The 41,725-nt window shown below is 57.7% G+C and carries 45 protein-coding genes and 9 pseudogenes; 22 read left to right on the top strand and 32 right to left on the bottom strand.

Features of this window, described 5'->3' with window-relative positions:
• From FHT93_RS35125 to FHT93_RS35110, 5 genes are all read left to right on the top strand, one after another.
• Positions 1–273, top strand: a 273-nt coding sequence (locus FHT93_RS35125) for a TCP-1/cpn60 chaperonin family protein (protein WP_281413622.1), incomplete at its 5' end; no start/stop codon positions are given.
• A gap of 59 nt (positions 274–332) precedes the next feature.
• Positions 333–578, top strand: coding sequence for a hypothetical protein (locus tag FHT93_RS35855; RefSeq protein WP_246781803.1), 246 nt, complete (start codon positions 333–335; stop codon positions 576–578).
• Between the two features lie 49 nt (positions 579–627).
• Complete coding sequence (locus tag FHT93_RS35120; protein WP_183851402.1) at positions 628–1,047, top strand: hypothetical protein; 420 nt, start codon at positions 628–630, stop codon at positions 1,045–1,047.
• A gap of 85 nt (positions 1,048–1,132) precedes the next feature.
• Positions 1,133–2,227 (top strand): glycosyltransferase family 4 protein, encoded by a 1,095-nt coding sequence (locus FHT93_RS35115; RefSeq protein ID WP_018114741.1) that lies wholly within the window; start codon positions 1,133–1,135, stop codon positions 2,225–2,227.
• A 15-nt stretch (positions 2,228–2,242) separates the two neighbouring features.
• Positions 2,243–4,447 carry an amylo-alpha-1,6-glucosidase gene (locus tag FHT93_RS35110; protein WP_183851401.1) on the top strand — a complete coding sequence of 735 codons (2,205 nt, stop codon included), beginning with the start codon at positions 2,243–2,245 and terminating at the stop codon, positions 4,445–4,447.
• A 29-nt stretch (positions 4,448–4,476) separates the two neighbouring features.
• On the opposite strand, the gene FHT93_RS35105 is transcribed toward FHT93_RS35110, so the two are convergent.
• Positions 4,477–4,698 (bottom strand): hypothetical protein, encoded by a 222-nt coding sequence (locus FHT93_RS35105; protein WP_029616405.1) that lies wholly within the window; start codon positions 4,696–4,698, stop codon positions 4,477–4,479.
• Positions 4,699–4,911: 213 nt separating this feature from the next.
• On the opposite strand from FHT93_RS35105, the gene FHT93_RS35100 reads away from it, so the two are divergent.
• From FHT93_RS35100 to FHT93_RS35090, 3 genes and pseudogenes are all read left to right on the top strand, one after another.
• Entirely contained in the window at positions 4,912–5,388 is a 477-nt protein-coding gene (locus FHT93_RS35100; RefSeq protein WP_018114744.1) for an Hsp20 family protein, read from the top strand.
• A 98-nt stretch (positions 5,389–5,486) separates the two neighbouring features.
• On the top strand, positions 5,487–5,996 hold the full coding sequence (locus FHT93_RS35095; RefSeq protein ID WP_018114745.1) for an Hsp20/alpha crystallin family protein: 510 nt from the start codon (positions 5,487–5,489) through the stop codon (positions 5,994–5,996).
• Between the two features lie 67 nt (positions 5,997–6,063).
• Positions 6,064–7,101, top strand: a pseudogene (locus FHT93_RS35090) (trypsin-like peptidase domain-containing protein); the annotation flags it as partial.
• A 230-nt stretch (positions 7,102–7,331) separates the two neighbouring features.
• On the opposite strand, the pseudogene FHT93_RS35085 reads toward FHT93_RS35090, so the two are convergent.
• From FHT93_RS35085 to FHT93_RS35055, 7 genes and pseudogenes are all read right to left on the bottom strand, one after another.
• Positions 7,332–7,749 (bottom strand): annotated as a pseudogene (locus FHT93_RS35085) (PIN domain-containing protein).
• Complete coding sequence (locus tag FHT93_RS35080; protein WP_183851400.1) at positions 7,746–8,000, bottom strand: plasmid stabilization protein; 255 nt, start codon at positions 7,998–8,000, stop codon at positions 7,746–7,748. Before FHT93_RS35080 ends, FHT93_RS35085 begins: the two are co-directional and overlap by 4 nt.
• Before the next feature lie 345 nt (positions 8,001–8,345).
• Positions 8,346–8,606, bottom strand: a complete 261-nt coding sequence (locus tag FHT93_RS35075; protein WP_246715821.1) for an SDR family NAD(P)-dependent oxidoreductase — start codon at positions 8,604–8,606, stop codon at positions 8,346–8,348.
• A 113-nt stretch (positions 8,607–8,719) separates the two neighbouring features.
• Complete coding sequence (locus FHT93_RS35070; protein WP_210299518.1) at positions 8,720–9,400, bottom strand: HD domain-containing protein; 681 nt, start codon at positions 9,398–9,400, stop codon at positions 8,720–8,722.
• A gap of 11 nt (positions 9,401–9,411) precedes the next feature.
• Positions 9,412–10,074: an HD domain-containing protein gene (locus FHT93_RS35065; RefSeq protein WP_018114751.1), complete on the bottom strand. Its 663-nt coding sequence runs from the start codon at positions 10,072–10,074 to the stop codon at positions 9,412–9,414.
• A 13-nt stretch (positions 10,075–10,087) separates the two neighbouring features.
• Positions 10,088–10,543, bottom strand: a complete 456-nt coding sequence (locus tag FHT93_RS35060; RefSeq protein WP_018114752.1) for a carboxymuconolactone decarboxylase family protein — start codon at positions 10,541–10,543, stop codon at positions 10,088–10,090.
• Between the two features lie 17 nt (positions 10,544–10,560).
• Positions 10,561–10,980: a cupin domain-containing protein gene (locus tag FHT93_RS35055; RefSeq protein WP_018114753.1), complete on the bottom strand. Its 420-nt coding sequence runs from the start codon at positions 10,978–10,980 to the stop codon at positions 10,561–10,563.
• Between the two features lie 93 nt (positions 10,981–11,073).
• Between FHT93_RS35055 and FHT93_RS35050 the strand changes: the two genes are divergently transcribed.
• The 4 genes and pseudogenes from FHT93_RS35050 to FHT93_RS35035 all read left to right on the top strand — a co-directional run bounded on the left by FHT93_RS35050 (position 11,074) and on the right by FHT93_RS35035 (position 13,566).
• A complete protein-coding gene (locus FHT93_RS35050; RefSeq protein ID WP_183851398.1) occupies positions 11,074–12,486 on the top strand; it encodes a PLP-dependent aminotransferase family protein in 1,413 nt (470 codons plus the stop codon).
• A gap of 65 nt (positions 12,487–12,551) precedes the next feature.
• A pseudogene (locus FHT93_RS35045) lies at positions 12,552–12,656 on the top strand (hypothetical protein); the annotation flags it as partial.
• Positions 12,657–13,006: 350 nt separating this feature from the next.
• Positions 13,007–13,273 carry a type II toxin-antitoxin system ParD family antitoxin gene (locus FHT93_RS35040; RefSeq protein ID WP_018114756.1) on the top strand — a complete coding sequence of 89 codons (267 nt, stop codon included), beginning with the start codon at positions 13,007–13,009 and terminating at the stop codon, positions 13,271–13,273.
• Positions 13,270–13,566: a type II toxin-antitoxin system RelE/ParE family toxin gene (locus FHT93_RS35035; RefSeq protein ID WP_018114757.1), complete on the top strand. Its 297-nt coding sequence runs from the start codon at positions 13,270–13,272 to the stop codon at positions 13,564–13,566. Before FHT93_RS35040 ends, FHT93_RS35035 begins: the two co-directional genes overlap by 4 nt.
• A gap of 335 nt (positions 13,567–13,901) precedes the next feature.
• On the opposite strand, the gene FHT93_RS35030 is transcribed toward FHT93_RS35035, so the two are convergent.
• Both FHT93_RS35030 and FHT93_RS35025 read right to left on the bottom strand, forming a co-directional pair.
• Positions 13,902–14,249 carry a DUF2934 domain-containing protein gene (locus FHT93_RS35030; protein WP_018114758.1) on the bottom strand — a complete coding sequence of 116 codons (348 nt, stop codon included), beginning with the start codon at positions 14,247–14,249 and terminating at the stop codon, positions 13,902–13,904.
• Between the two features lie 264 nt (positions 14,250–14,513).
• Entirely contained in the window at positions 14,514–15,329 is an 816-nt protein-coding gene (locus tag FHT93_RS35025; protein ID WP_281413487.1) for a LysR family transcriptional regulator, read from the bottom strand.
• 278 nt (positions 15,330–15,607) lie between these two features.
• Here FHT93_RS35025 and FHT93_RS35020 point away from each other — a divergent pair, with 278 nt between their 5' ends.
• Positions 15,608–16,666 (top strand): alpha/beta hydrolase, encoded by a 1,059-nt coding sequence (locus FHT93_RS35020; RefSeq protein WP_183851396.1) that lies wholly within the window; start codon positions 15,608–15,610, stop codon positions 16,664–16,666.
• Between the two features lie 68 nt (positions 16,667–16,734).
• Here the strand turns inward: FHT93_RS35020 and FHT93_RS35015 are convergent, their stop codons facing one another.
• Positions 16,735–17,583 carry an oxidoreductase gene (locus tag FHT93_RS35015; RefSeq protein ID WP_018114761.1) on the bottom strand — a complete coding sequence of 283 codons (849 nt, stop codon included), beginning with the start codon at positions 17,581–17,583 and terminating at the stop codon, positions 16,735–16,737.
• A 177-nt stretch (positions 17,584–17,760) separates the two neighbouring features.
• Here FHT93_RS35015 and FHT93_RS35010 point away from each other — a divergent pair, with 177 nt between their 5' ends.
• Positions 17,761–18,636, top strand: a complete 876-nt coding sequence (locus tag FHT93_RS35010) for an AraC family transcriptional regulator (protein ID WP_018114762.1) — start codon at positions 17,761–17,763, stop codon at positions 18,634–18,636.
• A gap of 4 nt (positions 18,637–18,640) precedes the next feature.
• Here FHT93_RS35010 and FHT93_RS35005 read toward each other — a convergent pair whose 3' ends face one another.
• The 7 genes from FHT93_RS35005 to FHT93_RS34975 all read right to left on the bottom strand — a co-directional run bounded on the left by FHT93_RS35005 (position 18,641) and on the right by FHT93_RS34975 (position 24,323).
• Positions 18,641–19,792: an epoxide hydrolase family protein gene (locus tag FHT93_RS35005; protein ID WP_183851395.1), complete on the bottom strand. Its 1,152-nt coding sequence runs from the start codon at positions 19,790–19,792 to the stop codon at positions 18,641–18,643.
• Between the two features lie 589 nt (positions 19,793–20,381).
• A complete protein-coding gene (locus FHT93_RS35000; RefSeq protein ID WP_029616595.1) occupies positions 20,382–21,458 on the bottom strand; it encodes a histidine kinase dimerization/phosphoacceptor domain -containing protein in 1,077 nt (358 codons plus the stop codon).
• Between the two features lie 383 nt (positions 21,459–21,841).
• Positions 21,842–22,834: a PAS domain S-box protein gene (locus FHT93_RS34995; protein WP_018116074.1), complete on the bottom strand. Its 993-nt coding sequence runs from the start codon at positions 22,832–22,834 to the stop codon at positions 21,842–21,844.
• 140 nt (positions 22,835–22,974) lie between these two features.
• Positions 22,975–23,250, bottom strand: coding sequence for a hypothetical protein (locus FHT93_RS34990; RefSeq protein ID WP_018116075.1), 276 nt, complete (start codon positions 23,248–23,250; stop codon positions 22,975–22,977).
• Positions 23,251–23,347: 97 nt separating this feature from the next.
• A complete protein-coding gene (locus FHT93_RS34985; protein ID WP_112542228.1) occupies positions 23,348–23,728 on the bottom strand; it encodes a DUF6481 family protein in 381 nt (126 codons plus the stop codon).
• A gap of 33 nt (positions 23,729–23,761) precedes the next feature.
• Entirely contained in the window at positions 23,762–23,986 is a 225-nt protein-coding gene (locus FHT93_RS34980; protein WP_018116070.1) for a hypothetical protein, read from the bottom strand.
• Positions 23,987–24,113: 127 nt separating this feature from the next.
• Positions 24,114–24,323 (bottom strand): cold-shock protein, encoded by a 210-nt coding sequence (locus FHT93_RS34975; RefSeq protein ID WP_016736157.1) that lies wholly within the window; start codon positions 24,321–24,323, stop codon positions 24,114–24,116.
• A 446-nt stretch (positions 24,324–24,769) separates the two neighbouring features.
• Here FHT93_RS34975 and FHT93_RS34970 point away from each other — a divergent pair.
• Positions 24,770–24,976 (top strand): annotated as a pseudogene (locus tag FHT93_RS34970) (transposase); the annotation flags it as partial.
• A 618-nt stretch (positions 24,977–25,594) separates the two neighbouring features.
• On the opposite strand, the gene FHT93_RS34965 reads toward FHT93_RS34970, so the two are convergent.
• Positions 25,595–25,807 carry a hypothetical protein gene (locus tag FHT93_RS34965; protein WP_018116066.1) on the bottom strand — a complete coding sequence of 71 codons (213 nt, stop codon included), beginning with the start codon at positions 25,805–25,807 and terminating at the stop codon, positions 25,595–25,597.
• A 372-nt stretch (positions 25,808–26,179) separates the two neighbouring features.
• On the opposite strand from FHT93_RS34965, the gene FHT93_RS34960 reads away from it, so the two are divergent.
• Together FHT93_RS34960 and FHT93_RS34955 are read left to right on the top strand one after the other, a co-directional pair.
• Entirely contained in the window at positions 26,180–26,554 is a 375-nt protein-coding gene (locus tag FHT93_RS34960; protein WP_018116064.1) for a hypothetical protein, read from the top strand.
• A gap of 285 nt (positions 26,555–26,839) precedes the next feature.
• The gene (locus tag FHT93_RS34955; protein ID WP_183851394.1) at positions 26,840–27,118 is read left to right on the top strand and encodes a hypothetical protein; all 279 of its coding nucleotides are present in this window, start codon (positions 26,840–26,842) and stop codon (positions 27,116–27,118) included.
• A gap of 146 nt (positions 27,119–27,264) precedes the next feature.
• On the opposite strand, the pseudogene FHT93_RS34950 reads toward FHT93_RS34955, so the two are convergent.
• Positions 27,265–27,530, bottom strand: a pseudogene (locus FHT93_RS34950) (DDE-type integrase/transposase/recombinase); the annotation flags it as partial.
• A gap of 422 nt (positions 27,531–27,952) precedes the next feature.
• Between FHT93_RS34950 and FHT93_RS34940 the strand changes: the two are divergent.
• Positions 27,953–28,321: a hypothetical protein gene (locus FHT93_RS34940; RefSeq protein WP_162709985.1), complete on the top strand. Its 369-nt coding sequence runs from the start codon at positions 27,953–27,955 to the stop codon at positions 28,319–28,321.
• Between the two features lie 60 nt (positions 28,322–28,381).
• Here FHT93_RS34940 and FHT93_RS35850 read toward each other — a convergent pair.
• The 3 genes and pseudogenes from FHT93_RS35850 to FHT93_RS34930 all read right to left on the bottom strand — a co-directional run.
• Positions 28,382–28,516: pseudogene (locus tag FHT93_RS35850) on the bottom strand (transposase domain-containing protein); the annotation flags it as partial.
• Positions 28,517–28,918: 402 nt separating this feature from the next.
• Positions 28,919–29,314 carry a hypothetical protein gene (locus tag FHT93_RS34935; protein ID WP_018116061.1) on the bottom strand — a complete coding sequence of 132 codons (396 nt, stop codon included), beginning with the start codon at positions 29,312–29,314 and terminating at the stop codon, positions 28,919–28,921.
• Positions 29,307–29,552 (bottom strand): type II toxin-antitoxin system prevent-host-death family antitoxin, encoded by a 246-nt coding sequence (locus FHT93_RS34930; protein WP_018116060.1) that lies wholly within the window; start codon positions 29,550–29,552, stop codon positions 29,307–29,309. Before FHT93_RS34930 ends, FHT93_RS34935 begins: the two co-directional genes overlap by 8 nt.
• 372 nt (positions 29,553–29,924) lie before the next feature.
• Here FHT93_RS34930 and FHT93_RS34925 point away from each other — a divergent pair, with 372 nt between their 5' ends.
• From FHT93_RS34925 to FHT93_RS34915, 3 genes are all read left to right on the top strand, one after another.
• The gene (locus FHT93_RS34925) at positions 29,925–30,338 is read left to right on the top strand and encodes a transcriptional regulator (protein ID WP_183851393.1); all 414 of its coding nucleotides are present in this window, start codon (positions 29,925–29,927) and stop codon (positions 30,336–30,338) included.
• Positions 30,339–30,482: 144 nt separating this feature from the next.
• Positions 30,483–31,058 carry a hypothetical protein gene (locus tag FHT93_RS34920; protein WP_113144542.1) on the top strand — a complete coding sequence of 192 codons (576 nt, stop codon included), beginning with the start codon at positions 30,483–30,485 and terminating at the stop codon, positions 31,056–31,058.
• 406 nt (positions 31,059–31,464) lie between these two features.
• The gene (locus FHT93_RS34915; RefSeq protein WP_018116057.1) at positions 31,465–31,815 is read left to right on the top strand and encodes a DUF982 domain-containing protein; all 351 of its coding nucleotides are present in this window, start codon (positions 31,465–31,467) and stop codon (positions 31,813–31,815) included.
• Between the two features lie 1,407 nt (positions 31,816–33,222).
• Here FHT93_RS34915 and FHT93_RS34910 read toward each other — a convergent pair.
• Both FHT93_RS34910 and FHT93_RS34905 read right to left on the bottom strand, forming a co-directional pair.
• Positions 33,223–33,480: pseudogene (locus tag FHT93_RS34910) on the bottom strand (LysR substrate-binding domain-containing protein); the annotation flags it as partial.
• Positions 33,467–33,589 (bottom strand): annotated as a pseudogene (locus FHT93_RS34905) (cold-shock protein); the annotation flags it as partial. The pseudogenes FHT93_RS34905 and FHT93_RS34910, both read right to left, overlap by 14 nt.
• 206 nt (positions 33,590–33,795) lie before the next feature.
• Between FHT93_RS34905 and FHT93_RS34900 the strand changes: the two are divergent.
• Complete coding sequence (locus FHT93_RS34900; RefSeq protein WP_162709980.1) at positions 33,796–34,026, top strand: hypothetical protein; 231 nt, start codon at positions 33,796–33,798, stop codon at positions 34,024–34,026.
• A gap of 301 nt (positions 34,027–34,327) precedes the next feature.
• On the opposite strand, the gene FHT93_RS34895 is transcribed toward FHT93_RS34900, so the two are convergent.
• The 7 genes and pseudogenes from FHT93_RS34895 to FHT93_RS34865 all read right to left on the bottom strand — a co-directional run.
• The gene (locus tag FHT93_RS34895) at positions 34,328–35,284 is read right to left on the bottom strand and encodes an HD-GYP domain-containing protein (protein ID WP_018116052.1); all 957 of its coding nucleotides are present in this window, start codon (positions 35,282–35,284) and stop codon (positions 34,328–34,330) included.
• Between the two features lie 53 nt (positions 35,285–35,337).
• A complete protein-coding gene (locus FHT93_RS34890) occupies positions 35,338–37,164 on the bottom strand; it encodes an EAL domain-containing protein (RefSeq protein ID WP_049800953.1) in 1,827 nt (608 codons plus the stop codon).
• A 420-nt stretch (positions 37,165–37,584) separates the two neighbouring features.
• Positions 37,585–37,758 carry a response regulator gene (locus FHT93_RS35845; RefSeq protein ID WP_246781802.1) on the bottom strand — a complete coding sequence of 58 codons (174 nt, stop codon included), beginning with the start codon at positions 37,756–37,758 and terminating at the stop codon, positions 37,585–37,587.
• 166 nt (positions 37,759–37,924) lie between these two features.
• The gene (locus tag FHT93_RS34880) at positions 37,925–38,977 is read right to left on the bottom strand and encodes a sensor histidine kinase (protein ID WP_018116049.1); all 1,053 of its coding nucleotides are present in this window, start codon (positions 38,975–38,977) and stop codon (positions 37,925–37,927) included.
• The gene (locus FHT93_RS34875; protein ID WP_018116048.1) at positions 38,974–40,416 is read right to left on the bottom strand and encodes an ATPase domain-containing protein; all 1,443 of its coding nucleotides are present in this window, start codon (positions 40,414–40,416) and stop codon (positions 38,974–38,976) included. Before FHT93_RS34875 ends, FHT93_RS34880 begins: the two co-directional genes overlap by 4 nt.
• Positions 40,417–40,702: 286 nt before the next feature.
• Positions 40,703–41,275, bottom strand: coding sequence for a hypothetical protein (locus FHT93_RS34870; protein ID WP_183851392.1), 573 nt, complete (start codon positions 41,273–41,275; stop codon positions 40,703–40,705).
• 52 nt (positions 41,276–41,327) lie between these two features.
• Positions 41,328–41,635 (bottom strand): annotated as a pseudogene (locus FHT93_RS34865) (hypothetical protein); the annotation flags it as partial.
• Between the last annotated feature and the right edge of the window lie 90 nt (positions 41,636–41,725).

Here is a 41,725-nt window from a genome sequence, read left to right as displayed (position 1 = left end):
CAGATCGCGGAAAACGCCGGCGCCGAAGGTTCGGTCATCGTTGGCAAGCTGCGGGAGAAGGCCGAGTTCTCCTTCGGCTGGAATGCCCAGACCGGGGAATACGGCGATCTCTACGCTCAAGGCGTTATCGACCCGGCCAAGGTCGTGCGTACCGCACTCCAGGATGCAGCATCGGTCGCCGGCCTTCTTGTGACCACGGAAGCAATGATTGCTGAAAAGCCTAAGAAGGACGCCGCTCCGGCAATACCCGCTGGCGCCGGAATGGACTTCTAAGCGTCACTGTGGCTCGTCCCACAGTATGGGACGAGCCATTATTGAGGAAGGTGAAACACATGGTTCAAGCAAGGCTTAAGCACTCACCCGAGCCACTCCACTCGAAAGACCTCGCGGTCTGCCGGAAAGTCTTCGACAAAATCCAATCGAGCGCCGGGTTCGTCAAGAAGTCGGAAGAAGCTGACCGCGTAGCAACCGTCCTCGTGGAACTGTACCGGCAGGGCGTCCACGAGCCCGATCATCTCAAAACGATGGTTCAGGCCGCGCGAGGGATATTCGAAAACGATGTGCTCCGGGCCCCTTGAACAACTCCTAAAATGAGTTCCATAGAACCGATATCAGTGGAGCCAGACGATGAGAAAGGAAAACATAAAGTCCTCTGTCGCAATGGAAGCCGCAACGGCGATCAGCGTTGCGCATCTGCTTCATCCGGCCACGCAGTTCAATCATCCAAGCGATGTGCTTCACAACGAGCATATCAGCAGAGGCGAGAAGCGAGCCATTCTCGCGTCATGGGCCTCCGACATCTTTTCGGTCGAATCAATCCCAGCCCTTCGACTTTATCCCGGCACGAATAAAGCCGTGTCCTACGACGACATCATCGACGCTTTGAAGATCCTGGATAAGGACGGTGAAGCAAGCGGCGAACGCGTGTGCGCTCGCTCCGCCGTGCGCAGACGCCACCGCCGCAATCCGCGAACGCGCCGATTTGGCGGGCTCGGCCTGTGCAGTTATTGGAAAGGAGAACGTCGCCGACAACCATTCGAGATATAGCCACTTCGCACCTGCCGCGTGCCTCTGGAGGACGCGAACCTGATTTTTGCCGTCGACTCTTTTCTCAAATGAGGAGGTTTTGCCGATGAAGATCGCTCAGATCGCACCGCTCGCCGAAAGCGTTCCGCCCAAGCTTTATGGTGGAACCGAGCGCATTGTTTCCTATCTCACCGACACACTCGTCGCCCAAGGTCATGACGTCACACTTTTTGCCAGCGGAGATTCGATTACCGCAGCGAAACTCGTGTCGTGCTCGGACGTCGCGCTGCGCCTCAACCCGGCAGTCAAGGATCACCTGCCGCATCAGGTTGTGATGCTGGAGGAATTTCGCCGGCGGGCGCACGAATTCGATGTACTGCACTTCCACATCGATCTCCTGCATTTCCCGCTGATCCGGGAGTTTGCCGATCGCACAGTGACAACGCTGCACGGCCGTCTTGACCTGCCGGACCTCAAGCCCTTCTACTCGGCTTTTCCCGATATCCCGCTGGTGTCGATCTCCAATGATCAGCGCCGCCCAATGCCGCCGGTCAACTGGTCAGGGACGGTATATCATGGCCTGCCTCTCGACCTGCTGCCATTCACGGAAAGGCCCAAAGGCAACTACCTCGCGTTCCTCGGGCGAATATCGCCGGAGAAACGGCCCGACCGGGCGATCGAAATCGCTGCGAAAGTTGGTGTGCCCTTGAAGATGGCCGCAAAGATCGACAACGCGGACAAGGCCTATTGGGAAACGGTGATCGAGCCGATGGTCAGGAGCCATTCGAACGTCGAATTCATCGGCGAGATCAACGAGCGTCAGAAGGCCGCCTTCCTCGGCAATGCCGGCGCCCTGCTATTCCCGATCGACTGGCCCGAGCCGTTCGGGCTCGTCATGATCGAAGCGATGGCCTGTGGCACGCCCGTCATCGCATTTAGCTGCGGCTCTACGCCGGAAGTCATCGACAATGGCGCGTCGGGCATTCTCGTCGACAGCGTGACGGAGGCCGCTGAGAACGTCGAATGGGCGCTCAAGATGGATCGAAAGAAGGTTCGTGCGACCTTCGAGAAGCGTTTTAGCGCCGAGCGGATGGCACAGGACTATCTTGACATCTATCGCAATCTTCCCGGCGTCCGTACCAAAGCGGCCCCGCTGCGCCGTGCTAACGGTCAGGACCTCGATCTTCAGATCGTGGCATAATCGGAGGCCATCAGCATGTCGATCTCTTCTGCACACGACGGTTCCGCGCCTGCAGGTGGCCAGGCACCGATCGCGCAATTTTTCATTCCGGCGACCGCCTCGCTTCACGAGCGGCGGCCTCGCACCCTGAAGCACGGCGACACATTCGCCGTCTTCGATCACAATGGTGACGCGCTCCCCGGGCCCGGCAGCCCGGAAGGCATCTTCCATCGGGACACGCGTTACCTCTCGCATCTGCACCTGACGATCAGCGGCAAGCGCCCGATGCTTCTCTCGTCGACGCTGCGCGACGACAATGCCACGCTAACCTGCGATTTGACCAATCCCGACTTTTCTGATGAAAAGGGGAAGCTCACACTTGAGCATGATCTCATTCATATGCGCAGGACACGCTTTCTGTGGAATGCCGGTTGTTATGAGCGCTTGGCGGTAAGGAACTACGACGAGCGACGACAACAAGTGCGCATCGAAATTTCGTTCGGAGCGGACTTTGCCGATCTGTTCGAGGTTCGCGGAACCGTCAGGGCGAAGAAAGGCCGCCAGCTTCCGGCCGTGGTGGAACAGGACCGCGTTCTTCTGTCCTACATCGGCCTCGACGATCAGAAGCGCCTCACGCGGTTGTCCTTCGAGCCGCGCCCAGACGAACTTGGGAGCGGCCATGTCATTTATGATCTTGATCTGGCGCCACATGAAACGCGGTCGCTATTCATCCAGATCTGCTGCGACCAAGCCAAAGATAAAGCTCTAGGCTACCAGTCGTTTTTCCTTGGCCTGCGGGATGCCCGCCGTGCATTGCGCTCATCTTCCTCGCGCGCGGCATCGATCGTCACGTCCAACGATATTTTTAACGAGGTCGCCCGGCGAAGCGTCTCCGACCTTTACATGTTAATGACCGACAAGCCGGAGGGCCCCTATCCCTACGCCGGGATTCCTTGGTTCAGCACGGTTTTCGGACGCGATGCGCTGATCACGGCGCTGGAAACGCTGTGGCTTGATCCGCGCATTGCCTGTGGCGTACTTGGCCATCTTGCGGCGAACCAGGCGACAGAAGTCGATCCGGCAGCAGACGCCGAACCGGGAAAAATCTTGCATGAAGTGCGCTATGGCGAAATGGCCGAACTGGGCGAAGTGCCCTTCCGCCGATATTACGGCAGTATCGACTCCACACCATTGTTCATATTACTGGCAGGCGAGTACCTGAAACGAACCGGCGATTTTGCCACAATCAATCGCCTTCTGCCGAATATCGAGGCCGCTCTTACCTGGATCGATGAACACGGCGATCGCGACGGTGATGGTTTCGTCGAATACGGGCGATTGACGGAGGAAGGGCTGATCAATCAGGCCTGGAAAGACAGTCACGACTCGGTTTTCCACGCCGATGGTACGCTTGCCAAAGGCCCGATCGCCATTGCCGAGGTTCAGGCCTATGTTTATGGCGCCTGGCAGGCAGCTGCCGCGATTTTCCTCCTGCTCGGCAGGCCCGAACGCGCGGCAAAATTTTTGGCAAGGGCGGAAGGTCTTCGTCGTGCCTTCGATACGAGTTTCTTCGACGAGGAACTCGGCACCTTTGTACTAGCGCTCGATGGGAACAAGCAACCTTGCAGGGTCCGGTCCTCGAATGCGGGCCATGCCCTCTTCACCGGCGTCGCGTATCCGGAGCGGGCCACACAGGTTGCCAAAACTCTGATGAGCGCCTCGTCCTTTTGCGGCTGGGGTATTCGCACCATCGCCTCCACCGAGGCGCGCTACAATCCGATGAGCTATCACAATGGCTCTGTCTGGCCGCATGACAATGCAATGATTGCCAGCGGTCTCGCCCGCTACGGCTACCGCACTGAGGCAGCTCGGATCTTCGAGGGTCTTTTTGCGGCCTCGACATATCTGGACTTGCGCCGTCTTCCGGAACTCTTTTGTGGCTTGCCACGCCAGCGGGCTCAGGGGCCGACCTTCTATCCTGTTGCCTGCTCTCCGCAGGCATGGGCGGCCGCAGCCCCCCTCCTTCTGCTGCAATCCTGTCTCGGCCTCGACTTCGAGCCGAATGCCCGGATCATCAGCTTCGACGAGCCGCAACTGCCTCCGTTCCTGGACGAGGTGATGCTGCGACACCTGCGGGTCGGAAACGGCCGGGCCGACGTCGCAATTCGCCGCTCCGGACGCAGTGTAGTGGTTGACACTGTCGGTCGCCAGGGCGAGGTTCGCGTGCTGACCACCGCATAGGCGAGGCTGCTTCCATGCGGGCGCCACGCCTACTCCAACTCCTCTTGGTCTGAGACGAGAAGGTCGATCAACAAGGCGGTCCTGCCTGTCGGCAGAGGCCGCCGTTCACTCATCAACGCTTCGTCGCTGTTGACCCACGCGAAGGCTTCCGCCAGTTCAGCTTGGTTGGCACCAGTCGCCACCACATCAGCTATCAAAGTTTCGTCGACAGGTCCGAGGATGGCGATGACGTCTTCGGAGGTCATTGTCATACCCATTGCTCCTTTTGTTTCATCACAGAAATCTGGTGGTCCAAACAGAAAAATCAAATTTTTCTACCGGGCAAATCCAAAGTTCTTGAAACCACAAGCTACTGAATTATATCAATATTGTCCGATCGCCCAATGGGGGTCGGCAAGTCCAGGAGGCGCCATGTGCTCTTGGCGTCTTCTTGTATCCATGTTGCTTACAAGGAGGATATGGCTATGAGAGCAAACCTCGATTTCTCTCCCCTGTTCCGGTCGAGCATTGGATTCGACCGAATGCTAAATGCGCTCCAAGCTGCAAGCCGCGTCGAAACGATCGACAACTGGCCGCCGTATGACATCGTCAAGTCTGGTGAGGACGCGTACCACATTGCCATGGCAGTGGCCGGCTTTTCGCAGGACGAACTGACGATCACGCAGGATCAGAGCATGCTCTTCGTATCCGGCCAGAAGGCAAATGCTGACGATGCACAGTATCTGCATCGCGGCATCGCCGCCCGCTCGTTCCAACGCCGGTTCGAACTTGCCGACCACGTCAAGGTCGTGGGTGCTGGCCTCGTCAACGGTCTGCTGACCATCGATCTGAAGCGCGAAATCCCCGAGGAAATGAAACCGCGCCAGATCGCAATCAGCACCGGCGAAGCGCTGCCCATGAGTGAGACGAAGCAGATCGAAGCCCACAAGCAGGCGGCTTAAGCCATCCATCGGCGCAACTGCGCGCCCAAGGCCCCGAACGACGCCTGGGGCCTGCAGCGAAGCTATGTCAAATGAACCACAAGATAAGGAGAAGAAACATGAGTGTTCGTGATCTGATTCCTTGGGGCCGAAGCAATGGCAATCAGGTTCCAAGTCTTCCGCGCGATGACGACCGTGATCCCTTCCTGTCGCTGCATCGCGAGGTAAACCGCCTGTTCGACGACGTCTTCCGCGGCTTCGGCTCCGGTCTACCGTCGTTCACCAGCACTTCCAGCCTCGGTTCCGGCTGGCCGAGCGTTGAGATCTCCGACACCGACAAGGAGATCAGGATCACGGCCGAAGTCCCCGGCCTGGAGGAGAAGGACATCGAGGTCCTCCTTAATGATGGCGTGCTGACGCTAAAGGGCGAGAAGCGCTCGGAGACCGAAGACAAGGATCGCCAATTCACTGAGCGCTACTATGGCCGCTTCGAGCGCCGTATTCCGCTCGCCGTCGAAGTCAGGGAAGACGAGGTCGATGCGCGCTTCCGAAACGGCGTGCTGACCGTGACCTTGCCCAAGGATGAGAAGGCGCAGTCGCAGGTCAAACGCATCGAGATCAAACATTAAGGAAAGAAGCCGGAGGACGTCCTCCGGCTTCTTTCTGCGTCAGCATGTTCGAAACGAAGGAGGGACCATGTCTGCGTTCATAAGGCTCATCAGGCCATTGATTATCGTCTTCACCGTCTCCCTGCTCATTGGCGGCGCTCCTGCCCAGGCACAGTTCGTGTCCGGGATCGGCGGCAGCGTGCCGACGCTTGCTCCGATGCTGGAAAAAGTCACGCCGGCAGTTGTCAACATCTCGGTTGTCTCGCAGGCGCCCGAAGAGGATAACCCGCTCTACAGCGACCCCTATTTCCGCCGCTACTTCAACCTTCCGGATAAGCCTCAGGCGGAACCTCGTCTAAGCGCCGGATCGGGGGTCATCGTCGATGCGACACGAGGTTACGTGTTGACGAACCATCATGTCGTCGCCAATGCCCGTAAGATCCTCGTGACGCTCAAGGACGGAAGGCGGCTGGATGCGAGGCTTGTCGGCTCCGACAAGGGTACCGACATCGCAGTGCTCCAGATACCGGCACGCAATCTGACAACGTTGCCTTTTGGCGACTCGGATGCATTGCGCGTTGGCGATTATGTTGTGGCAATCGGCAATCCGTTTGGGCTTGGTCAGACCGTCACGTCGGGCATCGTCAGCGCGCTTGGCCGAAGCGGTCTTAGCCGCGATGGTTATGAAGATTTTATCCAGACGGACGCTTCGATCAATCCCGGCAACTCGGGCGGCGCGTTGGTAACCTTTGACGGCAGGCTTGTGGGGATCAACTCCGCGATCCTCAGCCCGGCTGGCGGCAACATCGGTATCGGCTTCGCCGTACCGGCCAAGATCGCAAGATTGGTGATGACCCAGCTGATCCAACATGGCGAGGTCATTCGCGGCAAGCTTGGCGTTGCGATTCAGGATCTTGATTCCGATATCGCGGCTTCGCTCGGACTGGATGACGCGGGCGGCGCGCTGATCGCGGCGGTTGAGCAAGGATCTCCGGCCGCTGGTGCGGGTTTGAAACCGGGTGACGTGGTGGCAGCTGTCGATGGTCGACCGGTTCATGGCGCTGCTGATCTGCGCAATCGCATCGGCCTGACGCCCGTTGGCTCGCAGATCGAGCTGACCGTCAGGAGCAGTGGCTCGGAGCGTACGGTTAAGGCACGCGTGAGCGGATCATAAAAGTTGCCGCTTTTCATGTTTCCGGCCGTGGTTCGTCCACGGCCGGGAATGCTCATCAATATGCAATTCAATGGTAACAGCTTTCGTTGGCTGTTGCGAACGCTAAGAAGCACTCGATGAGCTCTAGCGGAAACCATCGCCTTGAACCGATACGAACCTACGACGTCTAGATCCACCTGTCGCTATCGCACCCAGGGGTCAATCACTTTCAATCCAGCGGCCCCGAACGGGCTTGTGTCGCGATTTGCGATCGCTAGGCCGTTGGCTGCTGCTGGGCAGCAATATAGCCGTCAGCCGCGCCAATCGCTTTGCCAGATACTCGGACACGAGCCATCAGTCCGAGTAGAAATGCGAAGTCAGCAGATTGAATGGCAGGATACGCTCGGAAAAGTGCAGCCGCACTTCACCCTCAAGGCGATCACGAAGGATAGTTTGACGTTTTCCTGACGGCATAGCCGCGATCCCGAAGCGAAGTTCACCGATCGTTATTGCCGAAAGAAACAGCGTCTCAATGGTTTGGGCATCCAACCACGCGACCACTGCCTCGTTGGGAGCCGGCTTCCATGGCTCCGATATTACATGGGTGTCTAGCAAGATCATTCGACGGTCATCGGCTCAGCAGGCATCTTGTCGCGACTCTTCTGCAAGGCGTCAACGTCACCCTTGGAAAGCTCAGCGTCACGACCGATAGCCGCCAGCAACGAGCCAAGCTTTACGCGTTCTGCGGGACGAACGGCCGCTTCGAGGACGTCACGGATCTCGGCCTCAGTACTGCGGCCGTGATGAGCCGCTCGCACCCGCAAGGCACGATGTGTTTCCTCAGAAAGATTTCGGATGGTAACCGCAGGCATTGATATCATTCCTTTAGAAACGATGGCTTTGATATCAAAGTACGCATGAAGCAAACTTTCAAGTCGCTTTGAAAAGACGCCTGCAGCACAAGGGGGTCAAATCTCCCGCTTTCGCGGGATGCGAACCGGCCGCCCCGATTTTAGGCAGTTGATGGGATTTGACCGGAATCCCATCTCTTAGGCGAAACTGTTATGTTTCGGAGAATTTGTAAAACGGTCGACCCCTGAAACGAAATGAAGCCTTTGGGGCGGCAGCTGGTACAGACCGGCGATATCACGACCCTTGTCCCTGCACCAGATGGTAATCACGTATCCCTACTCGCAGAGCTCAAGGAAAGGATCGCCTCAGCCTGACAGAGCGCCCGCTCGGGCCGTTATGGCCCCAGGGCAAATGGGCAACAAGCTGTTGCACGATTTCTTCGTTTGGGAATGCCTCAGCAAAGCTCCGGCGGCACCGCGATCGTCATCGAGATCGATAGCGGCCAGTTCGCCGGGAAAGGCCGGATCCTTCTCGCGTGCGACGCCGACCACCGGATGGCCGGACTCGGCAAGGCGATGTGACAGCGCTCTGCCAATGCCCCTGCTCGCGCCGGTGACGAGAACCATTCGTGTCTTCATGGTCGTCTTTTTCGTCTTATCGAGCGCGCAGGGCTCGACAATCCAACATTCGCAGTGGCGCGCTGAGGTGAACGTCGGCAGACCCGAAAATTCTCATTTGCTCAATGAGCGTGGTCGCACGCGTTTCCGCAGCGGCGAGGCTCGACTTTCCATCGGGAGCTGAGTATCGCCTTGCAGATGTTCAACCGCTCGAACGTTGGATCCTTAAACGCGAGCACGTCGTCGTTGAATGTACCGAACGTGCTCTGAGGACGATGTTTCATTCCCCGATAGAAGGCTTCAATAATGCCGTCTGCGAAAGCCTCCTCGCGAGGATACGCTGCGACGACAGCCTCGCGTTCAGCGGGAGAAAACTCCTCGAAGCCACGTCCCACTACGTCCATTCCGGCCCCCGCCTGAACCAGTGCGATCTCCGGGCGCATGAATTCCGGAATGCCGGGAGTGGTGTGAAGCGCGACAGCGTTCCAGACGATCTCGATCTGCCCCGGCGCGATCCCACGACTTCGGAGAAAGTCGGCTGCGGCATTGGCGCCATCGACCTCAAAGCGGAGTTGGCTGTCGCCATACTGCTCTGTCAGTCCGACGTCGTGGAACATGCAAGCAGAGTAAAGCAGTTCAGGGTCGAAGATCTTTCGCTTTCTGTTTCCGGTCATCGCTCCCCAGAAGTAGACCCGAACGGAGTGATGAAAGAGCAGGTCGCTTTGAGTGTCACGGATGAACTGCGTGACTTCGTGGGCGAGCTTGCTGTCAGGGATTCGTACTCCCTGGAGTATTTCCGACATGACGAAACCTCTTAGCTGGAGCTGCAATCGTCGCATGCCCACGGAGAATTCCGCATCAGGCAGCAGAAATCGCGGCGATTAAAATGAGGGTTCTTGTCCGCCATCACGTCGGCAAGACCTGTTCCCTGTGTGACCTCCGGACGATGCTCCAGGCCATCGTAAAGTGCCTGGAGCAGGTGTTCGATGAAGTTGGCTCCGCGGGGATATGTTGCTTCGACGGCAGCTCGCTGGTTTTCGCCGAACCGGTCGTAGCCGGCGCCGACAAGGTCCATCATGACGCCTTCGACGGTCAGAGCGGCAATAGAATCTAGATGCGCCGAAATCCCCGGCGTGGTGTGCAGCGCGATCGCGAGCCAGACCTTCTGAATGTCGTCTTCCGACACACCGTGACTGCGAAGGAAATCACGGGCGGCGTTCGCGCCGTCGATTTCGAAGCGCAGTCTGCTTTCATTAAAGCGAGACGTCAGGCCGACATCGTGGAACATGGCTGCCGCGAACAGCAGTTCCGCATCGAAGTTGACGCCTCTCTGCCGCCCCGCCATCGCGCCCCAGAAATAGACACGCGTGGAGTGCTCGAAAAGCAACTTGCTCTCCGTCTCCCGGACGAACTCGCTCGCTTCGCGAGCCAGCCTGCTGTCCGGAATCCTGATGCCAGAAATTTCAACGACAGCCATGTCTCATCCTCCGTCAAACCTCAAGGACCGCTTGAGGTGTGTTGCGGAAGCTTATAGCCATGCGATTGTAGCTGTTCATCAGGCTGATGGCGATCGTCAGATCGACAAGCTGCTTCTCATCGAAGACCTGGCGCGCTGCGTCATATGCGTCGTCCGGAACACCTGTCTCCGCTACGAGGGTGACGGTTTCGGCCCAAGCCAGCGCAGCACGTTCGGTATCACTGAAGAGGCTTCCGCCTTCCTCCCAAGCCTGGACCAAGGCCAACTTCTCGATCTTGACGCCTCGCTTGATGAGTTCGCGGGTGTGCATGTCGAGGCAGTAGGCGCAATTGTTGATCTGCGATATGCGCATATACACGAGATCTACAAGCTCGCCCGGCAGACCGCTCTGCAGGACGTAGCCGTAGACGCCGCCGAGCGCCTTGGCGCCGTTCGGAGCGACCTGATTGTAGTCGAGCCTTCTTGTCATGATTCAAATTCCTTCTGTTACTTGACGGGGGTGGTGAGCTTCGTTTCGTCGGTATCGACGACGAACACGGCCAGCAGCTTTGCGGGTGCCGTCTTGCTGGCGTTGCGGCTGACCAGGTGCATTGCGCCCGGCGCCTCGAACCAGCTTTCACCCGCCTTGTACCGGCGGACCTCGCCGTCGTTGACCTTGGATTCCACCTCGCCTGCGAGGACGTAGGCGAAGATGAAGGCGGAGGCTGCATGCGTGTGGGGAAGGGACGAGGCGCCGGGCGCGTAGTCGACTTCCACGACGCGCATCGACTTGCCGGGGATATTGGCGATGGCCTGAGAAAACGTCGGAGTGACGCTTTCCCGACCGGCGTCGTGGGCCGACACCGGCCCAGCAAGCGGGATGGCAATCGCCAGTGCGGCCGCGGCGGATTTTATCAATCTGCTCATGGTTCATGCTCCTTCAGAGATGCATTCAAAATGCTCCCACCATGATGCAGAAAAAAGAACCAAGAATGCGAAGAAGTAGTGTACCATGAGTGAATGAGCACACTGCTGAAACTGACCGTGGACCGATCGGGGAAACATTCCCTGTCAGAGCAGATCCGCAGGGGAATCGCGAAAGCTATAGAAGACGGTGTACTGGAGCCGGGGGCACGACTTCCGTCGTGGCAGGATCTTGCAGCCCAGCTCGGCGTCGCGCGGGGTACAGTGCGGACTGCTTACGAAAAGCTTGCCGCAGCTCAGTTGATCCAAGCTGCGAAGGCCGCCGGAACGTACGTTGCCGATCGTCCACGGGCGACATCCAGAACCGAAGGGTCGCCTACGGCAGGTTCGTTCGTAGAGACATATCTTGAGATGACCCAGGGGCCAGCACTGTTTCAGATGGGTGTCCCCGCATCTCACACTATGCCCTCCAAGTTACTCGCACGACTGCGTGCAAGTGCCGTCCGCGCTGAGCTGAGTTCGCCGCCTCTGTACCCCGATCCTCGCGGAGAGCTGGAATTGAGACGGGAGATCGCCATGTATCTGGCCGTGGCCAGAGGGATCAACTGCTCGGCTTCTCAGGTCATCATCACCGGCGGCTTTGCAGGCGGACTTGGACTGACCCTCAATGTTCTCGGGCTGCAGGGCCACAGCGCGTGGTTCGAGGATCCGGGATTTCCCTGGACGCGGCGGGCCCTTGAGCTTGCTCAAGTGCACCCGGTTCCGGTCCCGGTCGACGGCGAAGGGCTCGACGTCGATCGCGGAATACGCAACTATCCTGACGCGAGGCTCGCGGTGCTGACGCCCGGCCAGCAAGCACCGCTCGGGGCAACTTTGTCTTTGCAGAGACGTCTCCTGCTCCTCGAGTGGGCGGAGCGCAGCGGAGCCTGGATCGTCGAGGATGACTACCTCAGCGAGCTCCAGTTGAGCGGGCGGGCCGCGCCGGCGCTCGCCTCGATCGATAACGGCGGCCGTGTCGTCCACATTGGTTCGTTCAGCAAAACGATCAGTCCGGCCCTCCGGCTCGGTTTCGTTATCGCTCCAGCCGAACTCGCAGGACGGTTCGCCGACGTGGCGGCCTGCCTGTCACCGCCTCCCGGTCCATCGGTTCAGTTGGCGATTTCCGAGTTCATACGAGAAGGGCACTACATGCGACACCTGAGGAGGATCAAACGTGCCTACGCGGCGATACGGCAGCCGGTTCTCAACCATTTCAGCGACGCTCTAGGCCCGCGTTCGGTCTCGGCTCCGGGTCTGTCGGTCCTTCTTAAGCTGCCTAGGGGCGCACCCGACGTTGCGATCGCCAGGGATGCACTAACCTTCGGCACGTTTCCCGCACCGCTTTCACCATGGTATGCGTCCGCTGAAACGGCAAAGGCAGGACTGTTGCTCGGTGTCGCGACCGCACCTGTCAAGAACGTTGTGCGCACGTGCGAGCGCCTGATCGAGACAATCATGCGATGTTCATAGGCGCAACCAAATCGCCTTATTCGGTGCTTCTCCAATAGTGATCCGATCGAACGAGGAACTGACTGATCAAGCTGGAGATCGACAAGGTTCGCCGTGAACTCTACGGCAGCCGGTCCGAGCGTAAGGTGCGGCTCCCTGAGCAGATAGAGCTGCAACTCGAGGAGCTAGAAATCTAACCGAGGGTGTCTACAAAACGGGGCTATTCATACCCCGCCAACATAGGGACCCAATGGGTTACTTGTGGTAGCCTAATGCGTTTAGCCGCACTGAGCCCAATCACTGCCACCTTAACGCAACCAATCTTCGTTGATGCATCGCGAAACAACCGAAAAAATTGCCCGCGTTCAGGCTCGTTATAAGGTTTTGGCAGAAACTTATAACTCAGCTGCTCGATGGGGCGTTCAGGCACATTGGCAAGGCACAGCTCGCGAGCGCCGAACAGGTAGGAATAAGCTCAAAGTTCTTGATAATAGTTCATAAGTGATCTACATAGTCTTGGAAAATATGACGGAGAAACCGCATGATCAGCGCCGATCTGGGAAAGCAGCTTGAAAGTTATGTTCAGAAACTCGTGGAGACGGGTCGCTATGGCTCGAAAAGCGAAGTTTTGCGTGAAGGGGTGCGGTTGATCCAGGACCGCGAGGCTCGTCTCGCAGCGCTGGATGCCTCCATCATGCGCGGCATTGCTGATGCAGACGCTGGCCGGACTAAGTCGGCAAGCGATGTTTTTGACCGTCTTGATGCGAAATACCGCGCAATGGCTGACAATGCCGAAAAACCGGCATGATCCTTGAGTTTTCTAATGAGGCGGAAAGCGATCTCGAACAGATCGCAGATTACATTGCTGAGCGCAATCCGCAGCGCGCACTTTCATTCATCCGGGCGCTGCGGCGCAGGTGCGAAGATCTTGTCGATACCCCAAACGGCTTCGCCCTCGTCCCGAGCTATGAAAAATATGGTATCCGGCGACGCGTACATCGCAACTACCTGATCTTCTACCGCGTTAAGAACGCAAAGGTCGTCATCATCCATATTCTTCATGGTGCCACCGACTATGGTGCCGCCCTCATTGGCGAATGAAAGTCGAGCTAGGGCGACACCGGGGCCACCGAAGGAGAGTCCGAGGGCTACGGCGGCGCGCATGTCGGCGTCGAAGCGCAGTTCTGCAGTGGATGCGACATGAACTGGCGACCTGTTGCTTAGCGTCCTCATCCTTAAATCATAGGTGCTGGCCAGAGCAGTCAAACGCTCCGGAACGACTGATAGTGCTCGGGATCAGAGCGGGCAACGGTCTGGCCGATGGCTTGGCCGCACGAATGAGTTCCGAAACGAATGCTGGGACACTGCGCATGGAGACAAGGAAGCGGATTCAGCCCGCAATCCGCAATGCCGACAATCTCGTTCGGCGCAATCGATTAAGGTTGTTCCCTAACACCCGGCGTCGCATCGCGCTCATCTGAGTCCTCCAGATCACTTTTCACGATAAACGCGTCGGTATGCTCTCTCGCGGCTTCCCGAAGCGCTGCCAAGTTCGGAACATCATCGCCGCCGAGCTCGTCCATCCCATGGAGGATCTCGTGCTCCGCCTGCAGCCAATGCTCCTCGCGCCGACCTTCTGGACGCCCCTCCGCCTCCCAAATCTGATTTGCACGATCGCGTATGCGGTTCGTTGTTTCCTGCGTCCGATCTTCACGTCCCGCGCCGTCTCCGGAGGAATTGTCCAGTTGTGTATCCTTCGCGGCATTCTTGGGCTGCTTTGCCATATTCGCTCTCCTTTTGAGGTCGCTCGAAAAACGTCACAGTGTACCCGATGTTCCGGCGTCGTCGTCGTGACCTCGGCTTCGACGGTCACCAACGACACCGCCAGCACGGCCCAGCCGCTTATTGGTGATTATCAAGCGGCGTTAGCAACACCAGGGTATCTGCAAAAAAACATCTCTGCAGCCCTAGTCACCGGCTGCCGAGAATAGCTGGTAGTTCCAATCGCCCTACCGCCGTGTTCACGAGGGGGTGCATACCATCGCTCCTCAGATTTGTGCATTCGGCTTGCTTAGAAACGCCACGAAGGCTCTCAAAGCTGCCGACTGGTGCCGTCGGCTGGGAGAATACAAAAACAAGGCTTCTCGTCTTGACGACCATTCGGGCAGAACGCGAACCAGGTCGCCGGATGCGAGATGCCGTTCAACCGACGCAATCGGCGCCAGCACAATTCCAATCCCCTTTGCAGCCAAATCGATCTGTGACGCTAGGTCATGTACGATTGTCGCGTCCACCGGCGTGACGTCGAAGCTTTCGCTGCCGCGATCCAATCGCCACGGTAGCAATAGACCCGACACCTGGCTACGGCAGAGGACGCACCTATGCGTCATGAGGTCGGTCGTATCCTGCGGTGTTCCCCGTGACGACAGATATTGCTCAGATGCCACCAGCACCGCTTCGCTTTCCGGCGCAACGCGGACGGCAACCATTTCCTTGGAGATAGAGCCACCATAGCGCAGTCCGGCGTCGTAACCCTCCTTTACGATGTCCACCATCTTCGCTTCGACGGCGATCTCAAGCTGGACCTGCGGATAGGCGTCTTTGAAGGCCACTAAAGCGTCACCGATCATCATGTCGAATGGCGCGCGCGACATCGTCAGTTTCAACGGACCCGAAGGACGGCCACCTCGCCCAGCCGCATCGTCAGCCGCTCGTCGAAGGGCGGACAATGCCGGCGCGGCAACAGCCAAATAATCGCTGCCGACGTCAGTCAGGCTGACGCTCCTCGTAGAGCGGCGCAAAAGGGGCGCGCCTAGCTTGGCCTCCAACGATTTGACCGCCTGACTTACCGCCGACGGTGTCATCCCGAGCCGACGCGCCGCCTCCGAGAAGCTGCCCGCTTCAGCCACGGCAACGAATATGGGAACACCCTCGAGAACGTCCCTGTATCGCAAGGTTCACCTTTAAGTTTGACTTCAAGCTGCATGCGATGATCTGGCGCTAATTCTCTGAAATCAACACCCTACTATATGCACGACGGGTCATCGCGGCCCTCTAAGGCGAAGCAAGGGTCAGATAGCGAGGTGCCATCAATGATGACAACAACAATCCATCGCAGGTCGCTGCTGACCGGGATCGGGCGATGAGCATTCTCGGCTTTCGATCGCCAGCATCGGCGGCGACGCTTCTATCCTCTCATATTTTCACCTCGGCGCGACAGCATACGCATTATCTCGAAAGCGGACCATCTGATGGGCCGTTGATGATATTCGTCCACGGGTGGCCCGGCATCGGTTTGCTATGGCGGGCGCAGATGGAAGCGTTTGCTGCCAATGGGTGGCACTGTATCGCCCCTGACTTGCGTGGGTTTGGTGGATCGTTCGCGCCGTCTGATAGCGCCGGCTACTCGATCGAGGAGATTGTCAGAGATCTGTGCGAACTTCACGACCATCTCGGTGGCACGCCCGCGATCTGGGTTGGTCATGATTGGGGAAGCATTGCGGTTGGAGCGTTGGCGGCGCATGAGGGGCAACGATGCCGGGCCGCTGCCTTGGTGTCGTGGGCATACTTTCCAGCTTCCAATGATCTTGGGACGCTCACCAATCTGGTGGATCGACGCATCTATCCCCAGGATCGTTATCCGGATGGTCAGTGGGACTACTACCGCTATTACACGACGCATTTCGAAGCGGCTGTCGTCGATCTTGACGCCGACATCCCGGCTTCGCTTGCCTCGATCTTTCAACCGGGGGACCCGAAGACCGTTGGAAAGGTTTCGGCGACCGCGACCGTGACAGCGAAGGGAGGACGTTTTGGAGCACGGCATAGAGCACCTCCCACGCCGCCCGACACCTCCTTGTGGCCGGCGGATGATTTCGAGACTTTGGTTGACGCCTACAAACGACGCGGCTTTCGTTCATCCTGTGAATTGTATCGCAACGGAGCCGCCAATGCGGCCTACGCTCGCCTTGCCCCGTCCGGCGGTCGGTTGTCGCAGCCCGTCCTCTTCCTGAACGGTGAGTATGATCAAATCTGCACGATCATTGACAATCGGCAGGGCGATCCGATGCGGGAAGCCTGCGCCAATCTTACGGTCACTAACATGTCGGCCGGACATTGGCTGCCGTTGGAGCTAAAGCAGGGCGCCACATCCGCAATCCGGAGCTGGATCGATGGTGAGAAATTGCTTGGCCCAAATTAGCGCTGCGTGAGCCACGCAGCAATGCGTGGCTGCAGCCGGAAGCCGCCCCTGTTTCTGGAACTGGTCCCTCAGCGCTTGGCCTCGTGAAAGTCGGCGCTTAGGGTTGTCTCGCGCCACCGGTCAAAGTTGTTCTTGAGCGATTCAAGACGTTTGTAGGCAAGGTCTAAAGCAGGTTTTCCCAATAACAAGCGCAGGGGCGGCTCGTCGGCTTCGACAGCCTTGAGGATGGCGAGCGCCGCCCTTGCCGGATCGCCCGGCTGCTTGCCTGAGCCCGCTTTTGTGCTCTCCCGACGTTTGCCTGCGGTTTCGGCGTAATCGGCGATCGCGACGGGCGACTCCTTCATGGAGCTCCCTGCCCAGTTTGTTCGGAATGCTCCCGGTTCGACGATGATCACTTTGATGCCAAGAGGTGCGACCTCCTGAGCGAGCGACTCACAGACCGCCTCCACAGCAAACTTAGTAGCGTGGTAGTATCCGGTCGCGGCAAACGCCATCAGGCCACCGAGGGAAGACATGTTGACGACTGTACCGCTTCTCCTGGCCCGCATCCCGGGGAGGACTTGCTTCGTGACATCGATGAGGCCGAAAAGGTTCGTGTCGAACTGCCTGCGGATATCGTCGTCCTCTCCTTCTTCGATCGCTGCAAGGTAGCCGTATCCGGCGTTGTTAACGAGGACGTCGATCCTGCCAAACCTTTGCAGCGCCTCCTTGACCGCGGCGGCGATCGCCGGCTTCGAGGTGACGTCCAACTTTAGCGCAATCGCGTTGTCGGGATGTTGTTCAACGATATCGGCAAAGCGCGAGGGATCTCTCGCGGTAAGGACCGCCCGATATCCTTGCTGCAAGACGAGCTTGGCGATTTCCAGGCCGAAGCCTCCAGATGCGCCAGTAATGAACCAAACAGGTGTCAGAGACATTGCGAAACTCCTTAATTTCAGTAGGCCGTGCCGCGGCCACTTCTGCGACCGGTTGTCATGGAAATGGAGAGCGCATGCGAAAAACGATAGACCAAAGCTACCAATGTTTCCTACGATCCTACCAAAACCGGCGTCTCGAACTAGGTTCGGCCCCATTTATCCATCGGGGGACAGTCAATGACGACACTACAAGCGCTAATTTCGATTATCGATCGGCATGCTAAATCTCCCCGGCAATTCACATCTATCGACGGCCTGTCGATCTTCAACGTCAAGGAACCGACCTCGCCGGTGGATAGCGTGTATGCGCCGCGCATATGCATGGTTCTCCAAGGCCAAAAGAGGATCTCGTCCGGGGGGAGGACCTTTGATGTTCATTCAGGTCAATACTTCATGTCCACGATCGACTTGCCGGTTTCGGCCAGCATCACCGCTGCGTCCGAAGCCAATCCGCACTTCGCATGGTCCCTTGAACTTAGCCGGCAAGACCTTGTGGAGGTTCTGCAAAGGTTCAGCCCGGCTGAGCGGCCTTCGGAGAGTTTCGGACTGACTGTTGGCGATCAATCATGCGAAATGGCCGAGACGGCGTTTCGGCTTTTGGGCCTTCTCGATCGGCCGGATGAACTGGTCGTGCTTCTTCACGCGACGAAGTTCGAACTATACTACCGTTTCCTGCAGAGCGAGCACGGAGCACTGCTACGCGATTTCGCGACCAACGGAACGATGATTGCGAATATCGGCAAGGTCACATCCTGGATAAAAGACAACTTCGCTAAGCCGATGACCATATTAGAACTCGCCAATAGAGTTGGCATGAGCCCTACCTCGCTTCATCGCCATTTCAAGGCGTTAACGACAATGTCCCCGTTTGAATACAGGTCAGCCATCCGACTTCAGGAGGCACGCAGGCGACTTCTGATTGGCGGGGTCAGTGCCCGTCGGGTCGCCTTCGATGTCGGTTATGACAGCCAGACACAATTCACCCGGGAGTACAAGCGCCTGTTTGGGCGGCCGCCTGCAGCGGATACCGCTCATCTCAGAGGTGTTAGGTAGTCGCTCAGCGTAGACTGCCAAAATGGGCACGGATGTCCGCCACCAATTCTTCCGGTCTTTCCATGGCAGCCAAATGCCCTCCTGCCACATGCTCGTTCCAAGCAACCACATTGTAAACTCGCTCCACCCAGGAGCGCGGTGGCTGCGGCAGCTCCTTCGCGAAATGGGAAATCGCGACCGGCGGGGTAATCCGCTGCCCTTTCCGGAAAGATAGCGGCTGTGCCTTGCTTTCCTTGTAGAGCCTGAGGGATGCGTCGAGCGATCCGCTGAACCAATACAGGCAAATCTCCGTCAGGAGGGTATCCATTGTGAAGACGCTCAGGACATCGCCGTTGCAGTCGCTCCATGAGCTGAATTTTTCGACAAGCCACGCCGCAAGCCCGACCGGAGAGTCCGAGATCCCGTATGCGAGTGTCTGGGGCTTTGTCGCTTGTATATGCGCATATGCACCCTCTTTATCCGCCCAGTTCGCCGCGGCCTTCCTGAAATCCTTTTCCGCTGGCGACAGCTGAGCAAGCCCCTCGTCCAACGGCGCGGAGAAGCTTCCGGGAATGTAGTTCAGGTGGAGCCCGATAACGTTTCCCGGGAAGCGAAACCCGAGCCAGCTCGAAACAGCCGCTCCGATGTCTCCGCCCTGGGCGCCAAATCGCTCGTATCCCAATCCGATCATCAGTTTCTGCCAAAGTCCGGCTATCTCAAATGGACTTATTCCTGGTCTCTCGGGTGCCGACGAAAACGCATAGCCCGGGAGCGACGGCACCACGAGGTCAAAGGCGTCGCGCTCGTTGCCTCCATGAGCCACGGGGTCTGTCAACAGAGGAATCACACGTTCCATCTCGAGGAAGGACCCCGGCCATCCGTGGGTCAAGATAAGAGGCATCGGCGATGGCCCCTTCCCCTTCACAAGGATGAAGTGGATCTTGAGTCCGGCAATTTCGGCAACGAACTGCGATAAGCGGTTCAGGCGCGCTTCCTGGGCTTTCCAATCGAACTTCTCCAGCCAGTAGCCGACAAGGTCTCGCATGAAAGAGAGGCTACTGCCATCGGCCCAAGTCTGCGGATCGATTGCGCCTGGCCATCGAGTGTTTCGAAGTCGTTGTTCGAGATCACGCAATTCGCCGTCCGGAATTTCGATCAGGAAGGGATTGATGATCATTGCCGCGCCTCGCCGTCACCAGCGCTTGACTTAGAGCCTTGGCGGTCGAATGCAAGTCTGAGCGAAGATGGGTCGGCCAGCCCGTCTTCGCTCAGCCGCACCGTCATTACGTGAGCTTCTGCAGCGGCGTCCGTCGGCGTCTGCGTGACGGCTTGCGCGTGGGTGAGGCGGCTGCTCCCTTCCTCGGTGTGGAGCGCCGTCGGGCCATTTCGACACCCTTAAGACCGTAATGAGCACGCACGATCTACCTCGTCGTCCTCCCACACAGGCTTGGGGGCGCTGAAAAGAGGTGGTCAGTGGACGACTTTCTGAAGGTCGCGGCGATCACTCCCAAAGTGCTGCTGTCCGCAACGCCCTTGCCGAACCCAGCGGCCTCGAAGGTAAATGCCCAACCAGCAGCGGAACCGGACAAAGCGTCGTCCGTACACCCGTGGACCCGAGGATACAGCCCGCCAAGGCCTTGGTAGCTCAGAAGGTAGCGAACGAGAACGTTTGATATCGGGCGATCCGCGAAAGCCGTAGCGCTCGTCCTTGGCTTACAAGTCCTACGGCGCCATTATTCAATCTTCCCGGTGCGATAAATGCCGATTTAAGGCCGATTTGTTTCCCGCTTTTCAAAAACGATGGTGACCTTCATGCCCATGCCAGGCGTTGAAACGACCTGAACATCCGCCTTGGCGTTCTGCTTGATCGATTGCACGATCATGGCGCTCAATTTTCCCCGCCGCGGCCAGTCGGAAGGATTGCTAAGACCGACGCCATTGTCTGCAACCGAGATCCTACAGCCCGCATCATCCACGACGCAGCGCAGGACGATCTCGCCGCCCTCACGATCCTTGAATGCATGTTTGAGTGCGTTCGTCATCAGCTCGTTGACGACCAAACCAACCGGCATCGCAATATTGACGGAAACGGGCCAGGTGTCGACTTTCATATCAAGCCGAATACCCTGAACCGAATGCGCGGCCATAACTGCCGAAGCAATCTGGCTCACATACGTCCCGAGATCGACAGTCTCATCCGCGTTGGTATCGGAAAGGGAACGGTAGAGGATTGTCAGCGCGTCTACCCGGCCTGCAAGTCGGTTGAAGCGCTCGCCTTCGTCCGGATGTTGCGCGTTCCGGGCTTCCATACGGATCAGCGCGGTGATCATCTGAAGATTGTTTTTGACCCTGTGCTGCAACTCCTTGAGCAGCACGTCCTTTTCCGCCAGCGCGGTGGCCAGGTCAGTCCCGGTCTGGCCACTATTCGTGGCCGCGATTGCGACAAGACGAAAGAGAGGGGTGCCAGCGTCATTGACGATTGTATTCGACCAGGCGTCAATATGCGACTCTGGCTCAGTCCTGGCGGATGTCGAAAACGTCCCCAGATACTCCTCGCCGGCCACAATCGCAGTCGCAAGGTCCAGGTCTCCACTTACAGAGCGCGCCAGCGGAAGCGATGACCATGGCTTGCCCTGCAGCTCCTCTGCTGAAACCCCCATCAAACGCTCGAATTCAATGTTGGCGTATACAAGCACCTCGGTCGACGCGAGTTCCGCCACGGCCACTCCGAACGGCACGTGATCGAGGAATTGGCGGAAACGGTGATCATCCAACGCCTCATCAAGATGAGGAAGGTCCGCCACTGTTTCAGGGCTCATCGGTGATTCTTCAGTTTCAGTCATTTCCAACCCGCACCATTTATCCTGCGCTGCTTATCATGCCGGATGGCGCGGCGCTAAGGGATTCCGATTTTTGGAACGCCATGCCAATCAAGCGGTTCTTTGACCGGCTTTTAGCGCTTCGCGAGCCTCAATTGTTCCAGCTCCGGCCGGCCCGCTTCTCGAGCGTGGACAAGAGAGATGCGCTCGCGTTGCTGATCGTGATAGCTCTACCGCCATCTTTGCAGGCCGGTTCCAGTGAGAGGGGACGCCTGAGAGTCCGCAGCCGCGAAGCGTCTGTCGGCGAGCTGCTTTCTGGCGTGTCCCAAATCTTTGGGTGGGCTTGGGTCGTTCGGCAAGCAGCGCGGATGTTGCAGACATCTGCTCGGCTCGCTCCCTGGGCATAGTCAGAGCAAGGCCGCAGATCCCAGCCCGATCTGGATGCGTGCAAGCGGCGCTGTCAGCTTCCAGACGATCAGTCCGTCCGTGAAACTCCATTGCGCTTGGCCGGACAAGGCGGATGGCACCAGCTTACCAAGAACGAGGGCGCCGAACCCGTCCTCATGCGCCAGTAGATCGGCGTAAGCCACCGCCGGCTCAGACCAGACGAGCTCGAATATGTCGCCGCCCTCTCCGCTCGTCAGCCCCCAAGTGACGGATATTCCGCCAACATCCGTAACCCCGAAGCGCATCGCATTCATGATCAGTTCGTGGAAGGCCATGCCAAGATTGAGGACAGCGTTGGCGTCAAGTACGATTTCCGGGCCCAGAATTTGGACCGGCTGTAGAGCCTCGAAGGGTTGGAGTTGATGCGCCACGAGATCGGCGAGCCTCACCCCCGCCCAATCGACCTGTGACAGCAGATCATGTGAATGAGACAGGGCCATAATACGTTCGCGGACCCGCTTCTCAAATTCTTCGATTGAGCGGGAGCGTGTCGACGTCTGCCGGATAACGGCAAGGACGACGGCGTACTGATTTTTAACGCGATGATTGATTTCTCGCATCAACAGGCGAAGCCGGCGATCGCTTTCGCGTGTCTCCGAGATGTCCCGGGCGATGCTCGATGCACCCACGAGTTTCCCGGCCCGACTTTTGATTGGAGAAATGGTGATCGAGATCGGGACTATCCGTCCGTCTCGGTGGCGGCGCGTCGTCTGAAACGGCTCGATCGGCTCCCCCAGTTTCAGCAGGCGCAGGATGTCCGCCTCCTCATCCCGTTTGTCGTCGGGTATGATCAAATAGATCGATTTTCCGACCACCTCGGTTTCCGGATAGCCGAACATGCGTTCGGCCGCCCTGTTCCAGCTAACGATCGTGCCTGAAAGATCCTTACTGATGATCGCGTCGAAGGAAGACTCGACGATGGCTGCGAGCCGTTCTGCACTATGCTCTTCCATGCCCGACCGCTTGGCTTATTGCTGCCTACTGGGAGTGATTTAGGCGGTCGCCTTGCAGATCAACCTCGAAGACCACAAGAAAGTTCAGGTACGCTACCGCTTACCCAGAAATTCGGGACTCGGACGACCGTGAACCCTGGTCAGGCACGGTCATAGGTAAAGGACGTCAAGAGCGTCGTCACGAAATTGCTGGCCCGTTCCTTGACCAACATCTCGGTCCACTCGTTAGTGCCGCGAAGCCTCAAGTCCGTCTGGATGCTGTCGACGGCCGCTTCTTCGATCCGCTTGATGTGGGAGCCGAAGGCCGCTTCGCCAGCACCATGGTACATGTCACGTATCACCATGCGCAGGATTTCCTGGATCGCTATCTGCCAAGCTGTATTGATTGCCTGTAGCTCGTTCGTGTCCGGTGCCATAAAAGGCTCCTAAGGAATGAGTAAGTTCGAGCGTGACCGTATATCACGCCCTGATCTATTCCACGGCCCTAACCATCAAAATGTGGGCGCCCGGACGCTAAGCCCGACGGGCCTTGCGGGCAGCATAGCGTCTGTCCCGCTCAGCCTTGCGAGCGGCCTCGTCTTCCACGACGAGCGATATCCGGGCGTTTTCGGCGGACTTTTGCGCCTCAATCTCGGCCGCCGCGGCTGCCTCCATGGCTGCCTGCTCTTGCGCCGCAAGAGTTTCTAGGCGCCTACGCTCCTCGGCTTTCAGTCGTTCCCGTTCCGCACGGCGTGCCTCGCGGGCTTCAACAAGCGAGATGCGCTCCGTCTGTCTGGCGGCTTGTAATGGCTCTGCCGCTGTCTTTGCTGCTCGATATGCTTTGAGAAGGGCTGCTTTGGCGTCCGCAGCAGCGGCGCGTCGGTCGGTGTGTTCGTTGTTTCTGGCGTGTCTCAATCTATATCCTGACTCTTTGCGTTTGGGATGATCTCAGCTGGACTTCGATCGTTTGGCAAGGAGCGCGGATGTTGCGGAGATCCGGTCAGCTTGCTCCTTGGCGAGCCGCGCTTCGCGCAGCCTGATGGTCTTGGCATCGCGCGCCTGAGCGATCGATGCGAGCTCTTCCGCCGCATTGTTCTTGGCGAAAAACTCGGCCTGGAGATTTCCGAAGGCCGCCTCGGCCTGCCTGCGAGATTTGCTATACGTTTCTGTCATCGAATTTCCTCGATCTGGGCTGTGAGGCCAAAACGAAAGAGGCCAGGCGAGCCCGCCTGGCCTCAAACTGATACATTGCTCCCGGCAGTGCCAGTACATCCGTGGTCAAGGGGAAGCAGGATATCGATTAAGCGGACTGCAGATTGCAGGCCGACATCTTGCCCGACTTACGATCGCGCTCGAGTTCGAAGCCGATCTTCTGGCCTTCGACGAGTTCACGCATTCCGGCGCGCTCGACAGCCGAGATGTGAACGAAGGCGTCAGCGCCGCCGTCGTCAGGCTGGATGAAGCCAAAGCCCTTGGTGGAATTGAACCATTTTACTGTGCCAGTGGTCATGATGAACCCTTTCAAGCATAAAGTTGAGAAACCGCGAAGCTGATGCCACGCGGACGAAAACCGACTATTTTTGAAAGGGAAGTTCGCTTAAAGCGCGGTGCCAATCGCGCGGTAGACAAAGCTCGGCAAGCAAAAGATCGATGCGGCTTGTATACGGCAGGCGGGCGGGTTCGTCAACGGTTAGTTTTCTAAGGTGGTGCTATTCTCCTTATGGCTGCTCCTTCGCGAAGGACCCGCAGCCGGCAGCGGATTAGAGCGGTCCTCACCGGACTGCCTCCAGCGCTCCTCTCAGATCATCGATACCGCCTGCAAGGGAGGTCTTTTATCAGTCGAAGCCGCGGACCAACCCTGTAAGGTCGCCCTTATGGGCAAGAAATCGAGATTGGCCTGCTGCCGGTTTCGTGGACACCGAGTGAAGGTGTTTCCAATGAAACTGGAGCGCATGAATGCAACGAAGGAAATTCGGCCGCGAGTACAAGCTTGAGGCAGTGAAGTTGGTGCGAGAGCGCGGGGTCAGTGTTGCGCAAGCCGCCCGCGACCTGGATATTCATGAGAATGTGCTGCGCAAGTGGGTCAGGGAATACGGTTCAGACCCGGCGCAGGCGTTTCCTGGTCCCGGGCAGATGAAGCCCGAGCAGCTTGAGATCGGGAAGGAAGGGTTGATATGACTGGACATCGCTCCTTTAACGACTGCGTAACAAAATGTCGCCTGGACGTCGGGCTCGCAACGATGACGCGACGAGGGCGCCTCTCAAGGGAATGGCACTGTACGAACTGCGTGTGGCGCGTGAACGCGCACTCCATGTGAAGCAAACTATGTCGGTCGGCAGGTTGAAGACAGGCTCTGTCCGAGTGCCTCAGCGCTCTGGTGACGAGGAGCCCCATGCACCACGCTAAAAAAACTTTAGCATTCACGAAAATAAAAAAATATTTTTAGAAGAACGGTGATACGATACGTTTGTAGAATAAATTTTTAAACAGGAAAATCATGCGATATTATTTTCCAGACTTTACGGGACGGCAAATCACTCTCTTTCTTATCGAGACGTCAGTGCTCACAGCCGCGCTCATTGGCATCCTCGTTGTTACCATACCTATGATCTGAGCCAGGCGTCGATAAAGACCGTTAAGGTGTATCGGCATGAGCAAATGCCCAGCCAGTTAATTCGGCCGGGTAGGTTTGCCGCAGCTCCAGTCACCGTTCGCCTCGCCCGATAAACCTTCGATCGGACTGTAATGTGGATTCTCTGCCAGACAAAGAACTAGACCGTCTACTCTTTGACCGGATTTGGGCTCTCGGCGCCAAGGCTGTGCAAGAGAATCGCATTTCTGCGCTCGCTGATGCCACCCGCAGTACCCCTACCTTGGAAGAATACCAGAATAGCCGCGGCGAGCGGATGAGCGATTTTATCAAGGTCATCAAACTCGGAATCGCGCAACTCCGCTAACGCCCATTGCTGATCCGTTTGTTCAGAAATCGCCATTCGCCAACTCACACCTCAGGAAGTCTTTTAGATGAATGACCGCAGTCAGATGGCTTTCACGCCAATCAAGCAGATGAAAAATCACCGCTCTCAAAAGAAGGATCTAAGGTTCGCCGAAAACAGGGTCGAAAAGCTAACCCAGCTTGTTGTCTGTCAGGCTGCGATTGTCAGAGCGCATCGGGTCAACTGCGCTTCAGCGGAGTCGGATAAAGCGCTTCTCGCGAGGATCTGTGATAGCAGGCGTCGCGCTGTGGATTCCCTGCTGCGTGTTCAGGCTTTTTGTTAAGCCACCCATCGATTAAGGTCCGAGATGGTGATGGAGCTGGCAATTTCCCTTGCTGTTTGTCTTAAATGTACGCTTGGGGAGACATCATGTCGAAATTCAATTGGGTATTGTTGGGCGCTTTAGCCGTCGCTCAACCCATCAGCGCGCGCGCCGAGCCACTCGAAACCCTTCACCTCAAGGAAAGTATCGATGTGGTCGGGCAATCGTTGGGAACCAGTCGCTCCTACAAAATCACCACTGGTAGATCGCGGACAATACTGTTCTCCGTCGTTATCGATGCTTCCTGTCACTACACGCTGCAGAAGGGAGGACATAGAAACATCCAGCCACGCGCCGAAAACATTCCCATCGAATTTTCGGACAGAGCTTCGATTGCGGAATTTTATATTCTCTCCTTTTCTCAAACTCGCCCCGCCTGGCAGGCAAGCAGACCTTGCGGGTATTCATTTTCGCTTAAATGAGGGGCGGCCTTCGAGGATCAGCCGAATTGATTCGCTAATACACGTGCCCTGTGAGCCTACTGTCTCGCTTGGCCGTTTGGTACCTGTTCCGGCATCTAAGCTTTTTGGAGCCCCCCACACCCCTGGGAGGGCTCCTTTTGATGGGGCCCGGGGTGCGGCGAGGTATTAAAATCCAACTGCTTGCAACGAGTAGCGAACGCCCTACTTGGATAACAAGCTCGCCCGGAGAATGGTTGTCGCCACTTCTCGGTCATCTTTCGGACAGCCCCCTTGAAGGAGCGTGCGATGTCCACCAGATCGACCTTAGGGAGTATGAGCGCTAAACGGCGGGAGTCGGTCCTGCGCTCGCTCGTATCGATGCTGCAACACTCCGCGGGAGTAGCTAAGCTTCGACAGTATCCGAGTTGGAACGAGATGGAAGTGTTGGCCGCAGAACTATCGCAAAACGCGGCCGCCATTGCTCAGGAAACTTCGGAAGCCGCCGAAACGTCTGTCGCACAGGCCATAAGGCTTGTGAGTGAGTTCGAATTGCATTATCCCTCCACTGATTTTAGCTATCATTGAACTCGTTTCCATGATCCGTTGATGATGGGTTGGTGTGGTCCGAAAGCAGAAAACCACATCCTTTAGCGGATATCTTTCCAAGTCCGACAAGGCACTTTGTCGAATGCGTTGAGCATGGTTGGTAACCACAAGGTGGGTAACGCGCCTCAGCCAGCGTAACGCGGAGGGTAGCGATGGCCGAAAAGGAATAGGGTGGCTAGGGCTGAGCGTTTCTGATGTAGCGGCACGAAGAGATTTCTGACTGCTGAAAATACCAGGAGGAAACGTCGCAAGCCGCCCACGGAACGGAAGCGCTCATCATCCACTCTTGTTTTCGTAGCGGCACGTGAGAATTCTCCGCGCGATTGTTCAGGCCGTTGTGTGGTCGATGTTCGATGCTGCGCGGTACGTACCGCTCTGCTGCTCCGTAATTTTCAGAACTACAGCGAGGGATGTTCTGTGATAGCCACTCGCCGCACCGTTCGGGCGGTGCGACATTCTCTCCGTCGCCGCCTATCAGGTACGCTGGTCGGTCTATCGCTTGAAGACTTTCCCGCGAAAAACCCAAGACAGAGCGGCCCGGAGCAATGGCGAAGACAGCGCGGATTCGGGGATCGGAAAAATCACTTCGCCGCCGATCCCAGGACATCCGAAAAACCGGGTTCTCATAGAGTTTTGGCAGTTCATCGGCGAGGTCTGGAAATTCTCTGGGTCCCCGAACAGGACTCAATTCCGGATTGTCTAGCTCGAACTGCGAAAATGCAACACGGGCTCCAGCCAGTAAAAGGGTCGTGTATGCGCCTGCAGAGAAACCCGCCGCGAAAATCTGTTCTGTAAGCAGTGTGCCGATCACACTTGACCACCAAGACGGGGGTTCGTTTTGAAGATCGGCCGGACCCAAGGCGAGTGTGTGTTGATCGCGGTCACGCCGCAAATTCACATGCTGTCGATAAAGGGGCGTTGGGTGAGAACCCATTCGTCAGGATATGGCTCGTGATCCTGCCGGTGCTCCGTCTGGTACTCGCCCCAGCCCTGAAGCTTCCAGTATTTCGTCATGACATCGAAATGGCTATGCCCGGTTATCTCGCCAGCCTTAACAGCCCCCTTATTAAGGAGCGCTCTGAAGCCGTCTCCCATTGGGCCAGCAAGACAAAGGCCGGGGAGCAGTTGACCGTCTGGCTCGGGATCGAGCCAGATTTCGTGGACGAGTTCGTTTTTCATTGAAGTGTTTTACTTCACGAACCATCCTTCCGAAAGAGGCGGTCGGACGCAAAGGGGGAGCTACTACGTGTGGAAATTGCTTGCCATGCCCGGATAATTCCCCGGTAAAAGCTTATCGATGCGGGACTGCCTGTGGCCGTTGATGATGGCGGTGAGCGTGGCGGTGAAATAGGTGAGCGGATCAACGGCGTCCCGCTTCAGTGCCGCAAGACAGGGGCTCGATCCCTCCTGGTGGAAAAAACGAGGCTTTCTTGTATCGCGAGGAATGGCCGCAGATCCGGCGTCCCCACATGCCCCGTCATGTGGGGTGGGCGTGGCCAGCGGAAGAAAACGAGCAGGCCGTTTGCGGGAAGACGATCAAGCCGAGCTTGCGAGGCGGTTTTTGGTCAGACAAGCCGCATCGAGACCGCGGTGGGTTGCTTGGGGAAGGGTCGGACAATGGCTCTAAGGGCGGGCGTGGATCCGGACGGTGTTTTCGGAACATCCCTGCTATCGCTCCCCGAAGGCCTGTCCTAACGCTGGAGTGATCTACGACATTGGAATTCAGAGCGTGGCGGATGAGATCGGTTGGGTTGAGGGAAGATCCGACCGTTCCGGCGGCTAGGTACGGTTGACTGCCGCCAGCCTGCGGCTCGCCGCCGCTTGCTTGACGATGCCGGCGATCTTTTTCAGGAAGGCCGGGCTGAAGCTGCCAAGCGGCCTGCCCGTTTCGAAGTCGAAAGCCTTGTCGAGCTCGACGCGGTTGTATTCGTCGAGAATGATCCAGCAGGGAAAATCAAGGCCGGCGCGGCGGCACTCGATCTCGCGGATCGGCAGGAACAGGCGACCCTCAGGCGGAATCTGCGAGGTAATGGCGAACAGGAAAACGGCGCCCGGGACGGCGGGTGTTCGCACGACGACGCAAACCGGACGAGCCTTGCGGCCGCTCTCCTCGCCGGCGTCCGACTGTCGCTTCCAGAGGTAATGGAAGCGGACGACGTCGCCTGCATTAAACATGATCGTCCTCAAGCAACGCGTCGAGGCCGGTCATCAGCTCCGCATGGATTGCGTCGGGAGCATCGTCGAGGCCATAGGCCACCGTATGCGAGCCGCCGATAAGCTTTCGGTACTGTTCCGCCGTCAGGATGACGAGCTTTTCCTTGCCACGCTTGGTGAGTGCCACCGGCTCGATCAAGGCCGCCTCCAGGATCTCTCCCGAGGCCCGGTTCATATCGGAAAAAGAAAACTGCTTCATAGGCACCTCCAGGCAGTTACGTAAAATACGTATTTTATGCGGTTCGCGCAAGCCGGCTGCTTGCTGCAACCAGTCGGCTTTCATCAGTGAGCTAGAAGAGCGGATCGAGGAATGTTCTAAGCACACAGCGCAGCCGACAAGGATAAGGAAATATTTGTCGCCAATGCGGGAAATCGATCAAGGCGCAGCCGCTCTTTTGTCAGACCTGTCTCATCGATGTGGCCATAAAGATCGTTCCCTTGTCGCGCAATCAAAGGAATTCGCGAATGGCAGCGCCGCAAACATTGAATGCACGCGAAAACCCGGTACTCCGCATTGACTTTAAATGGCGACGAAACAAATGCTTCGCCCGCCTAACAGAGGAGAACACTGATGGCTGACGAAACCACGATCGAGACCACTGCCACGACCGAAGCGCCGGCCGTAGCCGCCGCTGAAAAGAAAACCCGCAAGTCGCGCACGCCGAAAGCCGCCGCCGAACCCGGCACCGTCGATCTTACCTCTGCGCCGGTAAAGAAGCCCGCCAAGAAGACGCGCGCGAAGCGCGGCTCCAAGACGGCTCCTGTCAAGGCTGTAACGGCTCCTGCCGCACCGAGGGCGCCCGCGGCTCGCGCGCCCCGCGTTGCTTCCACCGCTTCCGCTCCGGTCGCTACCGCTGTTGACGTTCTCGATGATATCGCGGACCTCATCAAGCTTGAGGAAGAGAACAAGCAGCTTCGAAGGGAGCTCTCGGAAAAGCTGCGCGCCGAAAATGCGGATCTGCGCAAGCGCCTTGGCAAGGGCTGAATTCTGGTCTGAGCGGCGCCACGTATTTCAATCCGATGGCGCCGTGGACCTTTCGCCTGGTTCGACCAGGATCAATGCGGTCCTCTTGGTAACAATGAATGACCGCGGCAATGTCCCGCCATCATGCTTTGAAGGTTGAATGCAATGAGAACGCCATGGAGATTTGTAGCTGACCTGGTGTTGCCTAAGCCGAAAACACATGGTCGTGACGAGAGCGCAGCAGTCGCACCGAAAACCATTGCTCTCGAACACAAGCCTGTGCCCGAGGCGGAACAACCTAGCCTCGATGTAACGGCACTCGACCGCTCCGCTCAGGTCGAGGCAAGCCGATCCCTATCAGATACCCATCCGCCTGAGACCGGAATACCGGCATCAATTGAAGACGCTCCTGCGGTCGCAGTCGCTGACGACAGGCCCGCAAACCTCGCCAGCAAAGACAAAGCCGAAGAAACTTCACCTGCGTACTCGGAAACCGCGGCTGCCAAAGCAACGACTAAGGCAGCGCCCACGCGCCGGAAGAAGGTTTCTTCGCTCGCGGCACCGGCGACCGGCCCAGCTTTAGACGAAGCTCCTTCTATCCCCACCGGCCCGAGATCCTACATGGATGAAATGGCCGACCTTGATGCTGAGGTCGACGCGTTGCGGCGTCAGCTTGCAAAGAAGCTCAGCGAGCAGAACGCTCAATTGCGCAAGATGCTCGCCAGGTTCGATCCGCGCTAATCGCGGACTACCAATTCCGCTAAACGGAAGGCTCCGCCGGAGACGGAGCCCATGGTCTTCATTATTCCCGGTTGGGGTGATGACAGCGGACGATCTCCTTCGACAGCTCCAGCTCGCTGATCATCCTGACCGAGCGCTCGTAGAAGGAAGCCCCGCCCTCGTCAGTTCCACCCGCCGCGCCGTGCGCAGCAAAAGTTTCACAAACTCACTCGACGACGGGAACCAAACCGATTGCATGTAAGTCCTTGCGTTAGGATCGCGTAGCGGCATATCTTGCCCTCCCCTCTGTTAGCCCTGAGGCCGCGTGATCCCACCTCCAGCTTGATTTCGCCCGGAAGGGTTATTGACGGAACGGATCACCGCCGCACCTGTTGAGTCGCGAATCAGTCATGCGTGAGGTGATGAAATGGCCGAGCTCGAACTGTCGCCCGTCCGTATCAAGAAAATATCAGTGCAGATCGATGGACAAGGATATCGAGACTTTCATACTGTCTCGGGCCTCTCCGGACTGCTGATGTCCGAGAAATGGCCTAAGAAGGCTGGGAACACCATGTTCCAGCGCGCCTTAGCCCAGTGCTTTAGAGCATTGGCAACGCATGGCGGCGGGGCACGGGCGAGGAAAGCCTTCGTCGACGCGGCTCGGGATGCCAGAATCACTGTGCTGCCGGACGACGCGCCGAAGGCCCGTAGCGCTCCCGCACCTCGTCGTAAAACCCAGCGCAGCGACCGTTCTTCTGATCTTCGGCATCAGAGATGAACTCCCAGCGGAGCTTGCCGAGGATCCCGATCATCGGCGATCTAACGGCGGCCCGCGTCCATACCTATGCGGCCAGCAGCTCTCGTCACTAGCGGCGTGGAAGCAACCAGTCTTCCGCATCGCGATCGCGCATTGCTCGGGGCTCAATTCTTCTCCCAGTTCGCGCCAATACATTGGAGCGACCTTCTCGCAGTAGATATCAGGGTCCATTCCAAACGGTCTCCGCCCCGCGAGGCAATGGAGCCTAACCCGCTCAACGAACCGCTTACAGAATTCCTCTCTCGTCACGGCGACAGCTTACGACAGACCGTAAACCTCGGAAATTGCGGAAACTACGGATGTCCCCCACGCCCTCACCGGAGGAGGCGATGCCCTTTGACCTCATATCGCGTTCGCAAAACGTTCAAGTTGCGCTGCAATCCCGCGGAATATGTGTTGGCGGCCTCCGGAAAGACCGGATCGTGATGCCGATGTGGCTAGATCTAAAACGCTGCCAAAACAGCAGGAGCCGGAGAGTGGATCACTTTCCGGCTCCATGGTGCGAAATCGGGTTCAGTTAGCGGCAGACATTGGTCGTCCGCGTAACGCGCTCACCATACCGATACGTCGTTACCCTTTTGGTGAAGCAAGACGGGTGGCGCCGGTAATCTTCATGGACCATTCGAGCTCTCCACCCACGGTGACCGTTATACCAGCCACGATGCTCGCCACGTTCCCAGCCGCGATGCGGCCCCGGACCGTCATCAGTACGAATGATGACGCTGTCCGCATAGGACGCGGCCGGGACGGCGATGACGGACGAAAAAGCCAGAGCTACAGCCAGGATGATTTTTTTCATGGGGCTTTACCTGAATTTATTGGACCGCGGTTAAATGATTGCCCGGTCTTTGCGTTCCACCAAAAAACTCACTTCGGACTTCAGTCTGAGGTGACGTCAGACCATTGGCGCACCAGTGGAAGCCCCCTGTGGGAACCGGGGAGAGAATGACTAAGCACGCTGAAATACCCATTGATTGCTGGCCTGCTGTCCTCAGGGACGAGCATGCTGCCGCCTATGCCGGCGAGATGACGGTTGACGCCTTCCTGAGCCGTGTGTGGGTACGATATGGCCGAAGCCGTTCTCGACACCGGTACAGGCAAAGGCAAGTTCAGAGCGTGGGGGAAGATCGATCTGGACAGGGCGATCGACCAGGAAGCGTAAGCGGCGTGCCGGAGGCATACTGATGGTGCCTGTGGAACCTTAGCCTGTACCGAAGAGCCGGCTGCCCCTATCTGAGCGCCGCGCTCGGCGAGAATTTTCCGCAAACTAGTTGATCGCGGCCGCTAAAGTTTGGAATGACCGCCTCGACGCTTGGAAAGCCGAGCGACCCCGCCATGCAGCCGGTCGAGACGCTATCAAAATACGGCGACGCCCCTCATCTTCTTCAGTTCGAACCCGCGGTTTGGCAGATCCTGTGTCCATTCCGGCACGAAGCCGATGCCAAGACCGGCTGAGACCAGCGACACCAGCGAGAAGGTGTCGTCGCAGGTATAGGCGACATTGTCGGTCAGATCGTACTCCTCGAACTTCTCGGTAAAGTACCGCTCGCTGTAGGAGCGGTTCTGGCGGGAAAAGGAGATGATCTTTTCAGAGCGCAGATCCTCGAGATCAATCTCGCATTCCAGCGTGCTCGACAGCCGAGATATGAACGAAGGCGTCAGCGCCGCCGTTGTCAGGCTGGATGAAGCCGAAGCCCTTGGTGGAATTGAACCATTTTACTGTGCCAGTGGTCATGATGAACCCTTTCAAGCATCGCGTTGGAGGAGCGCGGAAGGAAGCTCCGGCAGTAATAAGGCGCAACATCATCTGAGAGGCTAGACCATCTTTTCGACTTGGGGTGTCGACGCCCAGTGACACCTAATTTGAATGGCGGCTGATAGTTGGTCCATCGCATTTTGCTGGTCGTTTTTTACCTATCCGCCTGATACATGGAAGCTTCTGTGGGTATACGCCACCATTTCGGCAATCGAGATGGTGGCCCGACTGAAGGGCTTCCGATGGGCTGGAAAACGCCAAAGTTCGAATACGTAAACGGATACAAGATCGTCGAGCTCGAAGGGCCAACCTTCAAAGTCTTCGACGGTGATCGCCAGATCGGTGACGAGTTTCCGTATTCTGGGGAAGCCGCCGCCTACGCGAACTCATTGCCAAAACGCATCGCGCAAAAGTAGGCGAGACAAAACTTTTAACTCCTTCTTCCCTGGAACAGCTCGGATGATCCCTGTTTTTTGCGGATCAAGTCCGACCCTGAGCGGGCCACGAGGGAACAAGGTCGTGAGGAAAAAGAAATGCTGACCTCCGACTGCAGCGCGCGGCTTTCGCCTGGTCTCACACTACTATCCTAGCCAGATCCAATCAAAAGCCTGAGGATGAAAGCGAACGGTCGCTGACTATGATGAAGAGGGCGCCGGCGCGGCGACCTGCCGCATAACCGCTCGACGCCCGACCCGCCGTAGATATCGGATGCCTATATCAGTGCAGCGTGCCACTGATGACCATATTCGAGACGAATGCCGACAAGAGCTTCTGGTCGAAATGACCGGGAGAGTTCATCATCATATTGATGGCCTCGGCCTGTGAGAAAGCCGGCTTGTAGGGGCGGACGGTTGTCAGTACCTCGTAGACGTCGCAAATGGCAGCAACGCGCGCAACGTAAGGGATCTTCCTTCCAGAAAGGCGATCGGGATAACCGCCGCCATCATATCGCTCATGGTGAAAACGACAGATGTCGAGTACTTCAGGCGGCGCCGAGCCTGCTTTCGCCACCATCTCGTAGCCCTTTTGCGGATGGGTGCGGACGAGATCCATTTCCTCGGCAGTCAGTTTGCCCGGTTTGTTCAGAACGTCATCAGGAATGGCCATCTTTCCGAGATCGTGCACAAGACCGCCAAGACCCAGAACGCGGACCTCGTTTTGCCCGTGACCGAGGCAGCGCCCGAATGCGATCATCAGAGCGCTGACCGCGAGCGAGTGGAGGAATGTGGTCTCATCCTTCTCCTTCAGCTTGGCAACAGCAACCAGCGCGCCGGTGTTGTCGAGCGTCTCCAGCATGATGCGCTCCACCGCACTGGTTGCTGCCTCATCTGCAAAATAACCGTTTACGCGAGCATCCTGTAGCATATGACGAAGATGCGGTCCGACCTCCTGAATGGATTGTCTGGCGCGATTGATCTCTCCACGTGAAAATACGTTCAGCAACTGGGCCTCGAAGCTCGCCGAAACCTCCCGGGTCGGAGCTCCTACGACATCTATGCCTTTCGTAATGTCGATGACCACGCTTCTGACATGGCTGCCAGCAAGCCTTCTGACATCATCTCCCTTCGAGACCAAGAAAGGCCTGAAGCGGGCAGCATCGATCTCGGTTGCGAATTCCATGTCGTTGATGAACATGCCGACCCGGAGCTGATTCAGTGGGATGCGTTTGAGCATGTATGATCTTCCTGAAAGTCTCGCACTATTAATGAAATGAACAGGAATATGTCTTAGCTGGAGTACAGAAGGGGCTCCGAAAAGGGCCCACCTCGTATCGGCCGCTGGCCGTGCGCATTCAGGAACTGTCCCGCCTTCAAGCCGTCCATCGCTCCTGCGAATAAGTAGCCCTGACCGAGCTTGCAACCAGATGTTTCAAGACGGTATGCTTGATCTTCATCCTCGATACCTTCCGCCACCACGCGAATACCAAGCTCGGCTGCGATCGAAAGCAACCCCCTGACAATCACCATCCCGGCGTCACCCAGTCTCGTTCGGTCGATGAAGGATTTGTCGATCTTGATGATGTCGACAGGGACGGTCAGCAGATGGGTCAGGGAGGCGTAACCGGTCCCGAAATCATCAAGTGCGACTTTCAGGCCCTCGGATCGCAGGGCGTTGATTTGATCCGCCACCACGTGGTCTCGCTGTCCGAGATAAACGGATTCCGTCACCTCCAGAATCAAGTGATCAAGAGGGACACCCGCCTCTTCGAAGATCCGGCATATCTTCTCTCGTAGTCCTCCCTTGCGGAAGTCGGCGGCTGAGAGGTTGACACCGACATGCTGTAGAGGAAGCGACTCGTCGAGCCATGCGCGCATATCCGCGGCAACCCTGCTCAACATCCGGTCTGTCAGCGCCGATGCGACTTGGGCGTCTTTGGTCGCCTCATGAAAATGAGCGGCCGCGATGACGTCGCCGGACGGGGTCCTCATCCGGCACAAGGCCTCCAGGCCGACGGCCTCTCGCGTGTCGAGCCGCACGATCGGTTGATAGTAGGTCTCGATGCGGTTTTCCGACAGCGCAAGGCTAACGTCCCTTACTGCGCGGAAGCGGCGCGTCAACGCTGTTCCGAGACCTGAATGGAACGCGATAAATTGTCCGCGGGCATGCTCTTTGGCGTGGTAAAGCGCGATATCGGCATTTTGCCGGACCTGCTCGGGATCCACGCCACCTGTCGCCAAGGCACCGCCGAGTGTCACGGCCGGAAAGACGACGTGGCCCGCGCACTCCGTGGGAGGTTCAAGTACGCTCAGGATCTCAGCAGCTTTACGCTGCAGATCGAGTTCCACTTCACCGACAAGGATGACAGCGAATTCGTCGCCACCGAGCCGATAGGTCTGTTCCCTTCCTGCGGCTGCAGCGATCCGTTCTGCCACGACGCGGATCAGAGCATCGCCGGCGGCGTGACCAAAGGTATCGTTGGCCAGCTTCAGATTGTCGACGTCGGCTACAAGGAGTCCCCAGCCGTTATTAGGAGGCAGCGGCGAGGTTCGAAGAGCAAGATCGAAGGCAGTTCTGTTCCGCAGCCCCGTAAGTCCGTCCGTATAGGTCAGACGCTGACGCTCCGCCACCCGTTCCTCACGCTCGATTGCAATGGAGCAGAGATGCACACAAGCGTCCACGATCGTTTGCTCAAGCTTGCTTGGGCCACGGTTCTCCCGGTAGTAGAAGGCGAATGTGCCGACGACGCGGTCGCCGCTCTTGATAGGGCTTGACCAACAAGCCTTCAGGCCGAGCGCGAGGGCGAGTGCCGTGTGATCGGTCCACCTGGGATCGGTTTTTATGTCGGTGACGACGACCGGCGATCCAAGGTAGGCGGCGGCCCCGCAAGACCCCGACGAGAGTCCGACTTTGAGGTTATCGACCGCGTCCGAATACGATTTTGGGAGAGACGGAGCCGCAAGTGTCGACAAGCTAGCGCCATTTGATCTGAGGACAGTGACTGTGATACCGGGAATCGCGGCTTCGACCTTTGTACACAGCACCGAAAGCGTGGTCGGCAGCGGTTCGCCTTTGGCAATCATTTCAAGAATGGCATTCTGCAATTCTAGGATCATCATGGGGCATCTCGAAAATGTAGCCCACCTTAACAGCTGCAATTTCAGATCAAGTTACCGTATCGATTAAATGTTGATCGATACTGTTGAATGTAGCCTCGAGCGGCTCCTCGCCCCGCGCCTCGATGACGTCCACGTTCGGAGTTCTGACCGCTCGGCATTGTGGGGTCACCCCGCCTGGAACCGACGCACCGAGTACCGAGACTGCGACAGGGGCCGCTCTGCGTGGCAGCCTGCGTCATCCCATGGGTTTGTAGCTGGTAGGTACAGCCAGATCCTCATATTATGCCGCGGCAACCATTCTCCGGGTCGTGTCTATGATTATGGAGTGATCATTGGACTTGCCAAAAACCTCCCATCCACCCGCAACATCTCATCCGTCATGTGCCTGTGACCCGACGTGACACTGACTGGCGCCCATCAATCCCTCACCGCAGCTGCGAGTTTCAGGCCGTCGATGCTGCCGGGCAGGTCGATGTCCGTGAACATGATGCGAATATCAGAATGGGCATTCAAAAAATCGACGGCTTCATCAGCATTGCCCGCTTCAACAACATCGAAGCCTTGTTCCTCAAGCGACATGGCGATATCCATGCGTACAATGACTTCATCTTCAATCACGAGGTTTGATAGTAATCTGCGGCGTCACGATCCTTTCCCGCTCCACACAAGACATTGGCTCTTCGCAACAAATCGCGTGACGCGCGTACAGGCAGTTCGATCCAGTAATCAGCCAACATGTCGGGGGTGATAAGTCTTGTCACGTCCGAGCACCTGCCGGAGTCATCCGTGAAAGCAGGCCTGCCGCCTGGCAACGAAATCCCGCAGGTGCATAAGTCATTTCAGGCGTTGAGCCGAAAAGCGATCCGAGAGCCGAGCGGATGTATCGCGTGCCGTAGCCTTGCCGCGTCGGCTCGCGCACGCTCGGCCCCCCGGTTTCGACCCAGCTCATAAAAAAACGGCCGCCTGTCTCGGTTTCGTGGATGGTCCACGTGAGGTCGACGGTCCCGGCGGGCTGAGAGAGCGCACCATACTTGATCGCGTTGGTGATCAGTTCGTGCAGACAAAGAGCGATCGTTGTCGCGGCATCGCGAGTGACGACAAGTTCCGGGCCACGCGCTACGATCCGGCTGGTTCCACCGCTTATATATGGCGAGACCGTTAGCTCGACGACGGCCGAAAACGAAACCTCTTCCCCGCCTGCCTCGAAAACTGCTGAGTGCACGTCGGCTAAAGCCTGCAGGCGGCTTGAAAAGTCGGCTGAGAGGTCTTCCACGGTCGCGGCACCACGTTTGGTCATCTGGAAGATCGAGGTCACGCTGGCGAGAATGTTCTTGACGCGGTGATTGAGTTCCAGGCGAATCTCCCGCTCACGTTCGATATTATCGCGAACCTGACGCTGCCGAAGCCGTACCAAAAGGTTTGATTGGATGGCGTTGACCAGCTCCAGCGGCGCGATCGGGCGGGTGTGGAACAAGAGCCGGGCGCCCGGCCATTCGCGCTCGAGGTGACCGCGGATCCGCGAAACCGATGCTGCCCGTTCGAGCAGGACAATAATCGGGACCTCCGACCAATCAGGTTGTTCGACGAGGTGATTGCCAATCCGGTCTATGACGCCCGCGTTCAGAGCCTCGTGCGTGATGGCGATGATGCCCGGTGATTGGCCGAGAAGGAGATCCAGGTCGTCGTCAAGTTTGGCGGCTTTGACAGCAACCCTCTGCTCGCGAAGAAACGCAGCGATGTAGTCGGAATCCTTGCGAAAGGGAGCAAGGACCAGCACCCAGTCCAGTTCGCTTTCGGGAGCATGGGTCATTTAGGATCAGGGAGAGGGTTATAGGGAACAACCGTGACGCTCCCACTCTGGATCAGCAGTTCCTGGACATTCAGGTCGTGGGGTCCGTGACGCTTTTTGACAACGGTGATGTTGCGGCGGAGACGCCCCTCATGCTCGACGATCCGCAGAAGCAGGACGGTATCGCCAAGGAAACTCACGTCAACATCGATGCCGACATTTTGGCCAATCAATCCATGCTGAGCGACGATCAGCATAGTGAGAACACCGGAGCGGGCCAGATATTTGAGAAGAGACTGGATGTCTCGGACAGCTTTTTCGCGGTGGGGAAGCGAATTGAGATAGCCCGTCAAGCTGTCGATCACCACGACCCGCACTTTGTTCTGGGTAACCGCGTCCTGGACGATCTGGCCAAATTCCCCGGGAGAGATCTCATTGGGGTTGAAGTCGCGCAGGATGAGCTTGCCGTCCTTATGGAACTGTCGCAGCTCCATGCCCAGCCCCTCGGACCGGCGGAAGAACGTTTCCAGACGTTCTTCGAAGAGGAACAGCGCAACACTCTCCCCACGTTCAAGCGCTGCGGTCGCATAAAGCGACGACATCGTCGACTTTCCGGTGCCGGACTGACCAATGACCAAAGTCGTGGTTCCGGCCTCTTGACCACCACCAAACATGTCGTCGAGTTCGGCGACACCGGATTTGATGAGTTGTGGCTTTGATCCTTCCGAATCCGTGCTCGGCATGATCCGCGGAAAAACGACGACCCCCTCGCCTTCGCGAATTGCCATGTCGTGGTACCCGTCAGCGACCGGTACCCCGCGCATTTTTGAAACCTCGACGCGGCGGCGGACGCCACCATATTCCTCGAGGGATTTGTCGAAGCGGATTACGCCGTGGGCAAGCCCCTCGACTTCCTCGCCGCTGCGGTCATTGGCCGAGTTCTGGGTGTCGAGGAGAAGCGCGACGACGTCCTGTTTGGCCAGGAACGATTTAAAGCCGATCAACTCGCGGCGGAACCTCGGCGAATCGCCCGTGATCAGCCGGATCTCGAGAAGCGAGTCATAGACAAGCCGGCGAGGCTTGTGCTCCTCGATTGCGGCTTCAATAGCCTTCCGCGTTTCATCAAGCCTCAGATCCGCCGTCAGAAAGATACTCTGATCGTCCGCTTCGTTAACCGCCCCAGATGTTGATAGTTCTTCAATGCGGATACCGTCCAGCGTCCAGCCGTGGGACAAAGCAATGGCTTCAAGCTCAGCGGCAGACTGGGAAAGTGTGACGTAGATGCAGCTTTCGCCGGCTTCCACACCAGCACGCAAGAATTGCAGTGCGGCCGTAGTTTTGCCCGAGCCGGGCGCACCCTGGAGCATATAGAGGTTCGATGCGGGCAAGCCGCCACGCAGGACCTCGTTCAGACCCTCGATTCCGGTGCTGACAATGGACGGCATTTTTCGTTTTGGCATCTCGGTCTTCCGTTGCAATGATGGGTGCGTGTCGATGTCGATGGCGCGCATCGTCCTTGGAAGAAGCCGCGCAGTTGTTATATTTTGCTTTTCCAAAACATCAATGACATCACTCTGAAAGCTGCGCTACGAGATGAACCAATTGCGATTTAGGGGGTGTTAGGTTGCGCTCTGATCGGCCGCCACAGAATCCTTGAGGGAATGCGGGGACCTGACCGGTGCTGTTGCAATTTTGTGCAAAATTCCACCATGGGTGGCTGGCGGCGACTGCTTGTGATTACGCCATTTATATACTGAACCCGACGGCTATGTCAGCATTTCCCGGTTTGAAGCGAGGATTGGCATCGCCGGGAGAACGCCCCCCGCCCCGCGCGGCACCTCCTTGGAGATTAAGCGTACCTTTTTCGCCTACGATCTCAAATCGAAACGGCGCTTCGGGAGTGCGCCCCCCTGCGACCTCTATGCATACGGAAACGCCTTTAACCGTGGCGCCTTGAAACAGGAGATGGTCATACGTTGTCCGCCGGTGGATTTCCTTCTGCTCGCCGAGCGCGATTGAAGGATACTGGCGCGACACCATGCTGTTGGAGGCAACGGGCTCGCCCAGAAGGTTGAATGCCAGATCGAGCGTATGGGCGCCCTGTATGGTGATGAGGTTGGCGAAGTTTTGCGGGTCCTCGAGATAAACGTATGGGTCAGGAACCTCTGGTCCAAAGCCGGCGGTCGATGAATAGATGTTTGCGCTCAGCAGGCGGCCGATGGCGCCGCCTTGCAGCAGCTCGCGGGCGCGTTTGACCGTCGGGCTGCCTCGTAATTGCAAACCGATCGCGGTGTGAACGTTGGCGGCGTCTGCAGCCATGCAAAGCTCTTCCGTTGACGCTGTCCGACCAAGCCTTATCGGCTCCGGTGTGAGCGTCGGCAGCGGGGCGGACGCCGTCGGCGAGAACCCGAACGAACGGTCAGCACCGGTCGCCTTCTTGGCGTCCTCGACGAGAATGTCGAAGCGAGCATCGATATAGGCGTGTGCTTTATCGGCCACGGCGGCATCGCCGAGCTTGGCGGCGACGACAGCCTTGCGGATCGCGGCGTCGGAGAGACCAGTGGTCTTGACGTCCTTGGCGATGACCGCAGCGGCTGCGATGAGATCGCCACGCTGCTGGACACGCTTGTCGAGATCGGCGTCGGAAAGCACCTTGGCCTTCAGGCTGTCGATTAGAGCTGGCTCGGGAAATCTGCACAGCCAGGATAAGTGGAATTTCTGCCTGACTTCGGCTTAGATGCCGGGAACAGGAGAGACCATGACGAGACG

This window comes from Rhizobium sp. BK379 (assembly GCF_014193955.1).
Classification (GTDB): Bacteria; Pseudomonadota; Alphaproteobacteria; order Rhizobiales; family Rhizobiaceae; genus Rhizobium.
The sequence above is the reverse complement of the archived record's forward strand: the minus strand, read 5'-3'. Positions and strand labels throughout refer to the sequence as shown.

Bases quoted from the DNA above. Each gene is read 5' to 3' on its own strand.
- FHT93_RS34935 (WP_018116061.1), bottom strand. From the start codon at position 29,314: ATGTTTAATGCAGGCGACGTCGTCCGCTTCCATTACCTCTGGAAGCGA.
- FHT93_RS35005 (WP_183851395.1), bottom strand. From the start codon at position 19,792: ATGATCATCAATCCCTTCCTGATCGAAATTCCGGACGGCGAATTGCGT.
- FHT93_RS35060 (WP_018114752.1), bottom strand. From the start codon at position 10,543: ATGACAAGAAGGCTCGACTACAATCAGGTCGCTCCGAACGGCGCCAAG.
- FHT93_RS35120 (WP_183851402.1), top strand. From the start codon at position 628: ATGAGAAAGGAAAACATAAAGTCCTCTGTCGCAATGGAAGCCGCAACG.
- FHT93_RS35050 (WP_183851398.1), top strand. From the start codon at position 11,074: ATGAGCACACTGCTGAAACTGACCGTGGACCGATCGGGGAAACATTCC.
- FHT93_RS35030 (WP_018114758.1), bottom strand. From the start codon at position 14,249: ATGGCAAAGCAGCCCAAGAATGCCGCGAAGGATACACAACTGGACAAT.
- FHT93_RS35065 (WP_018114751.1), bottom strand. From the start codon at position 10,074: ATGGCTGTCGTTGAAATTTCTGGCATCAGGATTCCGGACAGCAGGCTG.
- FHT93_RS34880 (WP_018116049.1), bottom strand. From the start codon at position 38,977: ATGACCCATGCTCCCGAAAGCGAACTGGACTGGGTGCTGGTCCTTGCT.
- FHT93_RS34965 (WP_018116066.1), bottom strand. From the start codon at position 25,807: ATGGCGATTTCTGAACAAACGGATCAGCAATGGGCGTTAGCGGAGTTG.
- FHT93_RS35110 (WP_183851401.1), top strand. From the start codon at position 2,243: ATGTCGATCTCTTCTGCACACGACGGTTCCGCGCCTGCAGGTGGCCAG.
- FHT93_RS34875 (WP_018116048.1), bottom strand. From the start codon at position 40,416: ATGCCAAAACGAAAAATGCCGTCCATTGTCAGCACCGGAATCGAGGGT.
- FHT93_RS34960 (WP_018116064.1), top strand. From the start codon at position 26,180: ATGTCGAAATTCAATTGGGTATTGTTGGGCGCTTTAGCCGTCGCTCAA.
- FHT93_RS34915 (WP_018116057.1), top strand. From the start codon at position 31,465: ATGGCCGAGCTCGAACTGTCGCCCGTCCGTATCAAGAAAATATCAGTG.
- FHT93_RS35100 (WP_018114744.1), top strand. From the start codon at position 4,912: ATGAGAGCAAACCTCGATTTCTCTCCCCTGTTCCGGTCGAGCATTGGA.
- FHT93_RS34895 (WP_018116052.1), bottom strand. From the start codon at position 35,284: ATGCTCAAACGCATCCCACTGAATCAGCTCCGGGTCGGCATGTTCATC.
- FHT93_RS35105 (WP_029616405.1), bottom strand. From the start codon at position 4,698: ATGACAATGACCTCCGAAGACGTCATCGCCATCCTCGGACCTGTCGAC.
- FHT93_RS34990 (WP_018116075.1), bottom strand. From the start codon at position 23,250: ATGGCACCGGACACGAACGAGCTACAGGCAATCAATACAGCTTGGCAG.
- FHT93_RS34975 (WP_016736157.1), bottom strand. From the start codon at position 24,323: ATGACCACTGGCACAGTAAAATGGTTCAATTCCACCAAGGGCTTTGGC.
- FHT93_RS35055 (WP_018114753.1), bottom strand. From the start codon at position 10,980: ATGAGCAGATTGATAAAATCCGCCGCGGCCGCACTGGCGATTGCCATC.
- FHT93_RS35015 (WP_018114761.1), bottom strand. From the start codon at position 17,583: ATGTCTCTGACACCTGTTTGGTTCATTACTGGCGCATCTGGAGGCTTC.
- FHT93_RS35855 (WP_246781803.1), top strand. From the start codon at position 333: ATGGTTCAAGCAAGGCTTAAGCACTCACCCGAGCCACTCCACTCGAAA.
- FHT93_RS34890 (WP_049800953.1), bottom strand. From the start codon at position 37,164: ATGATCCTAGAATTGCAGAATGCCATTCTTGAAATGATTGCCAAAGGC.
- FHT93_RS35000 (WP_029616595.1), bottom strand. From the start codon at position 21,458: ATGACTGAAACTGAAGAATCACCGATGAGCCCTGAAACAGTGGCGGAC.
- FHT93_RS34980 (WP_018116070.1), bottom strand. From the start codon at position 23,986: ATGACAGAAACGTATAGCAAATCTCGCAGGCAGGCCGAGGCGGCCTTC.
- FHT93_RS35040 (WP_018114756.1), top strand. From the start codon at position 13,007: ATGATCAGCGCCGATCTGGGAAAGCAGCTTGAAAGTTATGTTCAGAAA.
- FHT93_RS34925 (WP_183851393.1), top strand. From the start codon at position 29,925: ATGGCTGACGAAACCACGATCGAGACCACTGCCACGACCGAAGCGCCG.
- FHT93_RS34870 (WP_183851392.1), bottom strand. From the start codon at position 41,275: ATGGCTGCAGACGCCGCCAACGTTCACACCGCGATCGGTTTGCAATTA.
- FHT93_RS34920 (WP_113144542.1), top strand. From the start codon at position 30,483: ATGAGAACGCCATGGAGATTTGTAGCTGACCTGGTGTTGCCTAAGCCG.
- FHT93_RS35080 (WP_183851400.1), bottom strand. From the start codon at position 8,000: ATGCCTGCGGTTACCATCCGAAATCTTTCTGAGGAAACACATCGTGCC.
- FHT93_RS34930 (WP_018116060.1), bottom strand. From the start codon at position 29,552: ATGAAGCAGTTTTCTTTTTCCGATATGAACCGGGCCTCGGGAGAGATC.
- FHT93_RS35035 (WP_018114757.1), top strand. From the start codon at position 13,270: ATGATCCTTGAGTTTTCTAATGAGGCGGAAAGCGATCTCGAACAGATC.
- FHT93_RS34955 (WP_183851394.1), top strand. From the start codon at position 26,840: ATGTCCACCAGATCGACCTTAGGGAGTATGAGCGCTAAACGGCGGGAG.
- FHT93_RS35020 (WP_183851396.1), top strand. From the start codon at position 15,608: ATGAGCATTCTCGGCTTTCGATCGCCAGCATCGGCGGCGACGCTTCTA.
- FHT93_RS35025 (WP_281413487.1), bottom strand. From the start codon at position 15,329: ATGACACCGTCGGCGGTAAGTCAGGCGGTCAAATCGTTGGAGGCCAAG.
- FHT93_RS35095 (WP_018114745.1), top strand. From the start codon at position 5,487: ATGAGTGTTCGTGATCTGATTCCTTGGGGCCGAAGCAATGGCAATCAG.
- FHT93_RS35075 (WP_246715821.1), bottom strand. From the start codon at position 8,606: ATGGTTCTCGTCACCGGCGCGAGCAGGGGCATTGGCAGAGCGCTGTCA.
- FHT93_RS35115 (WP_018114741.1), top strand. From the start codon at position 1,133: ATGAAGATCGCTCAGATCGCACCGCTCGCCGAAAGCGTTCCGCCCAAG.
- FHT93_RS34995 (WP_018116074.1), bottom strand. From the start codon at position 22,834: ATGGAAGAGCATAGTGCAGAACGGCTCGCAGCCATCGTCGAGTCTTCC.
- FHT93_RS35070 (WP_210299518.1), bottom strand. From the start codon at position 9,400: ATGTCGGAAATACTCCAGGGAGTACGAATCCCTGACAGCAAGCTCGCC.
- FHT93_RS35845 (WP_246781802.1), bottom strand. From the start codon at position 37,758: ATGGATATCGCCATGTCGCTTGAGGAACAAGGCTTCGATGTTGTTGAA.
- FHT93_RS35010 (WP_018114762.1), top strand. From the start codon at position 17,761: ATGACGACACTACAAGCGCTAATTTCGATTATCGATCGGCATGCTAAA.